The organism is Streptomyces sp. NPDC058665 (genome assembly GCF_042714995.1).
Classification (GTDB): domain Bacteria; phylum Actinomycetota; class Actinomycetes; order Streptomycetales; family Streptomycetaceae; genus Streptomyces.
The window spans coordinates 57,672-115,038 of record NZ_JBHXRX010000016.1 but is presented as its reverse complement, the minus strand read 5'-3'; the positions used below and the strand labels follow the sequence as shown (position 1 = coordinate 115,038).

At 70.1% G+C, this 57,367-nt stretch carries 53 protein-coding genes and 1 riboswitch (2 of these 54 only partly in view); of the genes, 9 read left to right on the top strand and 44 right to left on the bottom strand.

The genetic code is table 11. The annotated features are described in order from the left end of the window. From gatB to ACFWV8_RS13085, 9 genes are all read right to left on the bottom strand, one after another. Positions 1-1,455, bottom strand: partial view of an Asp-tRNA(Asn)/Glu-tRNA(Gln) amidotransferase subunit GatB gene (gene gatB / locus ACFWV8_RS13125; RefSeq protein ID WP_384200481.1) — the 5' portion only. It extends 63 nt beyond the left edge of the window; the window shows 1,455 of its 1,518 coding nt (coding positions 1-1,455); the start codon lies at positions 1,453-1,455; the stop codon falls past the left edge of the window. A 25-nt stretch (positions 1,456-1,480) separates the two neighbouring features. After that, positions 1,481-1,723, bottom strand: coding sequence for a hypothetical protein (locus ACFWV8_RS13120; RefSeq protein WP_329381154.1), 243 nt, complete (start codon positions 1,721-1,723; stop codon positions 1,481-1,483). Continuing rightward, positions 1,720-3,225, bottom strand: coding sequence for an Asp-tRNA(Asn)/Glu-tRNA(Gln) amidotransferase subunit GatA (gene gatA / locus ACFWV8_RS13115; RefSeq protein ID WP_384200479.1), 1,506 nt, complete (start codon positions 3,223-3,225; stop codon positions 1,720-1,722). The genes ACFWV8_RS13120 and gatA overlap by 4 nt, the downstream gene beginning before the upstream one ends. A gap of 5 nt (positions 3,226-3,230) precedes the next feature. Continuing rightward, positions 3,231-3,527: an Asp-tRNA(Asn)/Glu-tRNA(Gln) amidotransferase subunit GatC gene (gene gatC, locus ACFWV8_RS13110; protein WP_016642027.1), complete on the bottom strand. Its 297-nt coding sequence runs from the start codon at positions 3,525-3,527 to the stop codon at positions 3,231-3,233. A 128-nt stretch (positions 3,528-3,655) separates the two neighbouring features. Further along, a complete protein-coding gene (locus tag ACFWV8_RS13105) occupies positions 3,656-5,785 on the bottom strand; it encodes a putative bifunctional diguanylate cyclase/phosphodiesterase (RefSeq protein WP_384200477.1) in 2,130 nt (709 codons plus the stop codon). A gap of 234 nt (positions 5,786-6,019) precedes the next feature. Then, a complete protein-coding gene (ligA, locus tag ACFWV8_RS13100) occupies positions 6,020-8,284 on the bottom strand; it encodes an NAD-dependent DNA ligase LigA (RefSeq protein ID WP_384200475.1) in 2,265 nt (754 codons plus the stop codon). Positions 8,285-8,384: 100 nt separating this feature from the next. Beyond that, complete coding sequence (locus ACFWV8_RS13095) at positions 8,385-9,461, bottom strand: methionine synthase (RefSeq protein WP_384200473.1); 1,077 nt, start codon at positions 9,459-9,461, stop codon at positions 8,385-8,387. Between the two features lie 5 nt (positions 9,462-9,466). Beyond that, entirely contained in the window at positions 9,467-10,156 is a 690-nt protein-coding gene (locus tag ACFWV8_RS13090) for an SDR family oxidoreductase (RefSeq protein ID WP_329381165.1), read from the bottom strand. A 62-nt stretch (positions 10,157-10,218) separates the two neighbouring features. Further along, positions 10,219-10,758: a TIGR00730 family Rossman fold protein gene (locus ACFWV8_RS13085; protein WP_384200471.1), complete on the bottom strand. Its 540-nt coding sequence runs from the start codon at positions 10,756-10,758 to the stop codon at positions 10,219-10,221. A gap of 136 nt (positions 10,759-10,894) precedes the next feature. Between ACFWV8_RS13085 and ACFWV8_RS13080 the strand changes: the two genes are divergently transcribed. Beyond that, entirely contained in the window at positions 10,895-11,224 is a 330-nt protein-coding gene (locus ACFWV8_RS13080; protein WP_384200469.1) for a DUF427 domain-containing protein, read from the top strand. Between the two features lie 60 nt (positions 11,225-11,284). Here ACFWV8_RS13080 and ACFWV8_RS13075 read toward each other — a convergent pair whose 3' ends face one another. The 3 genes from ACFWV8_RS13075 to mnmA form a co-directional block, all read right to left on the bottom strand. Next, entirely contained in the window at positions 11,285-12,208 is a 924-nt protein-coding gene (locus ACFWV8_RS13075; protein WP_384200467.1) for an acetamidase/formamidase family protein, read from the bottom strand. Between the two features lie 92 nt (positions 12,209-12,300). Continuing rightward, the gene (locus tag ACFWV8_RS13070; protein WP_384200465.1) at positions 12,301-14,874 is read right to left on the bottom strand and encodes a beta-galactosidase; all 2,574 of its coding nucleotides are present in this window, start codon (positions 14,872-14,874) and stop codon (positions 12,301-12,303) included. Between the two features lie 227 nt (positions 14,875-15,101). Beyond that, positions 15,102-16,232, bottom strand: a complete 1,131-nt coding sequence (gene mnmA, locus ACFWV8_RS13065) for a tRNA 2-thiouridine(34) synthase MnmA (protein ID WP_384200463.1) — start codon at positions 16,230-16,232, stop codon at positions 15,102-15,104. A gap of 150 nt (positions 16,233-16,382) precedes the next feature. On the opposite strand from mnmA, the gene ACFWV8_RS13060 reads away from it, so the two are divergent. After that, positions 16,383-17,066, top strand: a complete 684-nt coding sequence (locus tag ACFWV8_RS13060; protein ID WP_384200527.1) for an N-acetylmuramoyl-L-alanine amidase — start codon at positions 16,383-16,385, stop codon at positions 17,064-17,066. Positions 17,067-17,494: 428 nt separating this feature from the next. Here the strand turns inward: ACFWV8_RS13060 and ACFWV8_RS13055 are convergent, their stop codons facing one another. Next, positions 17,495-18,658, bottom strand: coding sequence for a cysteine desulfurase family protein (locus ACFWV8_RS13055; protein WP_384200461.1), 1,164 nt, complete (start codon positions 18,656-18,658; stop codon positions 17,495-17,497). A 245-nt stretch (positions 18,659-18,903) separates the two neighbouring features. On the opposite strand from ACFWV8_RS13055, the gene ACFWV8_RS13050 reads away from it, so the two are divergent. Further along, positions 18,904-19,737 carry an alpha/beta fold hydrolase gene (locus ACFWV8_RS13050; RefSeq protein ID WP_384200459.1) on the top strand — a complete coding sequence of 278 codons (834 nt, stop codon included), beginning with the start codon at positions 18,904-18,906 and terminating at the stop codon, positions 19,735-19,737. 17 nt (positions 19,738-19,754) lie between these two features. Here ACFWV8_RS13050 and ACFWV8_RS13045 read toward each other — a convergent pair whose 3' ends face one another. The 15 genes from ACFWV8_RS13045 to ACFWV8_RS12975 all read right to left on the bottom strand — a co-directional run bounded on the left by ACFWV8_RS13045 (position 19,755) and on the right by ACFWV8_RS12975 (position 36,838). Continuing rightward, a complete protein-coding gene (locus ACFWV8_RS13045) occupies positions 19,755-20,639 on the bottom strand; it encodes a thioesterase family protein (RefSeq protein WP_384200456.1) in 885 nt (294 codons plus the stop codon). A 38-nt stretch (positions 20,640-20,677) separates the two neighbouring features. Beyond that, complete coding sequence (locus ACFWV8_RS13040; RefSeq protein WP_384200454.1) at positions 20,678-21,352, bottom strand: trimeric intracellular cation channel family protein; 675 nt, start codon at positions 21,350-21,352, stop codon at positions 20,678-20,680. Between the two features lie 64 nt (positions 21,353-21,416). Further along, on the bottom strand, positions 21,417-22,484 hold the full coding sequence (locus ACFWV8_RS13035) for an ABC transporter ATP-binding protein (protein ID WP_384200452.1): 1,068 nt from the start codon (positions 22,482-22,484) through the stop codon (positions 21,417-21,419). Then, positions 22,481-23,512: an ABC transporter ATP-binding protein gene (locus ACFWV8_RS13030; protein WP_384200450.1), complete on the bottom strand. Its 1,032-nt coding sequence runs from the start codon at positions 23,510-23,512 to the stop codon at positions 22,481-22,483. Before ACFWV8_RS13030 ends, ACFWV8_RS13035 begins: the two co-directional genes overlap by 4 nt. Positions 23,513-23,518: 6 nt before the next feature. Continuing rightward, positions 23,519-24,472, bottom strand: coding sequence for an ABC transporter permease (locus ACFWV8_RS13025; protein ID WP_384200525.1), 954 nt, complete (start codon positions 24,470-24,472; stop codon positions 23,519-23,521). A gap of 37 nt (positions 24,473-24,509) precedes the next feature. Then, positions 24,510-25,514: an ABC transporter permease gene (locus ACFWV8_RS13020; protein ID WP_384200448.1), complete on the bottom strand. Its 1,005-nt coding sequence runs from the start codon at positions 25,512-25,514 to the stop codon at positions 24,510-24,512. 141 nt (positions 25,515-25,655) lie between these two features. Continuing rightward, positions 25,656-27,326 (bottom strand): ABC transporter substrate-binding protein, encoded by a 1,671-nt coding sequence (locus ACFWV8_RS13015; protein ID WP_384200446.1) that lies wholly within the window; start codon positions 27,324-27,326, stop codon positions 25,656-25,658. Between the two features lie 312 nt (positions 27,327-27,638). Further along, positions 27,639-28,847: an ABC transporter ATP-binding protein gene (locus ACFWV8_RS13010; protein WP_384200444.1), complete on the bottom strand. Its 1,209-nt coding sequence runs from the start codon at positions 28,845-28,847 to the stop codon at positions 27,639-27,641. A gap of 35 nt (positions 28,848-28,882) precedes the next feature. Beyond that, entirely contained in the window at positions 28,883-29,980 is a 1,098-nt protein-coding gene (locus ACFWV8_RS13005; protein ID WP_384200523.1) for an ABC transporter ATP-binding protein, read from the bottom strand. A gap of 32 nt (positions 29,981-30,012) precedes the next feature. Next, complete coding sequence (locus ACFWV8_RS13000; RefSeq protein ID WP_268240570.1) at positions 30,013-31,026, bottom strand: ABC transporter permease; 1,014 nt, start codon at positions 31,024-31,026, stop codon at positions 30,013-30,015. 107 nt (positions 31,027-31,133) lie between these two features. Then, positions 31,134-32,888, bottom strand: coding sequence for an ABC transporter substrate-binding protein (locus ACFWV8_RS12995; protein WP_384200441.1), 1,755 nt, complete (start codon positions 32,886-32,888; stop codon positions 31,134-31,136). A 96-nt stretch (positions 32,889-32,984) separates the two neighbouring features. Further along, positions 32,985-33,983, bottom strand: a complete 999-nt coding sequence (locus tag ACFWV8_RS12990; protein ID WP_329381206.1) for an ABC transporter permease — start codon at positions 33,981-33,983, stop codon at positions 32,985-32,987. 416 nt (positions 33,984-34,399) lie between these two features. Continuing rightward, the gene (locus ACFWV8_RS12985) at positions 34,400-35,194 is read right to left on the bottom strand and encodes an enhanced serine sensitivity protein SseB C-terminal domain-containing protein (protein WP_329381209.1); all 795 of its coding nucleotides are present in this window, start codon (positions 35,192-35,194) and stop codon (positions 34,400-34,402) included. A 132-nt stretch (positions 35,195-35,326) separates the two neighbouring features. Then, the gene (locus tag ACFWV8_RS12980; protein ID WP_384200439.1) at positions 35,327-36,076 is read right to left on the bottom strand and encodes an enhanced serine sensitivity protein SseB; all 750 of its coding nucleotides are present in this window, start codon (positions 36,074-36,076) and stop codon (positions 35,327-35,329) included. Positions 36,077-36,163: 87 nt separating this feature from the next. Beyond that, positions 36,164-36,838, bottom strand: coding sequence for an AAA family ATPase (locus tag ACFWV8_RS12975; RefSeq protein ID WP_384200437.1), 675 nt, complete (start codon positions 36,836-36,838; stop codon positions 36,164-36,166). Positions 36,839-36,998: 160 nt separating this feature from the next. Then, positions 36,999-37,096: riboswitch (glycine riboswitch) on the top strand. 167 nt (positions 37,097-37,263) lie between these two features. Between ACFWV8_RS12975 and gcvT the strand changes: the two genes are divergently transcribed. The 5 genes from gcvT to ACFWV8_RS12950 all read left to right on the top strand — a co-directional run bounded on the left by gcvT (position 37,264) and on the right by ACFWV8_RS12950 (position 42,147). Beyond that, positions 37,264-38,427: a glycine cleavage system aminomethyltransferase GcvT gene (gene gcvT, locus ACFWV8_RS12970; protein ID WP_384200436.1), complete on the top strand. Its 1,164-nt coding sequence runs from the start codon at positions 37,264-37,266 to the stop codon at positions 38,425-38,427. A 90-nt stretch (positions 38,428-38,517) separates the two neighbouring features. Further along, the gene (gene gcvH / locus ACFWV8_RS12965) at positions 38,518-38,895 is read left to right on the top strand and encodes a glycine cleavage system protein GcvH (protein WP_384200434.1); all 378 of its coding nucleotides are present in this window, start codon (positions 38,518-38,520) and stop codon (positions 38,893-38,895) included. Positions 38,896-38,911: 16 nt separating this feature from the next. Continuing rightward, positions 38,912-40,180 carry a serine hydroxymethyltransferase gene (gene glyA, locus ACFWV8_RS12960; RefSeq protein WP_384200432.1) on the top strand — a complete coding sequence of 423 codons (1,269 nt, stop codon included), beginning with the start codon at positions 38,912-38,914 and terminating at the stop codon, positions 40,178-40,180. A gap of 178 nt (positions 40,181-40,358) precedes the next feature. Further along, entirely contained in the window at positions 40,359-41,741 is a 1,383-nt protein-coding gene (locus ACFWV8_RS12955) for an L-serine ammonia-lyase (protein ID WP_384200430.1), read from the top strand. Between the two features lie 19 nt (positions 41,742-41,760). Then, a complete protein-coding gene (locus tag ACFWV8_RS12950; RefSeq protein WP_384200428.1) occupies positions 41,761-42,147 on the top strand; it encodes a DUF3140 domain-containing protein in 387 nt (128 codons plus the stop codon). Positions 42,148-42,157: 10 nt separating this feature from the next. Here the strand turns inward: ACFWV8_RS12950 and ACFWV8_RS12945 are convergent, their stop codons facing one another. The 10 genes from ACFWV8_RS12945 to ACFWV8_RS12900 form a co-directional block, all read right to left on the bottom strand. After that, positions 42,158-42,505 (bottom strand): hypothetical protein, encoded by a 348-nt coding sequence (locus tag ACFWV8_RS12945; protein ID WP_384200426.1) that lies wholly within the window; start codon positions 42,503-42,505, stop codon positions 42,158-42,160. Continuing rightward, positions 42,502-44,271, bottom strand: a complete 1,770-nt coding sequence (gene ctaD, locus ACFWV8_RS12940) for a cytochrome c oxidase subunit I (protein ID WP_384200424.1) — start codon at positions 44,269-44,271, stop codon at positions 42,502-42,504. The genes ACFWV8_RS12945 and ctaD overlap by 4 nt, the downstream gene beginning before the upstream one ends. Positions 44,272-44,471: 200 nt before the next feature. Further along, the gene (locus ACFWV8_RS12935; RefSeq protein ID WP_384200422.1) at positions 44,472-45,158 is read right to left on the bottom strand and encodes a class I SAM-dependent methyltransferase; all 687 of its coding nucleotides are present in this window, start codon (positions 45,156-45,158) and stop codon (positions 44,472-44,474) included. 140 nt (positions 45,159-45,298) lie between these two features. Beyond that, the gene (locus ACFWV8_RS12930) at positions 45,299-46,552 is read right to left on the bottom strand and encodes a cytochrome P450 (protein ID WP_384200420.1); all 1,254 of its coding nucleotides are present in this window, start codon (positions 46,550-46,552) and stop codon (positions 45,299-45,301) included. 47 nt (positions 46,553-46,599) lie between these two features. Continuing rightward, complete coding sequence (locus ACFWV8_RS12925; RefSeq protein WP_384200418.1) at positions 46,600-47,940, bottom strand: cytochrome P450; 1,341 nt, start codon at positions 47,938-47,940, stop codon at positions 46,600-46,602. Next, on the bottom strand, positions 47,937-48,542 hold the full coding sequence (locus tag ACFWV8_RS12920) for an ATP/GTP-binding protein (RefSeq protein ID WP_384200416.1): 606 nt from the start codon (positions 48,540-48,542) through the stop codon (positions 47,937-47,939). Before ACFWV8_RS12920 ends, ACFWV8_RS12925 begins: the two co-directional genes overlap by 4 nt. After that, complete coding sequence (locus ACFWV8_RS12915; RefSeq protein ID WP_384200414.1) at positions 48,520-48,888, bottom strand: DUF742 domain-containing protein; 369 nt, start codon at positions 48,886-48,888, stop codon at positions 48,520-48,522. The genes ACFWV8_RS12920 and ACFWV8_RS12915 overlap by 23 nt, the downstream gene beginning before the upstream one ends. Beyond that, complete coding sequence (locus ACFWV8_RS12910) at positions 48,885-49,292, bottom strand: roadblock/LC7 domain-containing protein (protein WP_384200412.1); 408 nt, start codon at positions 49,290-49,292, stop codon at positions 48,885-48,887. Before ACFWV8_RS12910 ends, ACFWV8_RS12915 begins: the two co-directional genes overlap by 4 nt. Before the next feature lie 2 nt (positions 49,293-49,294). Then, positions 49,295-50,971 (bottom strand): ATP-binding protein, encoded by a 1,677-nt coding sequence (locus ACFWV8_RS12905; RefSeq protein ID WP_384200410.1) that lies wholly within the window; start codon positions 50,969-50,971, stop codon positions 49,295-49,297. 192 nt (positions 50,972-51,163) lie between these two features. Continuing rightward, positions 51,164-51,544: a DUF6221 family protein gene (locus ACFWV8_RS12900; RefSeq protein WP_329392242.1), complete on the bottom strand. Its 381-nt coding sequence runs from the start codon at positions 51,542-51,544 to the stop codon at positions 51,164-51,166. Between the two features lie 258 nt (positions 51,545-51,802). Here ACFWV8_RS12900 and ACFWV8_RS12895 point away from each other — a divergent pair, with 258 nt between their 5' ends. Then, a complete protein-coding gene (locus tag ACFWV8_RS12895) occupies positions 51,803-52,189 on the top strand; it encodes a hypothetical protein (protein ID WP_384200408.1) in 387 nt (128 codons plus the stop codon). 27 nt (positions 52,190-52,216) lie between these two features. Here ACFWV8_RS12895 and ACFWV8_RS12890 read toward each other — a convergent pair whose 3' ends face one another. The 6 genes from ACFWV8_RS12890 to ACFWV8_RS12865 all read right to left on the bottom strand — a co-directional run. Beyond that, positions 52,217-53,104 (bottom strand): CopD family protein, encoded by an 888-nt coding sequence (locus ACFWV8_RS12890; RefSeq protein ID WP_384200406.1) that lies wholly within the window; start codon positions 53,102-53,104, stop codon positions 52,217-52,219. A 67-nt stretch (positions 53,105-53,171) separates the two neighbouring features. Beyond that, complete coding sequence (locus ACFWV8_RS12885; protein ID WP_384200404.1) at positions 53,172-53,387, bottom strand: EF-hand domain-containing protein; 216 nt, start codon at positions 53,385-53,387, stop codon at positions 53,172-53,174. Between the two features lie 75 nt (positions 53,388-53,462). Further along, entirely contained in the window at positions 53,463-53,972 is a 510-nt protein-coding gene (locus ACFWV8_RS12880) for an ATP-binding protein (protein WP_384200402.1), read from the bottom strand. Between the two features lie 262 nt (positions 53,973-54,234). Continuing rightward, on the bottom strand, positions 54,235-55,005 hold the full coding sequence (locus ACFWV8_RS12875; RefSeq protein ID WP_384200400.1) for an enoyl-CoA hydratase/isomerase family protein: 771 nt from the start codon (positions 55,003-55,005) through the stop codon (positions 54,235-54,237). A gap of 127 nt (positions 55,006-55,132) precedes the next feature. Beyond that, positions 55,133-56,377, bottom strand: a complete 1,245-nt coding sequence (locus ACFWV8_RS12870; protein ID WP_384200398.1) for an Ig-like domain-containing protein — start codon at positions 56,375-56,377, stop codon at positions 55,133-55,135. A gap of 237 nt (positions 56,378-56,614) precedes the next feature. Further along, positions 56,615-57,367, bottom strand: partial view of an Ig-like domain-containing protein gene (locus ACFWV8_RS12865; protein ID WP_384200396.1) — the 3' portion only. It continues 468 nt past the right edge of the window; only the last 753 of its 1,221 coding nucleotides appear in the window; its start codon lies beyond the right edge, outside the window; it ends in the stop codon at positions 56,615-56,617.

The following is a 57,367-nucleotide window of genomic DNA, read 5'->3' as shown; positions in this document are numbered from 1 at the left end:
GCGGGTGGACTTCATGACCGCCCCCACCAGTGCGCCCGCCGCCGCGATCTTGCCCGCGCGGATCTTGTCCGCGATAGCCGGGTTCGCCGCGATCGCCTCGTCCACCGCCGTACCCAGCGCGCCCTCGTCGGAGACGACCTTCAGGCCGCGCTTCTCGACGACGGTGTCCGGGTCGCCCTCGCCCGCGAGGACGCCCTCCAGGACCTGCCGGGCCAGCTTGTCGTTCAGATCACCCGCGGCCACCAGTTCCGCCACCCTGGCGACCTGCGCCGGGGTGATCGGGAGCGCCGCGAGGTCCGTGGACGTCTCGTTCGCGCTGCGCGCCAGCTCGCCCATCCACCACTTGCGTGCCTGGTCGGCCGGGGCGCCCGCCTCGACCGTCGCGGAGATCAGGTCGACCGCGCCCGCGTTGAGCATCGACTGCATGTCGTGCTCCGAGACGCCCCACTCCTCGCGCAGCCGGTTACGGCGCAGCCGCGGCAGCTCCGGCAGTCCGCCCCGCAGCTCCTCCACCCAGTCGCGCGCGGGCGCGATCGGGACGAGGTCCGGCTCGGGGAAGTACCGGTAGTCCTCGGCCTCCTCCTTCACACGGCCGGACGTCGTGGAACCGTCCTCCTCGTGGAAGTGGCGCGTCTCCTGGATGATCGTGCCGCCGCCGTCGAGAACCGCGGCGTGCCGCTGGATCTCGTAGCGCGCCGCCCGCTCCACGCTGCGCAGCGAGTTGACGTTCTTCGTCTCCGAGCGCGTGCCGAACTTCTCCCGGCCGTGCGGGCGCAGCGACAGGTTGACGTCGCAGCGCATCTGGCCCTGCTCCATGCGGGCCTCGGAGACGTCCAGCGCCTTGATCAACTCGCGCAGCTCCGCGACGTACGCCTTCGCGACCTCCGGCGCACGCGCCCCGGCACCCTCGATCGGCTTGGTGACGATCTCGATGAGCGGGATGCCCGCGCGGTTGTAGTCGAGCAGGGAGTGCGACGCGCCCTGGATACGGCCGGTGGCGCCGCCGACGTGCAGCGACTTGCCGGTGTCCTCCTCCATGTGGGCGCGCTCGATCTCCACGCGGAAGATCTCGCCGTCGTCCAGCTGGACGTCCAGATAGCCGTTGTAGGCGATCGGCTCGTCGTACTGCGAGGTCTGGAAGTTCTTCGGCATGTCCGGGTAGAAGTAGTTCTTCCGGGCGAACCGGCACCACTCCGCGATCTCGCAGTTCAGCGCGAGACCGATCTTGACGGCGGACTCGACGCCGATCGCGTTGACGACCGGAAGCGCCCCCGGCATGCCGAGACAGGTGGGACAGGTCTGCGAGTTGGGGGCGGCGCCCAGTTCGGTGGAGCAGCCGCAGAACATCTTCGTACGGGTGCCGAGCTCGACATGGACCTCCAGGCCCATGACGGGGTCGTACGTCGCGAGAGCGTCCTCGTACGGAACGAGCGACACGTGTTCAGTGACGGTCACGGTGAAACTTTCCCTCTCTGCGGGCTCAGCCCAGCAGGACGTCGTCGTCGCCCAGCCGCTTCAGCTCGCGGTAGAGCAGAGCGATGCCGGTGACGATGGCGGCGGCGGAGACGGCGGCGTCGATCAGCCGCAGCGTGTCGTTGTCCTGACGGGCCATCCTGGCCTGCTTGGCGACGCTGATCGCGCCGAAGGCGGTCGTGCCGATCGACAGGTACACGCCGGACTTGGACTTCTTGAAGTTCTTGGCCTTCTTGGTCATTGCGCTCATAGCGACGGTGCCTCCTCCAACAGCGGATGTCCCCAGCGTTCCACGAACGCCGCCTCGACCGCCGCGCCTACCCGGTAGAGACGGTCGTCCTTCATCGCGGGGGCGATGATCTGCAGTCCGACCGGCAGCCCGTCCTCCGGCGCCAGTCCGCAGGGGAGCGACATGGCGGCGTTTCCGGCCAGGTTGGTCGGGATGGTGCACAGATCGGAAAGGTACATCGCCATGGGGTCGTCGGCGCGTTCACCGATGGGGAAGGCGGTGGTGGGCGTGGTGGGTGAAACGATCACGTCCACCTGCTCGAAGGCCTTCTCGAAGTCCCGCACGATCAGCGTGCGGACCTTCTGCGCCGAGCCGTAGTACGCGTCGTAGTAGCCGGAGCTGAGCGCGTACGTACCGAGCATGATGCGCCGCTTGACCTCGTCGCCGAAGCCGGCCGCGCGCGTGAGGGCGGTGACGTCCTCGGCCGAACGGGTGCCGTCGTCGCCGGCCCGCAGGCCGTAGCGCATGGCGTCGAAGCGCGCGAGGTTGGAGGAGCACTCGGAGGGCGCGATCAGGTAGTACGCCGAGAGGCCGAGGTCGAAGGACGGGCAGTCCAGCTCGACCACTTCGGCGCCGAGCTCCTTGAGGAGGTCGACGGACTCGGCGAACCGCTGCATGACGCCGGCCTGGTAGTGCTCACCGGAGAACTGCCGGACGACGCCGACGCGCATCCCGGCGACGCTGCCGTTGCGGGCGGCCTCGACCACCGGCGGGACGGGGGCGTCGATGGAGGTCGAGTCGAGCGGGTCGTGTCCGGCGATGACCTCGTGGAGGAGGGCCGCGTCCAGGACCGTACGGGCACACGGGCCGCCCTGGTCGAGCGAGGACGAGAAGGCGACCATGCCGTAGCGGGAGACGCCGCCGTAGGTGGGCTTGACGCCGACCGTGCCGGTGACGGATGCCGGCTGGCGGATCGAGCCGCCGGTGTCCGTGCCGATGGCGAGCGGTGCCTCGTACGCGGCCAGGGAGGCCGACGAGCCGCCGCCGGAGCCGCCGGGGATACGGGTGAGGTCCCAGGGGTTGCCCGTGGCGCCGTACGCGCTGTTCTCCGTCGACGACCCCATGGCGAACTCGTCCATGTTGGTCTTGCCGAGGATGACGACACCGGCCTCCTTGAGGCGCCGGGTGACGGTCGCGTCGTACGGCGGGATCCAGCCTTCGAGGATCTTGGAGCCGACGGTGGTGGGGATGCCCTCGGTGGTGAAGATGTCCTTCAGCGCGAGGGGCACACCGGCGAGCGGGCCGAGCTTCTCGCCCCTGGCCTTCCGCTCGTCCACGGCGCGGGCCTGCGCGAGGGCGCCCTCACGGTCGACGTGCAGGAAGGCGTGGACCTTCTCGTCGACGGCCTCGATACGGGCGAGGTGGGCCTCGGTGACCTCGACGGCCGTCAGCTCGCCGAAGGCGATCTTCTCGGCGATCTCGGCGGCGGTGAGCCTGATGATGTCGGTCTTGATGTCCGTCATGACTGTTAGTCCTCCCCCAGGATCTGCGGCACCTTGAAACGCTGCTGCTCCTGGGCCGGGGCGCCGGAGAGCGCCTGCTCGGGGGTGAGCGAGGGGCGTACCTCGTCCGCGCGCATGACGTTGGTCAGCGGCAGCGGGTGGGAGGTCGGCGGAACGTCTTGGTCGGCGACCTCGGATACGCGGGCGACCGCGCCGATGATGTCGTCGAGCTGACCGGCGAAGTGATCGAGCTCTTCGTCCTTCAGCTCCAGACGCGCCAGCCGTGCGAGGTGGGCGACCTCCTCGCGCGTGATGCCAGGCATTCAGCGATCCTCTGGGTGAGTGTCGGGATTTTGACCCAATCCTATGGGGCCCGGCACCGTGCCCACGAAACGGTTTCCCCCGGGCGCTCCCGTCCCGGCCGCGTACAGGCGTCCGTTGTCGGCGTCCCTTACTGGACGACGCGGCTGGAGGGACCCGACGCGTCGGTGCGCGGCGGCTCCAGGGCGGGTGTCGGCGACGGGCGGCGCCAGCCGGTCTCACCGCGGGCCAGCAGCCAGGACGTCGCCTCGTGCGGGGGCATCGCGGCTGCCACGAGCCAGCCCTGGACGGCGTCGCAGCCCAGGTCGCGCAGGCGCTCCCAGGTCTCGTCGTCCTCGACGCCCTCGGCGACGACCACCAGGCCCAGCGAGTGCGCCAGGTCGATCGTGCAACGGACGATCTCCGCGTCCTCGTTGTCGATGGCGAGACGGGCCACGAACGAACGGTCGATCTTCAGTTCGCTCACCGGGAGACGGCGCAGATGCACGAGCGACGAGTAGCCCGTGCCGAAGTCGTCGAGGGACATCTTCACGCCGTGGCCCGTCAGGCCCGCGAGGGTGTCGGCGGCCCGCTGGGGGTCCTCCAGCAGGACATGCTCCGTTATCTCCAGCTGGAGGGCGCCGGCCGGGACGCCGTGCCGGGCGAGCCGGGCGGCGACCGCGCCGGCGAAGCCGGGGGTGTGGACGTCGCGCGGCGAGACGTTGACGGCCACCGGTACGAACAGGCCCTGGGCGCGCCAGCGGGCGACCTGGCCGAGCGCCGACTCCAGCACGTACTCGGTGAGATAGGGCATCAGGCCCGAGGACTCGGCGATCGCGATGAACTCGTCCGGGGGCACCCTCCCCCGGTCCGGATGCACCCACCGTACGAGCGCCTCCAGGCCGACGACCTGGCCGTCGAAGCGGACCTTGGGCTGGTAGTGCAGCTCCACGTCGCCCGCGTCGAGCGCCCGGCGCAGATCGCCCAACAGGCCGAGCCGGTCGGGGGTGTTGGAGTCCCGCTTGGACTCGTACACCTCCACGCCCGTACGGTCCCGCTTGGCCTGGTACATCGCGACGTCGGCCCGCTGGAGCAGCCCCTCCGCGTCCACCGCGTGCTCGGGGTGGACGGCGACGCCGGCACTGGCCTCCAGGACGAGCGTCAGACCGTCCAGGTCGAGCGGCGAGGACAGTTCGGCCGCGAGATGGCGGGCCACGCGCTGCGCGCTGGTCGTGGAGTCGACCAGCGGCAGCAGTACGGCGAACTCGTCACCGCCGAGCCGCGCGGCCTCCGCCCCGCGCGGCAGAGCCAGTTTGAGCCGCTCCGCGATCTGCAACAGGAGTCTGTCGCCCGCGAGATGGCCGAGTGTGTCGTTGACGGAGCGGAACCGGTCGAGGTCGATCAGCACCAGCGCCGAGCGGGCCCCGAGGGTCTTGGCCTCCTCCAGCGCCGTCCAGGTCCGCTCCAGGAGCCACTGCCGGTTGGGCAGCCCGGTCAGGGGGTCGCGCAGCTGCTCCTCGGCGCGGGCCCTGGCGATCCACAGCGTGGAGTCGAGGGCGATCAGCGGGACGGCGAACAGGGGCAGGACGACCGGTCTGGACACGGCGACGACGCAGATCAGCGGAGTGATGCCGAGCAGTGCGACGGCGAGCAGACTCTGCCGCAGCAGGGCCGTACGGGCGACGGTCGGCAGGCCGCCGCCCTGCGGGGTCAGCGAATACCACAGGAGGAGGCGGGTCACCACCAGATAGGCCCCGGCCGCCAGCACGATCTCCGGGACGGTGCCGATCCCCCAGTGGAGGGGCTGCCAGGGCTCCGCGACGGTCGGTACGTCGCCGAAGGCGAGCAGGACCAGCGCCGCCGCCCCGATGCCGAGGATGTCCACGGCGCCGTGCAGCGCGCCCTGGCGCCAGCGGTGCCTGCGGGCGATGCCGACCAGTACCACGACGGCGAGGCTGACGAGGCCGGCGGCCACCCAGCCGTAGAGGAGCAGCACCGCGAGGGTGAGGGCGGCGCCGGAGCCGGTGCCGCCCCACCAGCGGTCGCGGCCGAGCGCGACGAGATGACCGACGACGATGCCGGTGAGGACGGCGAGCGACCAGCCGGTGGTGCCGTCCGGGAAGAGCGCCCGGCCGTCCCGGAGCTGCAGGACGATGCCGAGTGCCAGCACGAAGGCGGCGAGGCCCACCACGACGAGGCCCACTCCGGCCGACGTGCCTCCAACTCCCGCGAACGCGCGCGGGCGTGGGACCGGGGCGGCGGCGCTCTCGGTCGGTTTCATTCCCGTCCCTCTCACAGCCGGCAGTGCCATTACCACGCGATGGCACGTTGTCATGCCACCACGGCTGATTTCCCACACGCAGCCGTGCACGACAGGCGTACCCCTCAACAGTAGGCCGCGAACGGCGTCGGCGGGCAGCGCTCTACCGCTGTTGCCCGAATGCAACCCGCCCTTCCTTATCCATCTGGTATGCGCCGAACGGGTGACCTACGAGGGCTCGTTGTGCCCGTTCGGTCACTCTGCCGCACTCTCCGCAGACGCCTCGTCAGCCGTCTCCGGGGTGTCCTTGGCCGATTCCGGCTCCCCCTCCTCCGGGGCCTCCGGCGCCTGTAGGGCGGCCTCCCGCGCCGCGTCGGGGCCTTCCGCGAGCAGGACGGCGAACCCCGCCTCGTCGAGCACCGGCACCTTCAGCTGCATCGCCTTGTCGAACTTGGAGCCGGGGTTCTCACCGACCACCACGAAGGCCGTCTTCTTCGACACGGCGCCCGTGACCTTCGCTCCGAGCGTCTGGAGCGCCTCTTTCGCGCCATCCCTGGTGTGGTTGTCGAGCGTGCCCGTTACGACGACGGTGAGGCCCGCCAGCGGGCGCGGTCCCCGGTCCTCGTCGGTGCCCTCCTCCTCCATACGGACCCCGGCCTCGCGCCATTTGCGCAGGATCTCGCGGTGCCAATCCTCCTCGAACCACTGCTTGAGCGAGGCGGCGATGGTCGGGCCGACGCCCTCGACGGCCGCCAGCTCCTCCTCGGTGGCCTGTTCGATACGGTCGATGGACCGGAACTCCCGGGCCAGCGCGACCGAGGCGACCGGCCCCACGTGCCGGATGGAGAGCCCCGCGATGATGCGGGCCAGGGGGCGCTGCTTGGCGGCCTCGATGTGCTCCAGCATCGCCAGGGCGTTCTTCTTCGGTCCGCCCTCCTGGTTGGCGAAGACGGTGACGATCTTCTCCTCGCCGGTCTCCGGGTCGCGCTTGGGCAGACCGCTGTCCATGTCGAGCACATAGGCCTTGATGGGCAGCAGCTGGTCCACGGTGAGGGTGAAGAGGTCGCCCTCGTTGAGCAGCGGAGGCGTCGCCGGCTCCAGCGGCTTGGTCAGCGCGGCGGCGGCGACATAGCCGAAGTTCTCGATGTCCAGGCACTTGCGGCCGCCGAGATAGAACAGCCGCTCGCGCAACTGGGCGGGGCAGGAGCGGCTGTTGGGGCAGCGGAGGTCGATGTCTCCCTCCTTCATGGCCTGCAGCGCGGTGCCGCACTCGGGGCAGACGGCCGGCATCTCGAACTCGCGCTCGCTGCCGTCCCGCAGATCGGCGACCGGGCCGAGGATCTCCGGGATGACATCGCCCGCCTTGCGCAGCACGACCGTGTCGCCGATGAGGACGCCCTTGGCCTTCACCACCTCCTGGTTGTGGAGCGTGGCGAACTCGACCTGGGAGCCGGCGACCGTGACCGGCTCCACCACCGCGTACGGAGTGACCCGACCGGTGCGTCCCACACCGACCCGGATGTCCACCAGCTTGGTGTTGACCTCCTCCGGTGCGTACTTCCAGGCGATCGCCCAGCGCGGGGCGCGCGAGGTCGAACCGAGCCTCCCCTGGAGGGCGATCTCGTCCAGCTTGATGACGACGCCGTCGATCTCGTGCGCCACCGAGTGCCGGTTCTCACCGAAGTAGGTGATGAACTCCCGCACGCCCGCGAGGTCTTCGACGACCTTGTTGTGCTGGGCCGTCGGCAGACCCCACTCCTCCAGCAGCTCATAGGCGTGCGAGAGGCGGTCGATGTCGAAGCCCGCGCGTGCGCCGATGCCGTGCACCACCATGTGCAGCGGACGCGACGCCGTGATCCTGGGGTCCTTCTGACGCAGCGAACCCGCCGCCGCGTTGCGCGGATTGGCGAACGGTTTGTCACCGGCCCCGACCAGCCGGGCGTTGAGCTCCTGGAAGCCCTCCATGGGAAAGAAGACCTCGCCGCGGATCTCGACCAGCTCCGGGACGCGTTCGCCCTTCAGCCGGTGCGGGATCTCCGCGATCGTACGGACGTTGGGCGTGATGTCCTCGCCCGTGCGGCCGTCGCCGCGGGTCGCGGCACGCGTGAGTCTGCCCTGCTCATAGGTGAGATTGACCGCGAGTCCGTCCACCTTCAGCTCGCACAGGAGGTGGTAGCCCGGAGCGCCCACCTCCCTGTCGACGCGCTCCGCCCAGGAGGCCAGCTCCTCGTCGTCGAACGCGTTGTCCAGGGAGAGCATGCGCTCGCGGTGCTCGACCGCGGTGAACTCCGTCTCGTACGCCCCCGCGACCTTCTGGGTCGGCGAGTCGGGCGTACGCAGCTCCCCGTACTGCTCCTCCAGCGCCTCCAGGGCGCGCAGCAGCTTGTCGAACTCGCCGTCGCTGACGACCGGCTGGTCCTTCACGTAATACCGGAACCGGTGCTCCTCGACCTGCTCGGCGAGGTGCGCGTGCCGCTCCCGCGCTTCCGCGGGTACTGCCGTCTGCTGTTCGCCAGCCACCGTTTCGTCCTCCCGATTCACCGATTCACCGACCCACCGATTCACTGCGCCGACGTGTCGCCGCGAGCCCCGCGATCAGCACGACCCATCTCTCCGAATGTCACTCAGGGTTGTCCGCGAGAGACCGCGCCGCCCTGACACAGTGGTCCATGGCCGCACGCGCATACGCGGGCGAAGCACCCGCGAGCCCGCACGCCGGAGTGATCACCACGGACTCCGCCAGAATCCCCGGATCCAGCCCCAGCCTGCGCCACAGCGTTCTGATACCCATGACGCTACCTCCCGGGTCTGACAATGAGGTGTCAGTGCCCGGCACCACCCCGGCAAGGAGTCTCACGCCGCCCTCCACCGCCTCGCCGATCGCATCGTCGTCACGCTCGGTGAGTAGCGAGAAGTCGAACGAGACCGCTGCGGCCTCCGCCCGGCGCAGCAGCGCGAACGGCACGTCGGGGGCGCAGGAGTGCACGAGGGCGGGACCCTCGTGCGCCCGCATCACCTGGCGCAGCGTGTCCTCCACGACCTGCCGGTCCACCGCCCGGTGGGTGCGGTAGCCGCTGGCCGTCCTGATCTGCCCGCGCAGTACGGCGGTGAGGGACGGCTCGTCGAGCTGGAGCACCGGCCTGGCGCCCGGCACCCTGCGCCGTACGTCCGCGAGGTGCGCCGTCAGCCCCTCCACCAGGGATCCGGCCAGATCGCGGCAGGCTCCGGGGTCGCTGAGCGCCGACTCGCCGTTGCGCAGTTCCAGAGCCGCGGCGAGCGTCCACGGGCCGACGACCTGGATCTTGAGCGGGCCCTCGTAGCCCTGGGAGAACTCTTCGAGCGCGTCGAGATCCTCGCCCAGCCAGGACCAGGACCGCCGGGTGTCGCGGCCGGGACGGTCGCCGATCCGCCAGCCGCTTGGCTCCACACGGGCGAAGACCTCGACGAGCAGCCCGGCGGTCCGGCCGATCATGTCGGCGCCGGGGCCGCGCGCGGGCAGTTCGGCGAGGTGCGGGAAGTCCTCGAAGGTGCCGGTGACGGCCTTGGCCGTCTCACGGGCGTCGGTGCCCGGCATGGACCCGACGCCGGTGGCGGCGCCCCATACGGCCTTCGCCGGGACGTCGTTCGCGGCCTCGCCGGTCCGCCCCTCCGGCCGGGTCCCGTCGGTCCCGTCGGTCCCGTTGTCGGTCTGATTCACCGTCCTCATCGTCCCGGCCGCACCGTCAGGTCGTTGATCTCCGCGTCGCGCGGCAGGTCCAGGGCGGTGAGGATCGTCGTCGCGACCGACTCCGGGTCGATCCAGCGCGGGGCGTCGTACTCCTTGCCCTCCTGGCGGTGCACCTTGGCCTGCATGGGCGTGGCCGTACGGCCCGGATAGACCGAGGTGACACGCACGCCGTTCGGCCGCTCCTCCTGACGGAGGGCGTCGGCGAGCGCCTTGAGGCCGTGCTTGGAGGCGGCGTACGCGCCCCACATGGCATGGGCGTTCAGGCCGGCGCCCGAGTTGACGAAGATCACCTGCCCCTTGGCGGCGCGCAGTTGGGGCAGGAAGAGACGGGTCAGCTCCGCCGGCGCCAGAAGATTCACGTTCAGCTGACCGGTCCAGGTCTTGGGGGTGAGTTCCGCGACCGGGCCGAGCTCGACGACGCCCGCGAAGTGCAGGAGCGAGTCCAGCCGGTCGGGCAGCGTCTGGTGCGACAGCGCCCAGGAGAGCCGGTCGGGGGTCGCGAGGTCGCCGACGAGCGTACGGGCGCCGGGGAAGGCCGCGGCCAGCTCCTTGCCGCGGCCGGCGTCGCGCGAGAAGAGCAGCAGGTCGTCGCCGCGCTCGTGCAGCCGGCGCGCGACAGCGGCGCCGATGCCGGAGCCGGCGCCGGTGATCAGATGGGTAGCCATGGGGTCATGTTCGCATCACCCCATGGCGCGGCCCTACGGTCCCACCGGGGCCCCGCGCCTGGTCAGCGCAGACCGGCGGACTCCTCCAGATAGGCGAGGGCGCCCACCGCCTCCTCCGCGAAGAAGACCAGGTCGGTCAGGGGTACGGGGAGGAAGCCCTCGCTGTCCATCCGCTGGAACTGCGCCTTGAGCCCGTCGTAGAAGCCCGCCGTGTTGAGCAGCACCACGGGCTTGTCGTGCAGTCCGTGCTTCTTCAGTTCGAGGATCTCGGTCGCCTCGTCCAGCGTCCCCGTACCGCCCACCATGATCACGACGGCGTCGGACTTCGCGAGGAGCAGCGCCTTGCGCTCCGCGAGGTTCTCGGCGATCACCATCTCGTCGGCCCGCGCCCGCACGGAGGCGCCGAGGAAGCCCACGGAGACCCCGACGAGCCGCCCGCCCGCCTTCTCCACCCCGTCGGCGACGACCTTCATCAGCCCGACGTCGGAACCGCCCCAGACGAGCGTGTGACCGCCCTTGCCGATGAGTTCGGCGAACTCCCGGGCGGGGCGGGTGTAGCGCTCGTCCAGGTCGGCGGCGGAGAGGAAGACACAGATATCCATGGAGCCACGGTAACCGGGTGACCTCCTTGGGAAGAGGGCGTGGCCGGCCGTTGCTGACGGTAGAACGGACCAGCACGAGGAGCGGGACCGAAGCGGGACCGAAGCGGGACCGGATTCACCGAAGGAGCGGATCGCCATGGCCAAGGGCCACACCATCACCGTCGAGCAGGGCACCACGCATGTACGGGTCGTGCGCGACGGCCAGGTCGTCGCGGACAGCCGCCGGCCGTTGCTGCTACGCGAGACCGGACTGCCCGTCCGTTACTACCTGCCGCCGGAGGACGTACGCACGGAGCTGCTGACGCCCTCGGACACCACCACCCACTGCCCGTTCAAGGGCGACGCCTCCTACTGGTCACTGCCGGACGCGCCCGATCTGGTGTGGGCGTATCCCGAACCGAAGGACGAGGTCGCCGAGATCAAGAACCACTTCTGCTTCTACGAGACCGAGGTCGTCGCGGGCTGAGCGGCGGGCCCCGCGCCATGCTCGCCGCCGATGCCCGGTGCGGGCACGGGCGCGTGGGGTTCAGCGGATCGCGTCGTCCGGCAGCAGCGCGTGAACTCCCCACACCTGGTTGGCCACCTGCGTCACCCGCAGATCGACCGTCGTACTCGCCAGAGCCAGCGCCGTGGCCCGCTTCACCCCGTACAGCGACGTCATCCACGTCAGCATCGCGTCGAGAGCCCGCGCCGACGCCTCGTTGAGGTCCGCGTCGAAGCCGAAGGTGATCCGGCCGGCCGGGGTCACCGCGTGGGGCGTGGGGAGCGGCGGGGACGGCTGGAGACCGACGGTGAGCCGGGTCGTCATGCCGCACTCGACCGCCGTGCCTGAGACCTCGCCGTCGCCCTGCGCGGCGTGCCCGTCGCCGATGCTGAGCAGCGCGTCCGGCACAGTGACGGGGAGGAACAGGGTGGATCCGGCGACCAGTTCGCGGCAGTCGATGTTGCCGCCGCCGAGGGTGCGGGGCGGCGTCGTGGAGTGCTCGCCGGGTTCGTCCGGGGGTGTGCCGATGACGCCGAGGAAGGGCGCCAGGGAGATCGTGTGGCCGTACTGGTCCCTCCCGGTGCCGTTGTCCGCGTCCAGGTCCCACACGAGCCACTCGGAGTCTTCGTCGGCGATGCCCAGCCGGCGGTTGAGCGGGGTGTCGGACGTCGCCGCCGCGGTGAAGCCCCACGCGTCGGGGCGCAGGGACTCCAGCCGTACGGAGAGGGCCATGCCCGGCTCGGCGCCGCGTACGGCGACCGGCCCCACCAGGCAGTGGCCGCGGCGCTCGTCGAACATGCGCGGGACGGTCTCGTCCGCCGTACGGCGCCGCTCCAGATGACCCGAGCAGTCGAGGGTGTGGACGGTGAGGGTGTCTCCGGGGTCGACGGTGAGCACCGGGGGCAGTTCGCGCGAGAAGACGTCGCTCACCGTGCCGGGCGCGGAGTCCAGGAAGTGCTCGGCCACGGTGGGATCCCTTCGGTCGGCGGCGGGTCCGCGCCAGCCTCCCACAGAGGCGAGGGCGTGGCCCGGGGCCGTTGGGTGCTCAGGCGCTGCGCTCAGCCGCGGCGCACCGTGAACTCGGCCCGGCGTACGCGCAGTACGGTCCGGCCGCCCTCGGTCGAGACACGCGCGCCCTCGCACCGTGCCGGACCCTCCACCGCGACCACCGACTCCCCGCCGCCCGAAGCGCCTGCGCCGCCGAGCGCGCGGAACGTCGCGCGGCCGTCGGCGGCGCCGGTGAGTTCCGCCGTCGCGTACGCCACGCGCAGGCCGCCCACGTCCAGTCCGAGCGGCAGGATCGCCGCCGTACGACCGGGCAGATGCAGCTTCTCGCCGCCGAAAAGGGGCTTGCCGTTCTCGGTGACCGTGAAGTCCTGGTCGTATCCGGACGAGACGTTGAAGGCGTGCAGCAGCCGTCCGCGCTCGCCGTCCGCCGTCGTCAGCAGGAAGACTCCCGGGTCGGTCGCGCTGTGCCGGATGCCCGGGGTGGCGTCCAGGGCGCGGAAGGCACGTCCCCAGAAGGTGAGGTCGCACTGGTAGTCCGTGGTGATCACGACGGCTCGCCCCCCGCCGAGCGGGATGTCGAAGCCGCAGCCCTTGCCGGTGGACAGCTCGCGCAGCACCGTCCTGCCCCGCGTGGGCTCGCACAACTGGGCGCGTGACAGCCGTACTTCGGGGAGTGGCGCCGCCCAGTCGTGGGCGGTGACGGACAGCCAGAAACGGTTCGCGTCGGTGAGGGTGGAGCCGGCTTTCAGGCCCAGCGCGTCCGCGAGCACGGTGCAGCGCTTGTCGGCCATGTCCTTGACCGGCAGCCTCCCCGACAGGAGCAGCTTTCCGCCCGCCTCCGTAAAACGGACGAGGCGCCGCTGGAGTCCGGCCCCCAGATGCTCGCCGGTGGCCAGCGCGATCACCGGTACGTCCTTCGGGTCCGGATCGCCCGCCTGGAGGTTCACGCTCCGGTAGCGGAAACCGCCGAGCAGCATCGCGCGGGCCAGGGAGCCGCGCGGGCCCGCGCCGCGTGTGTTCACCGCTTCGTCCAGCACGCGCTGTACGGAGGCCAGTTCCGGCGGGTGGTACTCGGTCAGATAGTGGTCCGGTACGAAACCGAGCGCCACGTCGTCGTACGTCGTACGCATCGGCGCGAGGACGTCGGCGAGCCCGCCCATCGCGCGTACGGTCTCCCGCGTCGACGCGTAGCTGACGCCCGGCCGGCCCTCCGGATCGACCGGTGCGGCGAAGCCGTGCCGCTCGCCCGTGATGCCGATCCGGTCGTTCCCGTCGCCGGTCGGCTTGTCGAGCTTCGGGTTGAACCCGCCCGCGAACAGGTAGTAGTTGAGCATTTTCGCGCCCTGCGCGATACAGAGCCTGGTCTTGAGATCCACGCCCGACGGGCTGGTCTGCTGGTCCATGTTCTGCCCGTAGTCGGCGTGCCCGGCGTCGAACTCCAGCGCCGTGACCGGCTGGTCCTTGTCGTTGACCGCGTCCATGAAGGCGTTGATGAGATACAGGTCGGTGACATTGCGCAGGGTCAGATCGCCGAGGTAGAAGTCCGCGCCGGAGATCGTCCCCGCGATTCCCCCGTAGGTCTCCATGAGTTGGCTGATCCCGATGGGGAACGGTTCGGCGCGGCTGTCGGAGGTGCCGTGGATGTTGATCACGAACGGGACGCCGGTGACCCCGTACTCCTCGGCGGCGGTGCGCAGTTCGGCGACGTACCGCGCGAAGCGGCCCCGCATGAAGCGGCCCAGATCGTGCATCAGGGCCGCGCCGTAGGCGTCCTTCGGATTGCGGATCGCCTTGCGCCGCCCGGCGAGGTCCTCGCCCGCGAAGGGGTAGCGGGCGGCGAGTGAGTCCCCGTACTCCGTGCGCAGCCAGCCGTCGAAGTCCGCCGTCAAGTGGTCGGTGAGGTCGGGCGAGTTGCTGACCCAGGCCAGCATCCCGATCTCGTTGTCGAGCTGCACGGAGATGACGGGGCCGCCGCTGCCGTACAGCCGCTTCGCGAGGACGGGCATGACCGCCGCGTACCAGTGGCGCGTCTCCTTGAGGAAGGCGGGCGCGAGGTAGTCGACGGTGGGCGTGGTGGCGGGGGCGTCGTGCCAGCCGGTGGAGACGATCTCGGGGTGGTCGTCGCGCACCCGCTCGGGGACGCCCTCGCCCTTCAACTCGGCCATGGTGAAGGGGCCGGGGCGGGCGATGAAGAGGAAGCCGTTGCGGTGGCAGAGGTCGATGAAGGCGCCGAGGTCGCGCTCGGGGCGGGTACGGCCGGTGACGTCGATGGTGCCGTCTGGCAACTCGTGCCACATCCAGGGGATGTACGAGGCGATGGTGTTGAGGCCGGCGGCCTTGGCGCGGTCGAGCCTGGACTGCCAGTCCGCCTTCTTCAGGCGGAAGTAGTGGATCTCTCCGGCGAGGACGAGCGCGGGTTTCCCGCCGATGAGGATCTGCTTGTTCCGGTACGAGACGGAGCCGGCCGGGGTGGTGTCGCCGGGCGCGGCCGGGGTGGCCGGCGTCGCCTGGGCGGCTTCGGCGGCCTGGGCGTCGCGGGCGGACAGGCCGACGGTGGCGAGCGTACCGAGGGCGGCTCCGCCGAGGACGGTGCGGCGGCGTGGGGCGGGGGCGGCAGGCGTCATGGCGTCGTACTTCCTGGGGGGAGAGAAGAACGGGGGGCTCGGCGGAGCGGGCGGCAGCCGATGTATGCGCTGCCTGTATGCGCTTACACGAACCCTGGAGCAGGCCCCTCACGGGCCACAAGTGCCCGTCTGATCACGCTTGGGTAACGGGGCCGGCCGCCCGTGATCCCGACCGGCCCGTCAGCCGACCGGCCCCCGCGAGCCCGTCGGGCGCCCAGCCCGTCCCGTCAGGCGGTCAGGGCTTCCGTGCGCCGTGCCGTCGTCGCGATCGTGGCCGAGCCGACCACACGCGTGCCGTCGTACAGCACGATCGCCTGGCCCGGGGCCACGCCCCGTACGGGCTCCGCGAAGTCGACGCGCAGGGTGCCGTCGACCAGTTCGGCGGTGACCGGTGTCTCGTCGCCGTGGGCGCGCAGCTGGGCCGTGTAGGCGCCGGGGCCGGACGGGGCCGTACCGCCGCACCAGCGGGGCTTGATGGCCGTCAGCGCGGTCACGTCGAGGGCGGCGGCGGGGCCGACCGTCACCCTGTTGTCGACGGGCGAGATGTCCAGCACGTAGCGCGGCTTGCCGTCCGGCGCCGGGTGGCCGATCCGCAGGCCCTTGCGCTGGCCGATCGTGAACCCGTGGGCGCCCTCGTGCGTACCGACCTTGGCCCCGGACTCGTCGACGATGTCCCCCTCCGCCTTGCCGAGACGGGCGGCGAGGAAGCCCTGGGTGTCGCCGTCCGCGATGAAGCAGATGTCGTGGCTGTCGGGCTTCTTGGCGACGGCCAGGTCGCGGCGCTCGGCCTCCGCGCGGATCTCGTCCTTCGTGGTGAGGGTGTCCCCGAGCGGGAACATGGCGTGCGCGAGCTGGCGCTCGTCGAGCACACCGAGGACGTACGACTGGTCCTTGGCCATGTCGCTCGCGCGGTGCAGCTCACGGGTCCCGTCGGGGCCGGTGACGACCGTCGCGTAGTGGCCGGTGCAGACGGCGTCGAAGCCGAGCGCGATCGCCTTGTCGAGCAGCGCAGCGAACTTGATCTTCTCGTTGCAGCGCAGACACGGGTTCGGGGTGCGCCCGGCCTCGTACTCGGCGATGAAGTCCTCGACGACATCCTCACGGAAGCGCTCGGCGAGGTCCCATACGTAGAAGGGGATGCCGATGACGTCGGCGGCCCGGCGTGCGTCGCGGGAGTCCTCGATGGTGCAACAGCCCCGCGCGCCCGTACGGAACGACTGCGGGTTCGCGGAGAGCGCGAGGTGGACACCGGTGACGTCGTGGCCGGCTTCGGCGGCACGGGCGGCGGCGACGGCGGAGTCCACGCCGCCGGACATGGCGGCGAGCACACGGAGAGGGCGCTGGGGTGTCTGAGTCATAGCCACACCAGCGTACGGGTGCCGGGGAACCAGAGTCGCGCGAGTATCCGTTGTCGGTCCATGGGCAAGAGAAGGCGGGGGGCCGTGAGCGGTGACATCCCGGGCGCGGGCGGCTCGGACGAGGGCGGGACGCCGGCCGGCGACGGGCCGGTGAGCGACGGGGGCGGGGACGGTGGACGTCGGGGCGGGGGTCCGGGGATCGGCCGGCGCACGCTTCTGATCGGCGGCGCCGCCGTGCTGGTGGGCGGCGGGGCGAGCGCGGTGGTGGCGGGCCAGGACCAGGCGACCCGGCTCTGGTATCGCGTGCCGGGCGTGGAGAAGCCGCGCAAGCCGGGTGAGCTCGATCACGCGGGCGCCGAGTGGGTGGCGGCGTCGTCGGCGAACTGGCGCCGGGCGGACCGGCCCGACGACTACGCCGTGGACCGCGTGATCATCCACGTCGTGCAGGGCAGCTACCGGACCGCGCTCAAGGTCTTCAAGGACCCGGCGCACCAGGCGGCCACGCACTACGTGGTGCGCAAGGACGGGCATGTGGCGCAGATGATCCGCGAGCTGGACGTGGCGTACCAGGCGGGGAACCGCTCGTACAACGAACGCGGCGTCGGCATCGAGCACGAGGGCTTCGTGGACCGGCCGGAGGACTTCACGGACGCGATGTACGCGTCGTCGGCGCGGCTGACGGCGGGAATCTGTGAGCGGTACGGGATACCGGTCGACCGGAAGCACATCATCGGCCACGTGGAGGTCCCGGGCACGGACCACACGGACCCGGGGCCGCACTGGGACTGGGAGCGGTACATGAAGCTGGTGCGGGCGGAGCGCGCGTCGCGGTAGCGGGAGCTGGAGCTGGGTTGCTGTTCGTTGCCGGGAGCGGGGGGCGGGGCCTCCGGAGGGGTATGTCCGGACGGCATGATTTACGGCGCGTGCCCTGTTCGTTGGACCCGACGAGACGTTCTTGTTCACGCGCCACAAATCAGCCTGAGTGTCCGAACACACCCCTCCTCCGACCCCGCCCCCCTCACGCCGCCACGACACCCGCCACAACCGGATGGGTGGCCCGGCGCCGTACCCGTCCGCAGGTTGAGAGGGGGACGCGCAGGGGTCGTGTCCGGACACTCAGGCTGATTTGTGCCGCGTGGACGACCCGGCTCCCAATACACCAACGAGCGTGGCACGCGGCGTAAATCACGCCGTCCGGGCATGACCCCGGAGCGGCACCCGGACACCGGCCGCAACCCAGCCAGCCTCCGGCCGGAGAGACGCTAGCTCAGACCCGCCGTCCTCGCCCGCTCCACCGCAGGGCCGATCGCCGACGCGACCGCCTTGACGTCCGCCTCCGTAGAAGTGTGGCCGAGGGAGAACCGCAGGGTGCCGCGCGCCAGTTCGGGGGCGGTGCCGGTGGCCAGCAGTACGTGGCTGGGCTGGGCCACCCCCGCCGTACAGGCCGATCCCGTCGAGCACTCGATCCCCTGCGCGTCCAGCAGCAGGAGCAGCGAGTCGCCCTCACACCCCGGGAAGCTGAAATGGGCGTTGGCGGGGAGGCGGTCGACCGGGTCGCCTCCGAGGATCGCGTCCGGAACGGCCTTCCGTACGGAGGCGATCAACTCGTCCCGCAGAGCGCCGATGTCACGCGCGAACTCGCCGCGCCGTTCGGCGGCGAGCCGCCCCGCGACGGCGAACGCGGCGATGGCGGGGACGTCGAGGGTGCCCGAGCGCACATGGCGTTCCTGGCCGCCGCCGTGCAGGACGGGGACGGGGGTGTACTCACGGCCGAGGAGAAGCGCGCCGACGCCGTAGGGGCCGCCGACCTTGTGGCCGGTGACGGTCATCGCGGCGAGCCCGGATGAGCCGAAGTCGACCTCGGTCTGGCCGAACGCCTGGACGGCGTCCGAGTGCAGCGGAACCCCGAACTCGGCCGCGACCTCGGCGAGTTCGCGTACGGGGAGGATCGTGCCGATCTCGTTGTTCGCCCACATGACGGTGGCGAGGGCCACGTCGTCGGGGTTGCGCTCGATGGCCGCGCGCAGGGTCTCGGGCGAGACCCTGCCGTATCCGTCGACGGCCAGGTACTCGACGTTCGCGCCCTCGTGCTCGCCGAGCCAGTCGACGGCGTCGAGGACCGCGTGGTGCTCCACGGGGCTGGCGAGTACGCGCGTCCTGGCCGGGTCGGCGTCCCGGCGCGACCAGTAGAGGCCCTTCACCGCGAGGTTGTCGGCCTCCGTGCCGCCGGAGGTGAAGACGACCTCGCTGGGCCGGGCGCCGAGGGAGTCGGCGAGGCCTTCGCGCGCCTCCTCGACGGTACGCCGGGCCCGCCGCCCGGCGGCATGCAGCGAGGACGCGTTGCCGACGTCGGCGAACCGGGCGGTCATCACCTCGATCGCCTCGGGAAGCATCGGGGTGGTAGCGGCGTGGTCGAGATAAGCCATGGTGGTGCCGATTCTACGAGCCGCGGTGGCTGCCGGTCGCGGTGGGCGGGGGTGGAACGGGGGTTTGGAGCGGTACGGAGCGCTCCCGCAGGGGTGGCACGACGGGTCGCGGCTGAAGCCGAGATATTTGTCACCGCCGAACCGGATCGCCGGTTCGACACCCCGCACCACCGGAGACGAGCGCGCGACGCCCGCCGGCTCCCGGGCCCCGGCCGCTGTCAGACCCGGCACGTAGCGTGGCGGGCATGGATGGATGGACTCTCGACCGCACGTATCGCAGCTCGGCCAATGACGTCCGGTGGGGAGTTCTCGGGCCCGCCGACGGACCGCCCGTCGTGCTGCTGCACGGGACGCCGTTCTCGTCGTACGTATGGCGGGACCCCGCGCGGGCCCTCGCGCGGCGGCATCGCGTGTACGTGTGGGACATGCCCGGGTTCGGGGCGTCGGAGATGCGGCGGGGGCAGGACGTCTCGCTCGGCGCGCAGGCGCGGGTCTTCGGCGAACTGCTCGGGCACTGGGGGCTGGAGCGGCCCGCGGTCGTCGCGCACGACTTCGGGGGATGCGTCGCCCTGCGCGCGACGCTGCTGCACGGGGCGCGGTACGAAAGGCTGGCGCTCGTCGACCCCGTGGCACTCGCGCCCTGGGGGTCTCCCACGTACCGGCTCCTCGGTGAACACGGCCATGTCTTCGGCCGGTTGCCGCCCGGACCGCATCGGGCGCTCGTGCGGGAGTACGTCGGTTCGGCCAGCCACCCCGGGCTGCGCCCCGACGTCCTGGACGCGCTGGTGGAGCCCTGGTGCACCGAGGCGGGGCAGCCCGCGTTCTACCGGCAGATCGCCCAGAACGACCGGCGTTTCACCGACGAGATCGAGGGCCGGTACGGCGAGTTGGACCTGCCGGTGCTGATCTGCTGGGGCGAGGAGGACACCTGGATCCCGCACGAGAAGGGGCGGCAGCTCGCCGGGCTGGTCCCCGGGGCCGAGCTGCGTCTCGTCGCGGGCGCGGGCCATCTCGTACAGGAGGACGCGCCCGCCGAACTCACCCTGGCCCTGGCCGACTTCCTCCGTCCGGCTCCATGACCGCGACGACGGCCCCGCTACCGCGCCCCCGGCACCCTCGTCTCGCGAGGGGCCCTGGCCAGCTGGCGGGCCTGGGCCACCAGGCGGTCCGCGCTGTCCCAGACGTCCGCGTCCTCCTCCAGATAGCCGCCGGCCAGATTCCGCGTGGTGACGAAGACCCGCAGCGGCCCCGGCGCGGGGCGGCAGCGGATGTGCGTGGTCAGTTCGACGGTCGGGGTCCAGCCCATGAGCCCGAGATCGAAGGCGGTCGGCGGGAAGGCGTCCACCGTCAGCAGCAGCGAGAGCGGGTCCGGCTCACGGCCGTCGGCCAGCGAGAACCAGCCGCGCATCTCGCCCTTGCCGGACGGGGCGCCGATCGCCCAGCCCGCGGTGGCCGGGTCCAGCCTGATCAGCACACGCCGCGCGAAGCCCGAGTCGTCGGGAAAGGCGGCGGGCCCGTCCTCCGTACCGAGGCACTGCTCGGACGGTGGCAGTGCGGGCGGCTTCACCGAGGTGCGGACGTCGTCGCCGAGCGAGTCCAGCGAGCCGTACGCGGCCATGACCCGGACGCGTTCGACCTCGGTGCCGTCCGCCTCGTACTGGAAGAGCGACGCCTGGCCCGTGGCGAGGCTCCGGCCGGTGCGCACCGTCTCCGTACGGACGACGGCGGGGCCGGGCTTGGACGGGGTCAGATAGTGGGCGGTGACCGTGAACGGATCGGGGTGCGGCAGCGCGTCACGCAGGGCGCGGGCCACGATCGCCAACAGATAACCGCCGTTGACGGCGGAAAGGATCGTCCAGCCTTCGGAGAGGTCGGCGTCGTAGACGCCCGGCTCGCGGAGGGTGACGGAGGTGTCCCGGTCGAACTCGCTGTCCGCGGAGGACGTCCGCGCTGCCTGTGCTGTCCGCGCTGCCTGTGCCATGACCAGAACAGTACAACAAAGCAATACTGAGCGGTAGCTTAGATGTTCGGTTCCGTCGGCCCCTCGGCGGCCGTCGAGCGGCGGTTGTACGCGCGCGGCGCCCGCCAGTGGAAGCGCATCGCCAGCAGCCGCAGCACAAACGCGGTGACGACCGCGAGCCCGCTCGTCAGCCCGGTCAGCGCGTCGAGACGGATACAGATCACCACCATCGTCGCGCCGACGATCGCGGGCACCGCGTACAGGTCGCGGTCCCAACGCAGCAGTGACGGGACCTCGTTGGCGAGCACGTCGCGCAGCACACCACCGCCCGCGGCCGTCGCGAGGCCGAGTGCGGCGGACGGGACGAGGCCGAGCCCGTACTCGTGCGCCTTCACCGTGCCCGTGACGCAGAACAGCCCGAGCCCCGCCGCGTCGAAGACGTTCACCGCGCCCTGGATGCGCTCGACATGCGGATGCAGGAAGAAGACCAGGACCGTCGCGACCAGCGGCATGGTGAAGTAGCCGAGGTCGGTGAAGGCCGCGGGCGGTACGGCTCCGATGACCAGGTCCCGGAGCAGCCCGCCGCCCAGCCCGGTGACCTCGGCGAGCACCGCTATCCCGAAGACGTCGAAGTTCTTGCGGACGGCCAGCAGGGCGCCGGATATCGCGAAGACGAAGATGCCCGCGAGGTCGAGCGAGTGCTGGACGGAGGGGGTGAACAGTTCTTCGAACACCAGACCGTTCTACACCGTGAACAAAGCGCCAGGTCAAGCGCCGGCACCCCTCACGTTCCCCGTCTCACACCGGCTCCGTCAGTGCCCCCGGCTCCGTCTCCGTCACAGCCGCGATCCCGGTCGCCCTCGTCCGCTCCACCGTCCCCGCCTCGATGTCCGCCGCGAAGTGGCACGCCACCCGGTGGCCGTCCCCCACCACCGTCAGCTCCGGCCGCTCCGTCGCGCACCGCGTCTCCTGCTTCCACGGGCAGCGGGTGTGGAATCGGCACCCCGCCGGCGGGGCCGCCGGGGACGGCAGATCGCCGTGGAGCAGGATGCGTTCGCGGCGGTCCTCCAGGTCCGGGTCGGGCACCGGCACCGCCGACATCAGCGCCTTCGTGTACGGGTGCCTCGGCTCCGCGTACAGCGCGTCGCTCGGTGCCTCCTCCACCAGCGAGCCCAGATACATGACGCCGATGACATCCGAGATGTGGCGGACCACGGCCAGGTCGTGGGCGATGACGAGATAGGTCAGGCCCTTGGACTCCTGGAGCTCCTCAAGGAGGTTGATCACCTGCGCCTGGATGGAGACGTCGAGCGCGGAGACCGGCTCGTCGCAGATGATCACGTCCGGTTCGAGGACGAGCGCCCGCGCGATACCGATGCGCTGGCGCTGGCCGCCGGAGAACTCGTGCGGATAGCGCGAGAGCGCGTTCGCCGGCAGGCCGACCTCCGCGAGGATCTTCTTGATCCGTTCGCGGCGCTCCTCCTGGTCCGCCCCGATGCCGTGCGCCGCCATGCCCTCGGCCAGGATCGACTCGATGTTCTGCCGGGGGTTGAGGCTGCCGAGCGGGTCCTGGAAGACCATCTGGAGGCGGTGCCGGATCCGCCGCATCTCCTCGTCCGGCAGCTTCGCCAGATCCGTGCCGTCGAAGACGACCTCGCCCTCGGTGATGTCGACGAGGCGCAGGACCGCCCGGCCGAGGGTGGTCTTGCCGCAGCCCGACTCGCCGACCAGGCCGTACGTCTGACCCGCCTCGACCTTCAGCGAGACACCGTCGACGGCGTAGACATGGCCGACCGTACGGTCGAAGAAGATGCCCTTCTTGACGGGGAAGTGGACCTTGACACCGTCCAGTTCGAGCAGACTCATGAGGAGACCTCCGCCGTGCCGGTGGCAGCCTCCGCCGGCAGGACCGGGTTGACGCAGCGCACCTGGTGGCCCGGTGCGCGCGGTTCGGTGAGTTCCGGTGTGCCCGTCAGGCACTCCATCGTGTAGAAGTCGCAGCGGGGCGCGAACGCGCAGCCGTCGGCCCAAGCGATCTTGTCGTTGATCGACCCGCGGATCGGCCTGAGCGGGTCGCCGCGCGGTGCGTCGAGACGCGGGATGGAGCCGAGCAGACCGTGCGCGTACGGATGGGTGGGGTGCGCGAACAGTTCTCGGCGGCCGGCCGTCTCCACCGCCCGCCCCGCGTAGAGCACGTTGACCTGGTCGCACAACCCGGCGACGACGCCCAGGTCATGAGTGATCATCAGAAGCGCCGTGCCCTGCTGGTCTACCAACTCCTTGAGGAGTTCGAGGATCTGGGCCTGGATGGTGACGTCGAGCGCCGTCGTCGGCTCGTCCGCGATCAGCAGGCGCGGCGCGCACGCGACCGCCATGGCGATGAGCGCGCGCTGCCGCATGCCGCCGGAGAGCTGGTGCGGGTACTCCTTCAGCCGCCGGTCCGGGTCGGGGATCCCCACCCGGTCGAGCAGCGAGGCGGCCTCCTTACGGGCCGGCTCGCCCTTCAGCCCGCGGTGGCGGCTCAGGATCTCGGTGACCTGAACGCCGATGGGGACGACCGGGTTGAGCGAGGAGAGCGGGTCCTGGAAGATCATCGCGAGCTGGCTGCCGCGCAGATCGCGGATCTTCTTCTCGCCCATGGAGAGCAGGTCCGCGCCGTCGAACTCCGCGCGCCCGCCGACGCTCACCCCCTTCCCCGGGAGCAGCCCCATCAGGGCGAGCGCGGTCACGGACTTGCCGCAGCCCGACTCGCCCACCAGTCCTACGACTTGGCCCTCGGCGACATCGAAGGAGACACCGTCGACGGCCTTCGTGCCGAGCCCTCGGCCGGCACCCCGCCCCCTTCCCTGCCCCGCGAAGGTCACCGACAGCGCGTCAACCGACAGTAGCGACATAGGATTTCAGCCTCGCAGCTTCGGATCGAGGGCTTCCCGCATCGCCTCACCGAGCAGCGTGAAGCCAAGAGCGGTGACGATGATCCCGACCGCCGGATAGACCGACATCATCGGCGCGTTGTCGAAGAAGCGCTGCGCCTGCGACAGCATCACGCCCCACTCCGGGATCGCCGGGTCCGGATTGCCGAGCCCCAGATAGGACAGGGCGGCGGCCTCGATGATCGCGGTGGCGAGGCTGAGCGTCGCCTGGACGATCACCGGGCTGAGCGAGTTGGGCAGGATCTGGGTGAGGACGATACGGCGCTTGCGGATGCCCACCGCCTTGGCCGCCAGGACATGGTCCGAGCTGCCCTGCGCGAGCATCGAACCGCGCAACAGCCGTGCGAACACCGGCACTTGCACCACGCCCACCGCGATCATCACGGTGGTCAGCGACTGGCCGAGCACGGCGGCGACGGACACGGCCAGCAGCAGCGAGGGCAGCGCCAGCATGATGTCGGTGACGCGCATGATGACGGTGTCCACGCGCTTGCCCGGCTCCCCGCCGAGCGTCGCCGCCGCGCCCGACACGGCGCCGATGACCGCGCCGGCCACCAGCCCGATGAGCATCGAGACGACGCCCACGAGCAGGGTCTGCCGGGCGCCGACGAGCATCCGGGAGAACTCGTCGCGGCCGAGATGGTCGAGACCGAACCAGTTCTCGCCGCGGGGTCCGACGAAGCGCCCCTGGTTGGGGAAGACTTCGCCGCGCCAGTCCTGGGCGGTGGGGCTGTACGGGGCGAGCCACGGGCCGACGATCGCGATCACCACGAACAGGCCGATCACGACGCCGCCGATGATCGCCGCCTTGTTGGCGCGCAGCCGCCGGAACGCCTCGCGCCAGAGGCCGGCGCCGGAGGTGGTCTCGGTCCGCTCGGTGAGCTGCGCGAGCCGGTCGATCTTGTCGGCCTTCTTCGTCACGCCGGGCGTGCTGCCGGCGCCGGGGTTGGCGTTCACGTCAGTGCACCCGCACTCTCGGGTCGATGAGGCTGTACGCCACGTCGACCAGCAGATTGATCAGGACGTACACGAGCGCGATGAAGAGGATGAAGCCGACGAGCACGGGATAGTCACGTGCGTCGATCGACGTACGGATGAACGATCCGATCCCGCCGAAGGTGAACACCGACTCGGTCAGGACGGCGCCGGACAGCAGACTGCCGGTCAGCAGACCGACCGCGGTGATCACCGGCAGCAGCGCGTTGCGCAGGACGTGCCGGGCGCGTACGACGCGCTTGTCCAGGCCCTTGGACTCCGCCGTACGTACGTAGTCCTCGCCCAGCACCTCCAGCACGCTGGCCCTGGTCATCCGCACGATGACGGCGAGCGGGATGGAGGCGAGCGCGAGCGCCGGCAGCACCAGATGCATGATCGCGTCCCACGAGGCGTCGAACTCACCGGTCAACAGGCCGTCCAGGACGGCGAATCCGGTGACTTTCGTCGCGTCGATACCGGTCGAGAGCCGGCCGTAGCTCGGGAAGATCCCGAGGTTGACGGCGAAGAGCCCTTTGAGGAGCAGCGCCAGGAAGAAGACCGGCACGCAGATGCCGAGCAGCGAGCCGGACACCGCCGTCACATCGAGCCAGCTGCCGCGGCGCCGGGCGGCGAAGTAGCCGAGCGGAATGCCCACCACGATCGCGATGGCCATGGCGGCGACGCCGAGTTCGACGGTCGCGGGGAAGCGCAGGGTGAATTCCTCCCACACCGGCCTGCCGGTCTGAGTGGAGGTGCCGAGGTCGAGCTGGAAGATCCGCTTGATGAACCGTCCGTACTGGACCCATACCGGCTCGTCGAGCCCCAACGCCCGGTTGATGCGGGCCACTTCGGCCTCGGTCGCGCGCTCGCCGAGGATCGCCGACGCGGGTCCGCCGGGCAGCCGGTTCAGCCACAGGAAGAGCAGAACCGACAGACCGAGCAGGGTGGGTATCAGCTGCAGCAGTCGTCGTGCGACGAGTCTCAGCACCCCGCGTGCCCCTTTCTTCGGTGTGTGAGGACGGGACCTGAACGTGGGTCAGGGTCCGCCCGGCGGCGGGATCGTGTGCCGCCGGCCGGGCGGACCCTGGCAGGTCGTGCTGTGTGCGGGACGTGCTACCTGATGGACGTGCTACTTGAAGGACGTCTCGGCGAAGTTCTCCTGCGTCAGCGGGGAGACTTTCGGCGGATTGACGTTGCCCGCGAACGCGATCGCCGGCGGCGACGAGGAGATCGGCACACCCGGCAGGTACGCCATGATCGTCTCGTTGGCCTTCTTGTAGAGGTCCGTCCGCTTGGTCGGGTCGGTCTCGATCGACGCGGCCTTCAGCGCGTCGAAGACGCCCTTGTCCTTGAAGCCCCACTGCTTGTCGTACTCGGCGAACCAGGTGCCGATGAAGTTGTAACCGTCGTTGAAGTCACCGGTCCAGCCCAGCATGTGCAGTTCGCAGCCGCCGGCCTCGGTGGCGTCGATGTAGTCCGGTGCCCACTTCATGGGCTTGGGCGTGACGGTGATCCCGGCCTTCTCCAGGTCGGCCTTCATCAGCTCGAACATGTCCTGCGGAGCGGGCATGTACGGGCGGGTGACCTCGGTCGGGTAGCAGAACTCGATCTTCAGCGCGCTCTCGTCGGCCCCCGCGAGGAGTTGCTTGGCCTTGGCGGTGTCGAAGGCGTACTTCTGGACCGCGTCCGAGTAGCCGGCGACCGTGTCGGGCATGAACTGCGTCGCCACGACGCCGCCCGCGGGCAGCTGCGTCTTGACCAGGTTCTCGCGGTCGATGGCGTGCGCGATGGCCTGGCGGACCTCGGGCTTCTGCAGGGCCTTGTTCTTCTCCTGGCTCATGCCGACGTAGAAGATGTTGAAGACGTCACGCGTGGGGACCTGGAAGCCGTCTCCCTTGAGTGTCGCCACATCGGCCGGGGCGACCAGGTCGTACCCGTCGATGTCACCGGCCTGGAGGGCCTGGCGACGGCCGTCCTCGGTGTCGATGGTGCGGAAGACCAGGTTCTTGATCTTCGCCTTGGAGCCCCAGTAGTCCTCGTAGCGCTCCAGCGAGACTTCCTTGTTGCCCTTGTTCCACTCAGTGATCTTGTACGGTCCGGTGCCCGCGACCGTCCCCGCCACCTGGCTGTACTTGGGGTACGTGATGGCGTCACCCTTGGCGGTGGCGTCCTGCTTCGCGTACTCGGCCAGCGCCTTGGGCGAGTGGATCGCGAGCGCCTGGAGGGAGAAGCCGCCGGGGAGGTTCGCGGAGGGCTCGTTCACCTCGATGACGGCGGTGCTGTCGTCCTTCGCGGTGCAGGACTTGTAGTTCGCCTTCGGCGTCTCGGGGTCCTCGTTGGCCGCGAAGCCGCCCATGACGGTCTGCCAGTAGTAGGAGACCGCGCTGGACTGGTACGTGCCCTTCCAGTTGAACCAGTGGTCGTAATTGGCGCACACCGCGGCGGCGTTGAACTTCTCGCCGTCGTGGAAGGTCACGTCCTTACGGAGGTTGAACGTCCAGACCGTGCCTGCCTCGTTGCTCGACCACTTCTCGGCCAGGGCGGGGGCCAGCTCGCTGCCGCCCGACTCGTGCTTCAGCAGGGCCTCGAAGGCCTGCCGGGTGACGCGGAAGGTCTCGCCGTCGCTCGCCAGCGCCGGGTCCAGCGAACCGGGGTCACCGGGGCCGCCGAAGACGAAGGTGTCCTTCGCGCCGCCCGAGTCACCTTCCTCGTCGCGCTCGCTGGAACAGCCTGTGGCGATCAGTGCGACGGCCAAGGCCGTGACGATCGCCCCAGCGGCTCGGGACTTGAATATTCGCATGGTCCACCCCAGGGGTCCTGACGAGTCGAGAGCTCGGTCTTGACGGCCGAACATTACAGTCAAGAAAGTGCCAAATGAACAGGCCGCAATGCGGAGTTGCAGACCTGAGATCCGGACAGTCGACAAATGGACAGACTCCGGGACATCGCGCCCCAACCAGTCAAGTCCTGCCACGCGAGCCGTAGTTGGGGCGGGCGAACCGGGTGAACCTCCCGTACGACGCAGAAGCCCCCCGTCCGCATGGTGGGACCATGCGGACGGGGGGCGTGCGTGACGTACGGCGTGAGAGGCCTGACGTACGGGCCTGGCGGGCTACTCCTTGGTGAGCCCCTTCGGCGCCTCGGAAGGCTCCGCCTCGGAGGTCTCCGTCTCGGCGGAAGGCCCCGAAGGCCCGGCCGACTCACCGTCAGCCGCCTTCCCGGCACCCGGGTCGGTCGCCACCGCGTCACCCACCAGCGCGATCGCCTCGCGCGCCGACGCGAGCACCGTCGTGTCGTCCGGGATCTGGTCCGGCGCGTTCTCCGGGTGGTGGCAGGCCGCCTCGTGCCCCGGCTCCAGCCGGATCAGCGGCGGCTCCACCGTCCGGCACACCTCCGTCGCCTTCCAGCAACGGGTGTGGAACCGGCAGCCGGTCGGCGGCGAGATCGGCGACGGCACATCGCCCTTGAGCAGAATCCGCTCGCTCCTGGCCCCGCGCCGCTTCGGGTCGGGCACCGGTACCGCCGACAGCAGCGCCTTCGTGTACGGGTGCATCGGCCGCTCGTACAGAGACTTGCGGTCCGACAGCTCGACGATCTTGCCGAGGTACATCACGGCGATCCGGTCCGAGACATGGCGGATGACCGAGAGGTCGTGCGCGATGATCACGTACGTGAGGCCCAGCTCGTCCTGGAGGTCGTCCAGCAGGTTCACCACCTGCGCCTGGATCGACACGTCCAGCGCGGAGACCGGCTCGTCGGCCACGACCAGCTTCGGGCTCAGCGCCAGGGCCCGCGCGATACCGATGCGCTGGCGCTGGCCGCCGGAGAACTCGTGCGGGTAGCGGTTGTAGTGCTCAGGGCTCAGACCCACCAGGCCCAGGAGACGCTGGACCTCCTTCTTCACCCCGCCCTCGGGCTCCACGTGCTGGAGCTTGAACGGCGCGCCGACGATCGTGCCGATCGTGTGGCGCGGGTTCAGCGAGGAGTACGGGTCCTGGAAGATCATCTGCACGTCGCGGCGGAGCGGACGGATCTTGCCCGCCGACATGTGCGTGATGTCGTGGCCCTGGAACTCGACCCGCCCGCCGGTCGGTTCGTCGAGCCGCGTGATCAGCCGGCCCATGGTCGACTTGCCGCAGCCGGACTCACCGACGACGCCGAGCGTCTCACCGGCGTGGACGTCGAAGGACAGCCCGTCGACCGCCTTGACGGCGCCGACCTGGCGCTGGAGCAGCCCCTTCTTGACGGGGAAGTGCTTGACCAGCCCCTCCACCCGCAGCAGGGGCTCCCCCGCCTTGTCTTCTTCCGGCCTGTCCGCCACAGCGGCATCCTTTGCGTTACTCACGGCGTCGGCGCTCACAGCTTCGGCGCAATCTCTTCGGTCCAGATCTTGGTCCGCTCCTCCTGCGTCATATGGCAGGCGGAGTGGTGCCCGGCGCCGACCAGCTTCAGCTCGGGGCGCTCCGTGCGCGTGATGCCGTCCTTGGGGACATCGGCGTACGGGCAGCGCGGGTTGAAGGCGCAGCCTTGAGGCACGTTGATGAGCGACGGCGGCTGGCCCTTGACGGGGATGAGCCGATCGGTCTGCTCACGGTCGATCCGGGGCATCGAGCCGAGCAGGCCCCAGGTGTAGGGGTGCTGCGGCTCGTAGAAGACCTTCTCGGCCGGCCCGCGCTCGACGCACCGGCCGCCGTACATAACCAGCAGGTCGTCCGCCATCTCGGCGACGACCCCGAGGTCATGGGTGATCATGATGACCGCGGAGCCGAACTCCTTCTGCAGATCCCTGATGAGGTCGAGGATCTGCGCCTGGACGGTGACGTCCAGGGCGGTCGTCGGCTCGTCGGCGATGAGCAGTTCGGGGTTGTTCACCAGAGCCATCGCGATCATCGCGCGCTGGCGCATACCGCCGGAGAACTCGTGCGGATAGCTGTCGACACGCTTGTGCGGCTCGGGGATGCCGACCCGGTCGAGCATCTCGACCGCCCGCGCGCGGGCGACCTTCTTGGTGACCTTGTGGTGGACGCGGTACGCCTCCACGATCTGCGACCCGACGCGGTAGTACGGGTGCATCGCGGACAGCGGGTCCTGGAAGATCATGGCCATCTTCCGGCCGCGCAGCCGCCGGACATGGTCGGGGTCGGCCCCGACCAGTTCCTCGCCGTCCAGCCAGACCTCGCCGGATATCGCGGCGTTGGCGGAGCGGTGCAGGCCCATGACGCCGAGCGAGGTGACCGACTTGCCGGAGCCGGACTCACCGACGATGCCGAGGGTTTTGCCGGCGTGGACGTCGAAGCTGACGCCGTCGACCGACTTCACCAGACCGTCGTCGGTGCTGAAGTGGATACGGAGGTCGCGTACGGAGAGGAACGGGTCCCCCGGGCCGCCGGCCCCGGGTGCCCCCGCGGCCTTGGCGGCCACCGGCTCGCCCGGCGCGGACGCGGGACCGGGCACCCGTGCCGCGGACTGCTCCTTGGAAACCTCGCTCACGAGTACCTCACCCTGGGGTCGATGGCGGCGTACACCAGGTCCACCAGCAGATTGCAGAAGACGATGAAGAATGCGGCGAACAGGGTCACGCCCATCACGATCGGCAGGTCGGCGTCCTTCACCGACTGGATCGCGTACGAGCCCATGCCCTGGAGGGAGAAGACCTGTTCGGTGATGACGGCGCCGCCGAGCAGCAGACCGAAGTCCATACCGAAGATCGTGACGATGGGCGTCAGCGCGGACCGCAGTCCGTGCTTGGCGACGACCGTGCTCTCCCGCAGGCCCTTGGCCCGCGCCGTACGGATGTAGTCCTCCCCCATCACTTCCAGCATGCCGGCCCGGGTGAGCCTGGCGTACAGGGCGGAGTAGAGGAAGGCGAGGCTGCACCAGGGGATGATCAGGTTCCAGGCCCAGTCCGCCGGATTGTCCGCGAACGGGACGTAGTTGACGCCGTCCGACCACAGTGGCCACTGGACGGTGAAGAGGGCCAGGCCGAGCATGCCGGTGAAGAAGATCGGCAGCGAGACACCGGCCAGGGCCAGCGTCATGGCGAAGCGGTCGAAGATCGAGCCCCGCTTGAGCGCGGACAGGACACCGATGGCGACACCGGAGAGCAGCCAGATCACCGCGGCACCGATGGCCAGGGAGAACGTGATCGGCACCCGGTCCATCAGCTCGGGCCACACCTCGACGTGCGTCTTGAAGGAGTAGCCGAAGCAGGGCGCGTTGCACATGGACGGGTCCGGGCCGAAGTTGTACTCGGCGCCGACGAAGATGCCCTTGATGAAGTCGAAGTACTGGGTGTAGAGGGGCTGGTCGAGCCCCAGGTTCGCCTTGACGGCGGCGATGGAGTCGGGGTTGGCGTCCTTACCGACGTACTGGACTGCCAGCTGGTCGATCGTCTGCCCACCGAGCCGTGGAACAAGGAAGAAGATCGCGAAGGTGACTGCGCTGACCACCAGCAACAGCATTACCGCGGCGATCACGCGTCGGATGATGTACGCAGTCACAGCCGATCGGCGCCGGGTCCGCCGGCCGGGGGTGACCCGGCCGACGGACCCGAAGCCTTCACCTGCCTTTCAGGCATTTCGGGGGGTTGGGAAGCTCTACCGCTGAATTAGGTGGTGGAGCCGATCAGCAGGTAGTCGTACATACCGAGGTACGCCTGGGTCACGGTGACGTTGGTCGCCGAGTCCGGGCGGTACAGCAGGTTCTTGCGGTAGATCAGCGGCACGGCCGAGGCGTTCTCCATGACGAGCTTGTCGACCTCGCCCCACGCCTTGGTGCGGGCGGCGGCGTCGGTCTGCGCGATACCGTCCGACAGCGCCTTGTTGATCGTGGGGTCGTTCAGCTCCATCAGGTTGTTGCCGCCCGAGGGCTTGATGGCGGAGCCGTTGACGATCTGGTCGAGGAAGCCGAAGCCGGTGGGCCAGTCGGCGCCCCACGCCATCATCATCATGCCGAGCTTGTGCTCGTGGACGTAGCTGGGGACACCGGCGAAGTTACCGAAGTACTTGCCCGACGGGTACTGCTTGATCTCCGCCTCGATGCCGACCTTCTTCAGCGAGGCCTGGATGGCGGTCGCCATCTGCACCTCGTCGGGACGGTCGGAGCGGGCGGTCAGGTTGGTCTTGAAGCCGTTCGGCTGACCGCAGTCCGCGAGCGCGGCCTTGGCCTTCGCGACGTCGCCCTTGTTGCCCTCGGTCTGGTACAGGTCGAACTTCTGGTACCCGTTGACCGTCGGCGGGAGCAGCGTGCTCGCCACGTCGCCCTTGGTGTCGCCACCGAGCGCGGCCTGGACGGACGCCTTGTCGATCGCGTAGTGGACGGCCTTGCGGCAGTCCGCGTTGTCGAAGGGCTTCACCTTCGTCGACAGCGCGAGGTACGAGGTGGCGCCGGCGTACGAGTTGTCCGTCTTCGCCTTCTCGCTCGACTTGGTGAGGACCTTGGGCTGGGTCTTCGTCTGAAGACCGGTGCCGGCGGCGTCCACCGTGATGTTGTCGCTCATCAGGTGCTGGTCGACCGTGGTCGGGTTGACCTTGAACTTGATGGTGATCTTGTCGGCGAGCGCCGGGCGGATCGGGTCGGTGGCCTTGTCCCAGTGCGGGTTGCGCACGAGGGTCGCGCTGCGGCCCTCGTTGTACGACTCGAACTTGTACGGGCCCGACGACGAGATCTGCTTGACGTACTCGGCGCCCTTGTCCTTCGCCTGCGGCACGGGGGCCGTCTGCGAGAAGGTCGCCAGGTAGTCGAAGTCGGCGAACGGCTTGTTGAGCTTGAAGACGATCGTCTGGTCGTCCGGGGTCTCGATGGACTTCAGGCCCTCGGGGGACTTGTCCTTGTACGGGCCCTTGTACTTCTCGCCGCCCAGCAGGTAGGCCTTGAAGTAGGTGGGACCGTGCGAGAGGGCCTCGGGCGCGAAGTTGCTGCGCTCGATGGCGTACTTGACGTCCTTGGACGTGACCGGGCTGCCGTCGTCGAACTTGACGCCCTTGCGGAGCTTGTACGTCCAGGTCTTGGCGTCCGGGCTCGGCTCACCCAGCGACTCCGCGAGGTCGGGGACAACCTCCAGGCCTTCCTTGCCGGCGGCCGGCTTGAAGGTGGTGAGCGTACGGCCGTAGAGGCGGGAGAAGTTCTGGACCCAGCCGTAGTAGGTGTTGCCCGGGTCGAGGGAGTCCGGCACGTCCGAGTGCTCGAAGGTGACGGTGCCCCCCTTCTTGTCGGACTTGTTGACGACCGACGTCAGTCCGGCGTCGACTCCGGCGCCGTCGCTCTTGTTGTTGTCCTTGCTGTCCGAGCCGCCGCACGCCGACGCGCCGAGCGCCAGCACGATGGCTGTCGCCAGGACAGCTGTCGCTTTCTTGGTCTTCATCCTGAGGAAAGCCCCTCTATCAATGGATACGGCACGGAGCTCAAGGTCGGCCGCTGTGGATGGTGCTGGGTGGTACCGGGATGGTGCCTGGGGGGACTACTTGCTGCGGGGGTCGAGTGCGTCACGCAGCCCGTCACCCAGCAGGTTGAATGCCAGCACGGTGATGAAGATCGCCATGCCGGGCACGAACATGTAGTGCAGATCGACCTCGTACAGGTCCACCGCGGTGGTGAGCATGCCGCCCCACGAGGCCTGTGGCGGGGCGATGCCCACTCCGAGGAAGCTCAGACCGGCCTCGAAGAGGATGTTTGTGGGGATCAGGAGCGTCGAGTAGACGAGGATCGGCGCCACGAGGTTCGGCAGCAGTTCCCGGAAGAGGATGAAGGGCCCTCTGGCCCCCAGACTCCGGGACGCGTCGACGAACTCACGCCTGCGCAGGCTCATGGTCTGCGCGCGCACGATCCGGCCCATGTAGGGCCAGTTGAAGAAGCCGATCACGAAGATCAGCACACCGATCCGCAGGGGCAGTCCGCTGAGTCCGAAGGCGCCGTCCTGGAGGGCGGCGGAGATCGAGATCGCGAAGAGCAGCAGCGGGAAGGCGAGGAAGGTGTCCATCAGCCGGCTGACGACGGCGTCGACCCAGCCCCCGTAGTAGCCGGCGATGACGCCGAGCAGGGTGCCGATGGCCACGGAGAGCAGGGTGGCTCCGGCGGCGACGAGGAGCGAGACCCAGGAGCCCTCGATGATGCGGGCGAGGAGGTCACGGCCGAGGCCGGGCTCCACACCGAGCGGGTGGTCCCAGCTCATGCCGCCCCAGGCGCCCTTGGGGGCCAGCAGCTCCGGATCGACCAGGTCCTGGTTCAGGGCGTTGGGGTCGAGATCGAAGAGTGCCTGGATGGGCTTGGCCAGTACGGCGAGCAGAACCAGGAGTATGACAACGATGCCGCCGGCCACGGCGGCCTTGTCGCGCTTGAAGCGCGTCCAGGCTATTCGACCGAGCGAACGCCCTTCTATCTGGCTCTGCTTGGCGCCCGTGAGCACTGCCTCCGGCTGCACTTCGGCAGCCGACTTGGTGGTCTCGATCGGTGCGGTCACAACGTCTTCGACCCCTCCTGGCCGGCGGTCGCCGGCCCGTACCCGCCGTTGTAACGGCCTGTCTCGCATCAGTTGGCGCACTCATCGGTGCTGGTGTCGCGGAAGCGTCCCGTGAAGGGCTTCCCGTGGAGCGATGCTGGGCTGCTCGCACAAGGGACCGACAGTCCCCGCTGCCGGGAGTCTTCATGGCCGTAGTGATCACCCGCCAGTGTTCAAGTGGAATGTTTGCTCAAACGTGATGGAGTCAGACACCTACCGTTATCCGGACGTTGTGATCGCCTCAGCGGAACGACCGCCCGTTTTCGGTAGGTTTCACTACGGCTCGCGACGTCCGTAGTCCGTACGGTACGCCTGTCGTACCGAACGGTACGGCGCGGGGCGTTACGGCCGGCCGTGGCGGGCGGGCAGGCGTGCGGTCAGTAGGCGCGCGGGGCGGCGGGCGGGTAGCCGTAGCCGGGCGCCGCCTGGGGCGCCCCGTGGGCCTCCCGGTCGTAGAACGGCCGGGAGTTGGCCCGCAGCCACATCGTGACCGGGTCGTACTCGTCGGACATCGCGACGGTGGAGACCGGCAGCCCCTCGGGGACCGCGCCGATGGACTGCTGCATCATCGCGCGCACGGCGTCGACGGACGCCGGGCTCGTGTCGTACAGATCCAGACCGATGGTGAGATACGGGGCGCCGAGCGCCGGGTGGACCCAGGCGCGGCGCAACGACCTTACGGCGGGGGTGCGGTGGGCGTTCTGCGTGAGCAGGGCGTAGAACTGCGGGATCTCGACGGCCGGTTCGGAGAGCCGCAGCGGGCCGGCGGGCATCCGGTCGAGGCCGGTGGCGATCCGGCGCAGGTCGAGCCACGGGATGCCGACGCCGCCGCCGGGGGCGTGCGGGTTGAGCCAGATCCCCCAGCGTTCGGGGTAGAGGGCGCGGGCGATGTCGCGGCCGGTGACGACCTCGTGCGCGCGGTTCCAGCCACTGACGGAGAGCTCCTGGGCCGAGGTGACGCAGGGCGCGTAGCCGAGGCCGTCGACCTCCATGTTCCCGTACTGGGCGTCGGGCGAGCCCGCACGGCCGTGCCAGAGCAGCATCCACACCTGACCGGCCGAGCCGTCCGCGAGCGCCTGGAGCAGCGCCTCGTAGGCGTCGTAGCGTCCTGGCGTCACCTGGCGCAGCATGTGCTCGACCTGCCCGGCCGCCGCGGTGCCTGACGCGCTCACTCTGGGTCCCGCCCCTCGTCGATCCACCATTTGGACCGGCCTCCCCCACTTCGGGCCCGTGCCGGCCAGGCCATCAAACCAGCTTAGTGCGATGGGTCATGGCCGGATCCGGGGCAGGGGGCGCGCGGCGTGTTAGACGGGCGGGGCGGCCGTGCGCTGGTAGAAGGGGCGCACCCGTTCCACCATCCACGTACCGACCGGATCCTGGGTGGCGTCCAGCAGTACGAGATTGACGGGCCAGGCGACCTGGGTCCGGCCGAGGGCCCTGCCGAGCGCGTCCATGGGCGCGTTGCGTTCGGCGGCCTCCCAGGAGGAGAGCTGGACGCCGACGAAGAGCACCGGGGGCTCGCCCTCGATGCTCGCCAGTCCCCGGCGGGCGCTGACGACGACGCCGGACGCCTCGAACTCCTCGGCGGCGGCCGTCAGGAAGTCGACGGGGTCCTCCTGCCAGTCGGGCTCGAAGAGCCGCACCCGGCCGCCGCTCGCGGGCCCGTCCAGCGGCGTACGGCCCACCCGGCACAGTTCGGCGACGGCGAGCGGCGGCAGCGGCGCGCCGACCATGCCGCCGGGGTTCACGGCTATGCCGAGCTGCGGCGGCAGACCGCGGGCGAACTCACGCGCCGGGGCGACCGTGAAGGGCATATGGGCCCCGACGCACTGGAGGAACTGCTGCTCGGAACTGAAGACGGGGACGTACGGCGCGCCCTCGATCTCCAGCGTGGGCAGATCGAGTCCGGGGCTGTCGGGTCCGCCGCCGTTGGGCAGCGGCACCCAGAGCTGGCTGCGGCCGAGTACCTCGACCAGCCGTCCGCCCGCCGACGCGTTCCCGAGCGACGCGGCGAGCACCTCTTCCAACTCGTTGCCCGGCCATGCTGTGTTCACTGACTCTCCCGTATCGCCCCGTACGCCTTCCCCACCCCCGCGTACCCCGGAAAACCCTAACCCCGCACCGGTCACCGGACGCCCCGCTCACGCTCCCCGGAAGTCGATCCCCACCAGCGCGCCCGCCGCGTCGCGGTCCAGCAGGACCGCCGACTCGCAGCCCGCCGGGAGGCGGCCCGACTCCGCGTCCTTGACCAGGCGGGACACCGCCCGGCGATGGCGGGCGAATGCGTACCCCGACACACCGCGGCCACGTTCGCGCTGGCCCGCGCGGGCGGTCTTCGGCGTGACGTCCAGCAGGACGAGATGGAGCCGTCTGCCGCGCCGCCCCGCCTCGCGGGCCAGCCAGCGCCGTACCCACGCCTGGGTGCCGCAGTCGTGCACCACGACGCTCTCGCCGGAGCGCAGCGCCCGCCGCAGCCCCGTGTAGTGCGCGAGGCGCACCAGCGGCCGGTAGACCGCGTACGGCAGCCGCGCGGGCAGCCTGCGGTCCCAGCGGTCGCGGGTGTCCTGCGAGTCGATCCCCCGGCCCGCCGCGGCCCGGCCGATCAGCGTGGACTTCCCGCTGCCCGGCAGCCCGGAGACGACGACCACGTCGCCGCCGCCGAACGTCAGGCGCCGGGGCCCCCGGCCTCTCCCCTCGCGCAGGTCCCGGACCACCGGTGGGACCGCCGCCAAGGTCCGGCGGGGGACCGCTGCCGGCTGGGCGGGCACCCCCGCGGTCGTCGCGTACGCGCCTGCACGGGACCGCTGCAACGTCATCGCCCTCCCCCTGTCGGGTCCATCGCCCTGGCCGATGTTCCCTGCCCTTGAAGTGTAAAGAATGGGTAATACGGCACAAGCGTTTTGCTGTTCACGGCCCTGTCGGCTCCGTCCGGCAGGCCCGTGCGATGATGTGCGCGCCAACTCCATAACGGCCGTTCGAATCCGCGCGGGAGAGTCCTGGTCACCATGGGTGCCGGGCGCCGAAGGAGCAAGTTCCTCCCTTGAATCTCTCAGGCCCAGTACCGCGCGGACGAGGCAGATCTGAAAAGCGAATCGCCGTCAGGCGCTTCCACCCAAGGTGCAAGTCGCGACCTTTCGTGTGCGTACGTATGAACGTGTACGTGCGGTCGTGATGAACCTCTCAGGTTCCGATGACAGATGGGGAGGATTGTCCTCTCTGTCATGCCCTGGGAGCCACACCTATGAGCAATACGTCTCACACGCCCGCCCCCGAAGCGGCTGGTCCGGACGGCCCGCGCCACACCGCGCTCGACGCCGTCCACCGCGCGCTGGGCGCCACCATGACCGACTTCGCGGGCTGGGACATGCCGCTGCGGTACGCCAGCGAGCGGGAGGAACATCTCGCCGTCCGTACGAAGGCCGGGCTCTTCGACCTCTCCCACATGGGTGAGATCACCGTCAGCGGCCCGCGGGCGGCCCAGGCCCTCGACTACGCGCTGGTCGGCAACATCGGCTCGCTCGCCGTGGGCCGCGCCCGCTACACCATGATCTGCCAGGAGGACGGCGGCATCCTGGACGACCTGATCGTGTACCGCCTCGACACGCACGGGTCACCCGAATTCATGGTCGTCGCGAACGCCTCCAACGCGCAGGTGGTGCTCGACGAGCTGACGGGGCGCGCCGCGGACTTCGACGCCGAGGTGCGGGACGACCGCGACGCGTACGCGCTCCTCGCCGTCCAGGGCCCCGAGTCGCCCGGCATCCTCGCCTCCCTCACCGACGCCGATCTGGCCGGGCTCAAGTACTACGCCGGGCTGCCCGGCACCGTCGCCGGCGTGCCCGCGCTGATCGCCCGTACCGGCTACACGGGTGAGGACGGCTTCGAGCTGTTCGTGGCGCCCCGGCACGCGGAGGGGCTGTGGCAGGCGCTGACCGCCGCGGGCGCGGCCGCCGGACTCGTACCGGCCGGGCTCTCGTGCCGCGACACCCTCCGTATGGAGGCCGGGATGCCGCTGTACGGGCAGGAGCTGACCACCGGTCTCACGCCCTTCGACGCGGGCCTGGGCAGGGTGGTCAAGTTCGAGAAGGAGGGTTACTTCGTGGGGCGCCCGGCGCTGGAGGCCGCCGCCGAGCGCGCCGGGAACGCGCCGCCGCGCAAGCTGGTCGGGCTCGTCGCCGAGGGCCGCCGGGTGCCGCGCGCCGGATACCCGGTCGTGGCCGGCGGCGAGGTCGTCGGCCATGTCACCTCGGGCGCGCCGTCGCCGACACTGGGCCGGCCGATCGCGATGGCCTATGTGGACGCGTCGCACGCCGCGGCGGGCACGGCGGGCGTCGGGGTCGACATCCGGGGCTCGGTCGAGCCGTACGACGTCGTCGCGCTGCCCTTCTACAAACGACAGAAGTAGCGCCCGGCACCCACGAGGTGCCGCGCCGGCATCTCACTCCGCAAGACACGTGTTCACCACCACACCCCCGCGTACAGGAGAATTCACGCCATGAGCAACCCCCAGCAGCTGCGCTACAGCAAGGAGCACGAGTGGCTGTCGACCGCCGATGACGGCGTCTCGACGGTCGGCATCACGGAGTTCGCGGCGAACGCCCTCGGCGACGTCGTGTTCGCCGAGCTCCCCGCGGTCGGTGACACGGTGACCGCGGGCGAGACCTGCGGTGAGCTGGAGTCGACCAAGTCGGTCAGCGACCTGTACTCCCCCGTGACGGGTGAGGTCACCGAGGCGAACCAGGACGTCGTGGACGACCCCTCGCTGGTGAACTCCGCACCCTTCGAGGGCGGCTGGCTGTTCAAGGTACGCGTCGCGGAGGAGCCGAAGGACCTGCTCTCCGCCGACGAGTACACCGAATTCTCCGGCAACTGAGACCCCAGGGACTGTGATGTCTTCGAAGTCGCTCCTCAACTCCTCACTCCACGAGCTCGACCCGGATGTCGCCGCCGCCGTCGACTCCGAACTCCACCGCCAGCAGTCGACGCTCGAAATGATCGCGTCGGAGAACTTCGCGCCGGTCGCCGTCATGGAGGCCCAGGGCTCCGTCCTGACCAACAAGTACGCCGAGGGCTACCCGGGCCGCCGCTACTACGGCGGCTGTGAGTACGTCGACGTGGTCGAGAACATCGCGATCGACCGGGTGAAGGCGCTCTTCGGCGCCGAGCACGCCAACGTGCAGCCGCACTCCGGCGCGCAGGCGAACGCCGCGGCGATGTTCGCACTGCTGAAGCCCGGCGACACGATCATGGGTCTGAATCTGGCCCACGGCGGCCACCTCACCCACGGTATGAAGATCAACTTCTCCGGCAAGCTCTACAACGTGGTCGCCTACCACGTCGACGAGGAGAGCGGCCAGGTCGACATGGCCGAGGTCGAGCGGCTGGCGAAGGAGTCGCGCCCCAAGCTCATCGTGGCCGGCTGGTCGGCGTACCCGCGGCAGCTCGACTTCGCCGCGTTCCGCCGGATCGCCGACGAGGTCGGCGCGTACCTGATGGTCGACATGGCGCACTTCGCCGGTCTGGTCGCCGCCGGGCTGCACCCGAACCCGGTGCCGCACGCGCACGTCGTCACCACGACCACGCACAAGACCCTGGGCGGCCCGCGCGGCGGTGTGATCCTCTCCACCCAGGAGCTGGCCAAGAAGATCAACTCCGCGGTCTTCCCCGGCCAGCAGGGCGGCCCGCTGGAGCATGTCATCGCGGCGAAGGCGGTCTCCTTCAAGATCGCGGCGTCCGAGGAGTTCAAGGAGCGCCAGCAGCTGACGCTGGACGGCGCGCGCATCCTCGCCGAGCGGCTGGTCCAGGACGACGTCACCAAGGCCGGCGTCTCGGTCCTGTCGGGCGGTACGGACGTGCACCTGGTCCTGGTCGACCTGCGGAACTCGGAGCTGGACGGGCAGCAGGCGGAGGACCGGCTGCACGAGATCGGCATCACGGTCAACCGCAACGCCGTCCCGAACGACCCGCGCCCGCCGATGGTCACATCCGGCCTGCGGATCGGCACCCCGGCGCTCGCCACCCGCGGCTTCACGGCCGAGGACTTCACCGAGGTCGCCGACGTCATCGCGGCGGCCCTGAAGCCGGAGTTCGACCGCGAGGCCCTGGCGGCGCGCGTGACGGCGCTGGCGACGAAGCACCCGCTGTACCCCGGCCTGTAGTCCCACCGGGTCCCCACGGCCGAGGTCGCATCCGCGACCAGGGCGTGTCCGAGGCCCACGGCCGCGCCGCGCGCACCCGACCGGCGCGCGCGGCGCGCCGTACCGTTGCACCTGTAGTTACGTTTTCCGCACCACCCCGGCAGACGACGGCGTCTACCAGCCCGCAAGGAGTACCACCGTGGCCATCTCGGTCTTCGACCTGTTCTCGATCGGCATCGGCCCGTCCAGCTCCCACACGGTCGGCCCCATGCGCGCGGCCGGTCTCTTCGCGCGGCGGCTGAAGAACGAGGGCCTGATCGCCCACACCGCCTCGGTACGGGCCGAGCTCTTCGGCTCGCTCGGCGCCACCGGCCACGGCCACGGGACGCCCAAGGCGGTGCTGCTGGGCCTGGCGGGCGAGTCCCCCCGTACGGTCGACATCGAGTCCGCCGACGCGCGCGTGGAGGCCATCCGGAGCAGCGGCCGGATCAGCCTGCTCGGGATGCACGAGATCGGCTTCGACTTCGACGCGGACCTGATCCTGCACCGGCGCAAGGCGCTGCCGTACCACGCGAACGGCATGACGGTCTTCGCGTACGACTCCGCCGGCACCGTCCTCCTGGAGAAGACGTACTACTCGGTCGGCGGCGGCTTCGTCGTGGACGAGGACGCCGTGGACGAGGACCGCATCAAGTTGGACGACACGGTGCTGACGTACCGCTTCCGCAGCGGTGACGAGCTGTTGCGGCTGGCCGGCGAGACCGGGCTCTCGATCTCCGCGCTCATGCTGGAGAACGAGAAGGCGTGGCGCACGGAGACCGAGATCCGCGAGGGGCTGCTGGAGATCTGGGGAGCCATGCGCGAGTGCGTGTCACGCGGTATGACCCGCGAGGGCCTGCTGCCCGGCGGACTCAAGGTGCGCCGCCGCGCGGCGAACTCCGCCCGGCAGCTGCGTGCCGAGGGCGACCCGGCGGCCCGCGCGATGGAGTGGATCACCCTCTACGCGATGGCGGTCAACGAGGAGAACGCGGCGGGCGGGCGTGTCGTCACCGCCCCCACGAACGGCGCGGCGGGCATCATCCCGGCGGTGCTGCACTACTACCTGAACTTCGCCGCTGCCGGGCACACGGACGCCGAGAAGGACGACGACATCGTCCGCTTCCTGCTCGCCGCCGGCGCGATCGGCATGCTCTTCAAGGAGAACGCGTCCATCTCGGGCGCCGAGGTCGGCTGCCAGGGCGAGGTCGGCTCCGCCTGCTCGATGGCGGCGGGCGCCCTCGCGGAGGTGCTGGGCGGCAGCCCCGAACAGGTCGAGAACGCGGCCGAGATCGGTATGGAGCACAACCTCGGCCTGACCTGTGACCCGGTCGGCGGCCTCGTCCAGATCCCGTGCATCGAGCGCAACGGCATGGCGGCGGTCAAGGCGGTGACGGCGGCGAAGATGGCGCTGCGCGGCGACGGCAGCCACAAGGTGTCGCTGGACAAGGTCATCAAGACGATGAAGGAGACCGGCGCTGACATGTCGGTCAAGTACAAGGAGACCGCGCGGGGCGGGCTCGCGGTGAACATCATCGAATGCTGAGACGTCAGGAGTGAATGACATGGCCGGTATGTCCGCACTCGAACTCGAAACGCTCTGGACCGAGTTCCACGGCGTGGTCAACATGACCTCGCAGGAGATCGGCGTGGTCCTCCAGACGGAGGGGGGCGCGGAGGGCGCGGAGGGCGCGGACTCCGGGTCCGCATCCGAGTCGGAGTCGGAGTCCGAGTCCGAGTCGGAGTCCGAGTGGACGACCACCGGGCTGCGGGTGCTGGAGATCCTGCAGAAGCGCCGCAGCGAGCTGACCGAGGAAGACACCCGGGTCATGTACGACGTGGTGGAACGCGTCGAGGACTTCACACCCGGCTCGGCCGGCCGGCCGAGCCGTGACCAGCTGATGAGGCTGGGTCACGACCCGCTGAGGTCGGGGCCCGAAGGCTCGCTGTGAGGCCGGGGCGTCAGCGGGGGACGTGCCACAGGACGACGCAGCCGGCGCCGATCACCGCGGTGAGGCTCGCGCACACCAGACGCCGCCGCAGCAGCTCGTAACGCGCGGTGTACTCCTCCCGCAGTTCACCGGCGCGCGTCACCACCAGTTCCAGCGCCCGCCGGGACATGGCGATGTGGTCCTGGGTGTAGAGCCTGACGATTTCTTCGTGCTGTGCGGTGGTCAGCCACGGCATGCGGTCGGCGAAGACCACGGCGTGCGCGCGGGCCTCCCGTACGCGGCTCTGGGCCAGCAGATAGCCCTCCAGCTGCTGGATGCCCGCGGCTGCCTCCTCCGACGATGAGGACCTGCCGATCACGGCCGGTCCTTGTCGTCCCCCGATGGACCGCTGACGTCCGCCTCGGGCTCCACGACGTCCCTGCGGCCCGCGTTGTGCTCGTCCACGAGTGCGGTGACCTCGGGGTGGTGCAGGTCGAACGCCGGGGATTCGGAGCGGATCCGCGGCAGGGTGAGGAAGTTGTGCCGCGGCGGCGGGCAGGAAGTCGCCCATTCGAGTGAGCGGCCGAAGCCCCAGGGGTCGTCCTCCTCGACCTTCTTGCCGTATTTCTCGGTCTTCCAGACGTTGTAGAAGAACGGCAGCATCGAGAGGCCGAGCAGGAACGAGCTGATCGAGGATGTGGTGTTGAGGGCGGTGAAGCCGTCGGCGGCGAGGTAGTCCGCGTACCGCCGTGGCATGCCCTCGGCGCCCAGCCAGTGCTGAACGAGGAACGTGCCGTGGAAACCGGTGAACAGTGTCCAGAAGGTGATTTTCCCGAGCCGTTCGTCGAGCATCTTGCCGGTCATCTTCGGCCACCAGAAATGGAAGCCGGCGAACATCGCGAAGACGACCGTGCCGAAGACGGTGTAATGGAAGTGCGCGACGACGAAGTACGAGTCGGAGACATGGAAGTCCATGGGCGGTGAGGCGAGAATCACGCCCGTCAGGCCCCCGAAAAGGAACGTGACGAGAAATCCGATCGACCAGAGCATCGGCGTCTCGAAGGACAGCGATCCTTTCCACATCGTGCCGATCCAGTTGAAGAATTTCACTCCGGTCGGCACGGCGATCAGGAAGCTCATGAACGAGAAGAACGGCAGCAGCACACCGCCGGTGACGAACATGTGGTGGGCCCAGACGGTGGCGGAGAGGCCTGTGATGGCGATGGTCGCACCGACAAGACCGATGTAGCCGAAGATCGGTTTCCGGCTGAAGACCGGGAGGATCTCGGAGACGATCCCGAAGAAGGGCAGGGCGATGATGTACACCTCCGGATGCCCGAAGAACCAGAAGAGATGCTGCCAGAGCAACGCGCCGCCGTTGGCCGCGTCGAAGATGTGCGCGCCGAACTTCCGGTCGGCCTCCAGGGCGAGGAGCGCGCCGGCCAGCACCGGGAAGGCGAGCAGGACCAGTACGGCCGTCAGCAGCACGTTCCAGCAGAAGATCGGCATCCGGAACATGGTCATGCCGGGCGCGCGCATACAGACGATCGTGGTGATGAAGTTGACCGAGCCGAGGATCGTGCCGAAGCCGGAGAAGGCGAGCCCCATGATCCACAGGTCGCCGCCGACGCCGGGTGAGCGGATCGCGTCCGAGAGAGGGGAGTACGCGGTCCAGCCGAAGTCCGCGGCGCCCTGCGGAGTGAGGAATCCCGCGAGGACGATCGTCGAGCCGAACAGATAGAGCCAGTAGGCGAACATGTTCAGCCGCGGGAACGCCACATCGGGCGCGCCGAGTTGAAGCGGCATGATCCAGTTGGTGAATCCGGCGAACAGCGGCGTCGCGAACATCAGCAGCATGATCGTGCCGTGCACGGTGAACGCCTGATTGAACTGCTCGTGCGACAGGATCTGGATGCCGGGCCTGGCGAGTTCGGCGCGCATGACCAGCGCCAGGACTCCGCCGATCACGAAGAAGCTGAAGGACGTAATCAGATAGAGCGTGCCGATCGTCTTGTGGTCGGTGCTCGTCAGCCATTTGATGACGACATTGCCGGGCTCCTTCCGCCGCACCGGCAGCTCGTCCTGGTACGCGTCGTCCTCACTCTCCTGCGGGGCGCCGACCTCAAATCCGGGCTGTGCTGCCACACCAACTCCAGTCCACTCACCAGCCACCGACGCGAACCCGCACATGCCGGCAGGGCAAACCCAGCGAAAAAAGGATGATTACGCCCGCAATGTATTCCATGCCGGTTCTCCGGGCTTACCCAGAAGGCGTCATCGGGCGGGGTTTCACACGTTCGTGGGTTCTGCCGGAGCGCACGTCGACCAGGCGCGCATATTTTTCTCTATTCCGGCTTTCGGCCCGCGGACCTGGTTTTGGCGGCCAGCACGACAGGCGTCGGACCGCCGGATTCGGCGAACCTTTCCGGCGTCAGTCCGGCGTCCAGGAACGCGTGCAGCAGCTCGGGCAGCGGCCGGTGCGTCGCGCCGACCTTGTCGCGCACTCCCTGGTCCGTCCAGGAGTCGGTCGTCCAGTGGTCGTCGAGATAGCCGGGGCGGACGACCACCACGTCCGGATCGCTCCGGTCGGCGAAACCGCCGCAGAAACAGGGGTGGACGCCGATGTGCACGAACACCCCGCCGGGACGCAGCACCCTGGCCACCTCGCGGAGCGCCGCCGGGTAGCCGGGCATGTCGATGTGCACCATCACGGCGATGACCGCGGGGACGGATCCGTCGCGGAACGGCAGCCGTTCGGCGTCGGCACGGGCCACCGGCAGCCGGCCGCGCGCGTGGCGCAGCATCCCGGCCGAGAAGTCCACACCCACGGGTGTCCGGCCGAGCGTCCGGACGCGTGCCGCGTGGATACCGGTGCCGCAGCCGATCTCCAGGCACATGCCGGTCCCCTCGCCGAGCAGTTCGCCGATGAGGTCACCCAGACCGAGCGGGTCCTCGTGCCCGGTGTCCGTCACCCCGAGGAATTCACGCTCGTACCAGTCCGCGATCTCGTCGTACGCCGCCGCCGTCGCCATGGGCCCGCCTTCCCGCTCATCTGCCGCTTCCGCTGCCGTGAGTTCGGCCTCGTTCGCTCAGCAACCTGCCCCTTTCACGGGGCCGCGCCCCGGGTTCCGCTCGGGGCGGAATGCGGGGCGCGGGGGGCTTCGGCGAGGGGTCAGGTGTTCAGGTGAATCGGGAGGGTCGTGGAGCTGTTGGAGAAGAGGGACGGGACCGGGATCAGGTTCGAGGGGTCGATCGCCAGCGTCAGGCGGGGGTATCTCCTGAAGACCGCCGGGATCGCGAGCGCCGCTTCCAGGCGGGCCAGCGGGGCGCCCAGGCAGAAGTGGGGGCCATGGCTGAAGGCCAGGTGTTTGCGCTGGTCCCTGGTGATGTCGAACTCGTCCGCCGCTTCGCCGTGTTGGGCCTTGTCGCGGCCGACCGCGCTGTACGGGGCCATGATCGCCTCGCCCTTGGGGATGGGTACGCCCGCGATCTCGACGTCCTCCAGGGGGTAGCGGAAGGGGAAGTTGCCGATCGGGGCGTCCCAGCGCAGGGTCTCCTCGACCACGTCCGCCCAGACCGCCTCGTCGCCCTGTTCGGCGACCGCGCGCTGGTCGGGGTGGGTGAGCAGGGCGCGTACGGCGTTGGTGATGAGGCTCAGCGTCGTCTCCTGGCCGGCGGAGAGCATCAGCAGCAGCGTGCCGACCAGTTCCTCCTCGCTCAGCGATTCGGGGTCCTCGTCGCGGGCGGCGATGAGCGCGCTGGTCAGGTCGGGGCCAGGGTGTGCGCGGCAGTTGGCCACGACCCGGGCCAGGAGCTCGTACTGCTCGGTCTGACTCGCCGTCACCTCCTCGGGCCCCAGGTCGGAGCGGAAGATGTTGTCCATCAACTCCTTGAGCCGGGGCCGCTCGTGCTCGGGCACGGCGAACAGTTCGCAGATCACCCGCATGGGCACCGGGTGCGCGAAGTGGCGGCGCAGGTCGACGCTGCCGTCGTCCTCCACGTGCGACGGCAGCGCGTCCAGCAGTTCCTCGACGATCTGCTCGATGCGCGGGCGCAGTTCCTGGACCCGGCGGGGCGTGAAGGTCTGGGTGACCAGTTTCCGCAGCCTGCGGTGTTCCTGGCCGTCCGACGTCACCATGTTGGTGACCTTCACCATGCCGATGAGCGGCCAGCCGTCCGATATCTCGCCGCGCAGGACGGCGTTCCAGTTGCGCCAGTCCTTGCTGAAGCGCGGGTCGGCGATCATGTCGTTCAGCAGGGCGTGGTCGGTCACCGACCACGCCATCACGTCTCCGGGCAGCTTGATACGGACCACGGGGCCGAGTTCACGGAGTCCGGCCGCTTCGCCGTGGTGGTCCCTGCCGTGCGGGTCGAGGGTGACGACCGGTATCTCCGACTCGGAGGAGGCTGTGGCTCGCAAGGTCATTCGCGTCTCCAGAACTCGGGCTGAAACGGGGGCTGGTGTGGGTGTGGCTATCCCCGGCCGGTACGGAGCGGAATCCGTGCCGCCGAGAACCGTGCCGGGAGGGCCACGGGGACCCGCGTCCACGGTGAAGGGCGCCAGGTCAACTCGTCGGCGGGGACGGTGAGTTCCATGTCGGGCAGCAGGTTCAGCGCGGTGTTCACGGCCGTACGGGTGATGAGCCGCGCCGGTACCTGCGCCGGGCAGACGTGCGGTCCGGCCGAGAAGGCGAGGTGGGCACGGTTGCCCGGCTCCTCGTCGCCCTCGTCGGGGCGGATCGCCGGGTCGTCGTTGGCGGCGGCGTGCCCGAGGATGAGGCAGTCGCCGCGCTCGATGAACCGGCCGCCCAGCTCTGTGTCGTGCAGCGCGTAACGGGCCGGCATGTTGTTCATGGGCGGGTCGCGCCACAGCGCCTGGTCGAGCGCGTCGTCCACCCCGAGCCTGCCCCCGTGCAGCCGGGCGGCGAAGCGCGGGTCGGTGAGCATCAGGCGCAGTGTGTGCGCGATCCAGGCGGTGACCGTCTCGTTGCCGGCGGAGATCATCACCACGATCGACTGGAGACGCTCGGCCTCGTTACGGAGGTTCGGGTGGTTGATGAAGACCGTCGTCATGTCGTCGGTCGGGTTGCGCCGCCGTTCACGCACCGTGTCGAGCAGGATCTCCTCGAAGTGCCGGTTGCCGGCCTGCGAGTCGTCCGCACTGCCGAACAGGGCGATGAGCGCGTCCAGCAACTCCCGTCCCTCGATGGCGTCGAGGCCGAAGAGCGAGGCGAGGGAGAGCATCGGCACGATCGTGGCGTACTCGTTGACCAGATCCGCGCTGCCGCGCTCGGAGAACTCCGCGATCAGGTCGGTGCAGATCCGCTCGACATGGCGGCGCACCTTGCGCTGGTCGATCCGCGCGATGCCGTCGTCCAACGGCTTGCGCAGCCGCCGGTGTTCGGCCCCGTCGGCGCCGATGACGTTCGCGCGCCAGCCCATCATCGGCAGCAGACCCGAGTCGGGCGAGACGACCCCGTCGTACATATGGCGCCACTTGCGGCCGTCGCGGGAGTAGATCTGCTCCTGCCGGGTGATGGTCAGCAGCTCCCGGTAGCCCATCACGAGCCAGGCGGGGACGCCCGGTTCGAGCTCCACCCTGGCCACGTTGCCCCACTCGGCGCGGAGTTGGCGGTAGACGGCGCGAGGGTCGGGCGCGCCGACCGCCGCGGAGAGCGGGAGCAGCCCCGTACCGCCGCCGGAGTTGGAGCGGTGCGCCGGGCACCCCGGCGGAGGCGACGTCACCGGCTCGGCGGCGGACGAGGAGGCGGACGCCGGCGCGGGCTTCGGGGCGGGCTTCGGGGCGGAACTCATGAGGCGGTCTCCGGAGTACGTAACAAGCTCGCCGACACATACTCGACAAGGCTGAGCAGGGCGTCGACGGACGACACGTGCTCGCGCGCGTCGCACACCACCACCGGCGTCGCCGGCAACAGGTCAAGCGCGCCGCGCAGTTCGTCCGCGCCGTACTGCTCGCTGTCCGGGAACTGGTTGACGGCGACCGCGAACGGCAGCCCCCGCAGCTCCAGTTGTTCGAGGACGTCGAAGCTGTCCTCCAGCCGTCGGGTGTCCACGATGACGAGGACACCGAGCGCGCCCTCCGCCAGCCCCTCCCACAGGTCCCAGAAGCGGCGCTGCCCGGGTGTCCCGAACAGATAGAGAACCAGGCGGGAGTTGAGGGTGATCCGGCCGAAGTCCATGGCGACGGTGGTCGTCGTCTTCGTACTCATCCCGGCCAGGTCGTCCACGCCGATACTCGCCCGCGTCATCACCTCCTCGGTGCGCAGCGGTTCGATCTCGCTGACCGAGCCGACCAGCGTGGTCTTGCCGACGCCGAAAGCGCCCACGACCAGGATCTTGACGGCCTGCTGGACGGTGTCGGGCAAGTAGCGGTCAGCGGAGCCGACGGAGACCATCCAGTACCTCCTGGAGGAGTTGCGGATCGGGCATGGCGGCCTTGGGCACACCCGAACGGGCGGCCAGATGGCCGCTGTCGACGAGATCGGACGCCAGCACCTTCACCAGGCTGACCGGCAGTTCGAGATGGGCGGCCGCCTCCACGACGGAGAGCAGCCGCTCACACATCCGTACCAGGGCGCGTTCTTCCCTGGTCGCCGAGACCGGCAGGGCGCGTGGAGGAGTGATCGCCACGAGGAGGGTCTCGATGCCTATGGTGTTGCGGGTCGGCCGGGAGCGCCCTTTGGTGATCACGTACGGACGTAACGCGCTGTCCGCGTACGCCTCCTCTCCCGGACCACTCATACGGGGTCCTGGCGCGGCGGGCTGCTCAGGTTGCCCGCGCCGATCTTGATCACCTGCGCCTGCATCTGCTTGGCGACGAGCTTCGGGTCCACCACGGGGCCCGTCACGACGGCGAGATGGGCTCCGTTGGCACTGCGCATGAAGAGGAAGCCGCCGTTGAACTCCACCATCTGCTGGTGTACGGCTCCGCCGTCCTGGCCGAACTCGAGGCCGAGACCGCGGCCGAGGGACTGAAGGCCCGAGCAACTGGCCGACAGGCGCTCGGCGGAGTCCCTGTCCATGCCCTCGGAGCTGGCCAGCAGAAGTCCGTCGGCGCTGAAGACGATCACGCGCTCGACCCCTGGTACGACGGCGACCTCGGCGATCATCCAGCTGCGCTGCTCCGGGTTCTCCACGTAGCTCATAGTCACGTCTGTCCTTCTGGGGGGAGGGGGGTGGCGGACGGGGACACATCGTGCGGGCCCTCGTCGGTGGCGGTGTCCGTGGCGGCGGACTCGCCGGAGGGCGGCAAGGTGCGACCGCCCTCGAAGAACTGCTCCATCCAGTCGCCCGCCTCTTCCGGCGAGCCGGGCGGAGTGACCGCGGTGGGACCCGGGGGCACCGTCGCGGCGCCGGGTTCGTACTCCTCGCGCCGCGAACGGCGCTGCGGGAGGCGAGGTCCTGTGCGCGGCGTGGCGCCGTCAGGGGCGTCGACCGCCGGGGCGGGGGCGGGAGTTGGGGCCTGGGCCGACGGGGGTACGGCGGAGGGGTCCGCGGGGGCCGGGTCGCCGGGCGCGGGCTCCGGGGCGGTTTCCGGCGCGGGCGCATGCGCGGGCGCCGGGACCTCCGGGACCGGCAGCGTCGACGGCAGGACCCGCCCGGCCGGCGTACCGGCGGGCGCCAGCGTGTGCAGTACGTCCACCGGCACCAGGACCACGGCGCGGACACCGCCGTACGGCGAGGGCCCGAGATCGACCTGGAAGCCGTGCCGTTCGGCGAAGCGGCCCACGACCGCGAACCCGGTGCGCGGAATCTCGCCCACGTCGCCGACACCGAGGAGCCGCCGCCCCGAGACGATCTCGCGCGCCTCGGCCAGCCGGTACTCGTCCAGACCGAGGCCGCCGTCGTCCACCTCGATGACGGCGCCGCGCTGCACCGTACGCACGGTCACGGGCACACCGGTCTTCGGCGGCGAGTACTCGGTGGCGTTGGCGAGGAGTTCGGCGACGAGATGGATCAGCGGCTCCACGACGGACGGGGTGACGCCCACGTCCGGGTCGCCGCTGACCTCGACGCGCCGGAAGGCGACGATGCGTCCGGACGCGGCGCGTACGACGTCCACCAGTGCGAGCGGGCGCTGCCACTGCTGGCCGGGCCATTCGCCGCACAGCACCTTGAGGCTCTGCGCGTGCCGCGCCTGCTGGGTGGCCGCGTGGTCCACCAGCATCGTGGTCTCCAGCAGGTCCGCGTCGCCCGGGTAACGGTCGGCGAGACCCGTCACGGCCGCCTGGATCCGGTGCGCGGAGGTCTGCACCCGGCTCGCCAGCTCGACCAGCGAGAGCCGCTGCGACTCCTCGCGGTCGTCGGACGCGTCGGTGACGGCGGTCAGCATCCGGTCGAGCCACTCGGTCACGCCGGGACCCAACTCGTCCTCGGTGTGCGGCGGCTCGGGGACCTTCCCGGTCCGGGAGAGCGCGGCGGGAAGCCGCTTCGTGACGGTGAACTCGACCTCGGCGCGGACCAGTTCGGCCCGGTTCCGGACGTAGCCCTGCCAGTGGGCCTCGCGGCTGTCCAGCTCGGCCTGTACGTCCTTGGCCTCGGCCCGCACCTCCTCGGCCTCCGCCCGTACGCGCTCCGCCTCCGCCCGCCACCGCGCGGCGTCCGAGACGGCCTCACGGTGTCGTCCGCGCAGGAGTTCCATGGCACCGACGACAAGCAGGGCGACCGCTCCGTACGCCACCCCCGCCCAGATGTGTACGCCGACCAGGGGCACCATGCCCGCGGCGAGGGCCAACGGGGTCAGAAGCCGCGTGAGCGGCCACAGGAGCCGTGTCCCCCTGGCGGGCGGGGGTAACGCGGGCGTGGTGGTGGGGGATCGGACCACGGGACAACCTTCGAGTTGACTGACATCGATGTCCGGTCAGTGAGCCGTCCGCGGCGGTTCGCGCGTGGGTGCGCATGCGGGTGACTCGCCAACTACCCCCGAACCAGACATGGTTCGGTGATCGTATATCCGATCGGCATACGGGGGCGGTCACTTCGCGCATACGGGCCGTGACCTGCCCGCTCCGGGCCCCTACTGCATGAAACGCGGCAGCCACTTGGCCTGGTAGTCGGGGTGCCCGGCGTACTCGGCCGCCATCTGCCGTACGACGAAGCCCATCCCCACTGCGCGGCCGGAGGGGAAGTCGTGCTGCGGGCGGTCGACGTCCAGATGCGCGACCTCCGCGTACTCGCCCAGAAGCACCCTGCTCGTCTCGATACGGCGCAGGGTGCGGGCGGGGTCCTGTAGGGCGATGTGGCGGTCGTAGCCCTGCGTCCGCACGCTGAACGAGATGCCGCCCGTGCGGTCGTGTACCTCGCCCGGCGCCTCGGGCGGGCACCGCCACGCCTCACCGCCGGCCGCCCGCGCGACCTGCTCCTCCTCGTCCAGGCGTGCCCGAACAAAGGCCAGCATGTTGGTGTTGTCTGCTCTCACGTCCGGATCCCTCGCCGTGCCGCTCTGCTCGTACTCGTTCTCGTACGAGTAGTCGTTACTTGTTCACGTCCTCCAACAGAGGATGCCGCACGAGGAGGCGGCCGGACGCCGACGGCGGGCGGTTCGGGGCGAAAGGGCGGAGAAAGTGAACGAATCGTCAAATCGTTGACAGGCACATACACCCCTACGATCATCACATTGGTCCGAGGGGCCCGACGCCTCCCGATCCCGTACGCGATGCCCAGGAGCCGACCGTTCCCGGGCGCGGAGAAGGGGTTCCTGAAGGGGCTCGGCCGGCTGGGCGACCGGGTGACGCTGTGGCCCCGCTGGTTCGTCTCGTGGCCCGAACTGCGGCACGAGAGCGACGCGGACTTCTACCGTGCGCGCGCCGACGAGGCGGTGGCGAAGCACACGACCGCGGCGACCACCCCGCTCAAGAACGGCGGGGTGCCGCCCTGGACGTGCGTGATCCCGGTACGCAAGTACCGTGCCGTGGGCGCGGGTTACGTGCTGAGGACCGCCGAGGCGCGGGGCTGGGCGCTGCGCCACGACGAGTGGTCGGACCTGCCGGACGAGCTCCGGCTGCGGCGCGTTCCCGAGGAGCCGGACGCCGCGGTGTCCTGAGGCGCGATGCGGGCCCGCGCTCCCCGCTCAGCGCGTGCTGAGCCAGTGCGGGTCCGGGACCACCGTGAGGACGGCGGAGACAAGCACCACGGCCGCCAGGACGGCCAGTTCGACGCGGGCCGCGACATGGGCGTCCCGGCTGCGGCGGAGGCGTCGGCGCGCCGCCAGGGCGAGGGCGCTCGCCACCGCGACGAGTACGAGCTTCGCGATGAGGACACGCCCGTACGCGGAGGTCACCACGACGTCGGCGGGCAGCCGGCGCAGCGTGGACAGCGTGCCGGTGGCGGCCAGCACTACCAGCGGCCAGACGGCGCCGCGCGCGTAGCGGGCCAGCACCGCGCGGGCGTCCGCCGGAGTGGCGCGCCGCAGCCACATGGTGCGCAGGACATGGCAGAGGCCGCCGGCCCACAGGGAGGCGGCGGTCAGATGGACGACGGTCAGGGCGGTGCCCCACTCCGGCGAGTACGGCTCCGGGTGGGCGCGCAGCGCCTCGGCGAGGATCACCCCGGCGAGCGGCACGAGCGCCCAGCGCGGGCGCCCCGTGCCGACGCAACCGGCGGCGAGCAGGAAGCCGTTGGCCATGACGAGCAGCAGGCCGCCCTCACGGGTGCCGTACGTCGCGGGGATGTCGAGGTCGCTCACCACCGCGAGGACCACGATCTGCCCGGCCGACGCCGCGGCTCCGGCGAGCGCGGCGGGCAGCGCCAGGGTGCGCGGCAGCGGGCCGGAGCGGGCGAGCGCGGCGCCGGCGAGTTCGCCGAGGTGCAGGGCGAGCGCGGCGAAGACGGCGGCGCGCAGGAAGGAGGTGGTGCCGGCGGCGGGGATGCGCAGCTCGCCGGTGCCGCGCGAGGCGAGGCCCGCGCCGTACACCACGACGAGCAGCGCGACGACGGCGCCGCCGCCGACAAGGGCCACCCCCCGCCCCGCGGACCTCACCCCGCCCGGCTCAGGACGGGCCACCGGACAGGGCCCAAGACAGACCCTAGCCCTTGGCGCGGGAGGCCAGGAATTCCTCGAAGGTGAGGAGGCCGTCGCTGTTGGAGTCGTGGGCGTTGATCACGGCCTGGGCGACGGTCTCCGTCACATGGAAGTCGCCGAGCTGGGCCATCGCGCTCTTGTACTCGGCCGCCGTGATCAGGCCGTCCCTGTCCGCGTCGAAACGGTCGAACGCCTTGCGCGCCTCTTCGATGTCCGCCACTGCTTCCGCCCCTTCTTGTGCCCTACTGACAGCGGTCAGATTATCGGCACACCTCCGCCATCCCGGCGGGGGCCCTCAGGGACGGCGGTCGGGGACCCGCATCTCGAACCAGGTCGTCTTGCCGCGCGGCAGCAGATCCACGCCCCACCGGTCCGAGAGCGTGTCCACCAAGGTCAGCCCCCGCCCGCTGGTGTCCAGGTCGCGCACCGGCAGCAGACACGGCAGTCCGCGGGAGGGGTCCCGGACCTCGATGCGCATCCAGCCGCGGCGGCGCAGCATCCGCAGGCCGAAGACGCGCGCGCCGGTGTGGCGTACGGCGTTGCCGACGAGTTCGGAGACGAGCAGCACCGATTCTTCTGCCATTACCGGGGTCAGCGCCCACTGGCGCAGGACCACGATGTGGGTGAGTCTGCGGGCCGCGTACGCGGACTCGGGGCGGGAGGGCAGGCGGACTTCGCCCTCCGTCGGGTTCCCGTACAGTTCGAGCGCTCCGCGCGCCTGTTCGTCCTCGACGGCCGGTGTCAAGCGCGTAGCGGTCCGGTCGCCGCCGTGCCGCGGTTGTTCCATACCCTCAAGGCCCGCCATGTGTCCATCATGGCTGCCCAGGCGGCCTCCCGGGGGCGTTCCGGGGGAATCGGCGCCCCCGAACGGGCCGGCGGGACTATTGGGCTTGGCATATGACCATGGCAGGAAGCCGCCCCTATTACCCATGCTGATCTGCGATAACACGTCACACACGGGTGATCACCAGAGGTGATCGACAGCTCCGCCTTAAGACTGTCTTAAGGCGGAGCCGAAGCGGGCACCGGGTTGACGGACACCCTTTGGTTGTCCAACCGGGCCGGAATCAGAGGAAGTTGGCCTTGCCCGGCCCGTCCTCCACGAAGCTGCGCATACCGCGCTCGCGGTCCTCGGTGGCGAACAGGCCCGCGAACCAGTTGCGTTCGAGCGCGAGCCCCGTCTCCAGATCGGTCTCCAGGCCCGCGTCCACGGTCTCTTTGGCGGCCCGCAGTGCGAGCGCCGGCCCCTGGGCGAGCCTGGTCGCCCACGCGTGCGCCTCTTCGTACACGTCGTCGGCCGGTACGACGCGGTCCACGAGCCCCAGCGTGAGCGCCTCGGCGGCCTTCACCTGGCGGCCCGTGAAGATGAGGTCCTTCGCCTTGGAGGGGCCGATCAGCCGGGCGAGCCGCTGGGTGCCGCCCGCGCCCGGGATCAGGCCGAGCAGGATCTCGGGCTGGCCGAGCTTCGCGTTGTCGGCGGCGATCCGGAAGTCGGCGCAGAGCGCCAACTCGCAGCCGCCGCCCAGCGCGTAGCCCGTGACGGCGGCGACCACGGGCTTGGGGATGCGCGCCACGGCCGTGAACGACTCCTGGAGGGCCCGGGAGCGTACGACCATCGCCGCGTGGTCCATGTCGCGCATCTCCTTGATGTCCGCGCCGGCGGCGAACACCTTCTCGCCGCCGTAGAGGATCACGGCCCGTACGTCGTCGCGGGCGCCCGCCTCCGCCGCCAGTTCACGGAGGCGGTCCTGGATCGCGATGTTCAACGCGTTCATGGGCGGGCGGTCGAGCCGGATGGTGCCGACGCCGTCGGAGACTTCGAGATTCACAGATGACATACGAGGCACATTAGGGCGTGTGGTGGCACACGCCCCAGCCCCTGACACGCGGAAGGGCCCGGCGCACCTGGTCCTGGTGCGCCGGGCCCCCGGGCCCTGAAGTGATCCCCCGCGTCCCCCGGGTGGACTACTTCTGCCACTCCGCCCAGGACATGTTCCAGCCGTTGAGGCCGTTGTCCGGGGCGATGTCCTTGTCGTTGGAGTTCTTCACGATCACCACGTCGCCGATGATCGACTGGTCGTAGAACCACGCGGACGGCATGTTCTTGTCGTAGCCGCCGCGCACGTCGCGCAGTCCGACGCACCCGTGGCTGACGTTGGCCGACCCGAACGTCCCCGCGGACGCCCAGTAGTTGCCGTGGATGAAGGTGCCCGAGGTGGACAGCCGCATCGCGTGCGGCACGTCCTTGATGTCGTACTCACCGCCGAAGCCCACCGTGGCGCCGTTCATCCGCGTCACCTTGTGCTTCTCGCTGATGACCATCTGGCCGTTGTACGTCGTGGTCGACGGCGCGCCGGCCGTGATCGCGACCTTCTTGATCTGCTTGCCGTCCTTGACGACCTTCATGGTCTTGGCCTTGGCGTCGACCGTGGAGACCATGGAGCGGCCGATGGTGAACTTCACCGTCTTGGCCTGCTCGCCGTACACGCCGGGCCGTCCCTCGACACCGTCGAGGTTGAGCTCCACCGTCACCTTCGTGCCCGCCGCCCAGTACTTCTCGGGCCGGAAGTCGAGACGGTCGTTGCCGAACCAGTGGCTCTCGACGGGCACCGACGGCTCGGCGGTCACCTTGATGGCCTTCTCCACGGCCTCGGGATCGGTGATCCCCCGGGTGAAGTTGAGCGAGACCGGCATCCCGACGCCGACCGTCGAGCCGTCCTCGGGGGTGTAGTGACCGATGAAGGTGTTCTTCGGTACGAGGGTGGTGAAGGTGGTGTCCTTCGCCGAGACCCGGCCGTCCGAGTCCTTGGCGATCGCGTGCACCGAGTACTTGGTGGCGCCGGCCAGATGACGGGCCGGCTCCCAGGCCGTCCCGCCGGCGGCTATCTTGCCGTCGACCGCGTTGCCCTTGCTGTCCTCGACGGTGACGGTCGTCAGCTTGCCCTTGCTAGCCGTGATCTTCAGTGCGCCGCTCGTCGCGACCGACTTCGCGCCGTCCTCGGGAGCGACCGTCACGACCGCCTGCGACGCGGCGTTCTTGACCTTGCCGCCGCCCTTGTCGTTCTTGCCGTCACCGCTGTCGTCGGATCCGCCGCCCCCACCGCACGCCGTCACGAACAGGAGCAGGCCGCCCAGCGCGAACGCCGTCAGCCCTCTGCCCCGTCCCCGGCCGGCCTTCGCCGATGTCCCCGAAATCGGCTGCCCGTTCAATGGTCGTCTCCCCTCACACGGCCGGGCCCCGCCACGGCCTCGGAGCCGGGTGCGAACGACGCACGACCGGGCTCCACACCCCCGCGCGCTTTGCTCGCGCGCACGGCGCTAGATAATCACACCGCGAGCCGTCCCGGACTCCCCGGGAATGTCACTGTTCCGTTCCAACGTTCCCTGGAGTCAAGGACGGTCACGCAGGTGAGGGCGGGTGCGCGAGAGGCGTACGGTCCGTTCCGCTCAGCGGGCGGGCGCCGAACCGGCCTTCCACTTCCGCCAGTCGAGGTTCCAGCCGCTCAGTCCGTTGTCCGGATCGACGGTCCTGTCGGCCGAGTTGACCACTTCCACGACATCGCCGACGAGCGTCCTGTCGAAGAACCAGCCCGCCGGGGTGTCCGCGCTGCCGCCCTTGACGTCGCGCAGACCGACGCAGCCGTGACTGACGTTCCGTGCGCCGAACGTGTCAGGTGTGGCCCAGTAGTTGCCGTGCAGGAAGGTCCCCGACGTCGTCAGGCGCAGCGCGTGCGGCACGTCCTTGATGTCGTACTCACCGCCGAAGCCCACCGTGGCGCCGTCCATCCGCGTCATGTCGTACAGCTCGCTGACGACCATCTTCCCGTTGTACGTCGTGGTCTTGGGCGCCCCGGCCGTGATCGGCACAGTCGAGACCAGCGCACCGTCGCGCCGTACCTCCATGGTGTGCTTCGCCGCGTCGACCAGGGACACCTGGGAGCGGCCGACGGTGAAACCGACGGTCTTCTCCTGGATGCCGAAGACCCCCGGAGCCGCCTGCACGTCGCGCAGCCGCAGATCGACGGTGACCTTGGTGCCCGGTCTCCAGTACTCCCGGGGGCGGAAGTCCAGGCGCTGCCCGCCGAACCAGTGGCCGACGATCTCGACCGGCGGGTCGGAGGTGACGCGGATGGCGCGCTGGACCTCGGCGCGGTTCACGACCTTCCGGTTGAAGTCGAAGGAGACGATCATGCCGGTGCC

Bases quoted from the DNA above. Each gene is read 5' to 3' on its own strand.
- ACFWV8_RS13120 (WP_329381154.1), bottom strand. From the start codon at position 1,723: ATGAGCGCAATGACCAAGAAGGCCAAGAACTTCAAGAAGTCCAAGTCC.
- gatA (WP_384200479.1), bottom strand. From the start codon at position 3,225: ATGACGGACATCAAGACCGACATCATCAGGCTCACCGCCGCCGAGATC.
- gatC (WP_016642027.1), bottom strand. From the start codon at position 3,527: ATGCCTGGCATCACGCGCGAGGAGGTCGCCCACCTCGCACGGCTGGCG.
- ACFWV8_RS13105 (WP_384200477.1), bottom strand. From the start codon at position 5,785: ATGAAACCGACCGAGAGCGCCGCCGCCCCGGTCCCACGCCCGCGCGCG.
- ACFWV8_RS13090 (WP_329381165.1), bottom strand. From the start codon at position 10,156: ATGGCTACCCATCTGATCACCGGCGCCGGCTCCGGCATCGGCGCCGCT.
- ACFWV8_RS13085 (WP_384200471.1), bottom strand. From the start codon at position 10,758: ATGGATATCTGTGTCTTCCTCTCCGCCGCCGACCTGGACGAGCGCTAC.
- ACFWV8_RS13080 (WP_384200469.1), top strand. From the start codon at position 10,895: ATGGCCAAGGGCCACACCATCACCGTCGAGCAGGGCACCACGCATGTA.
- ACFWV8_RS13070 (WP_384200465.1), bottom strand. From the start codon at position 14,874: ATGACGCCTGCCGCCCCCGCCCCACGCCGCCGCACCGTCCTCGGCGGA.
- mnmA (WP_384200463.1), bottom strand. From the start codon at position 16,232: ATGACTCAGACACCCCAGCGCCCTCTCCGTGTGCTCGCCGCCATGTCC.
- ACFWV8_RS13055 (WP_384200461.1), bottom strand. From the start codon at position 18,658: ATGGCTTATCTCGACCACGCCGCTACCACCCCGATGCTTCCCGAGGCG.
- ACFWV8_RS13050 (WP_384200459.1), top strand. From the start codon at position 18,904: ATGGATGGATGGACTCTCGACCGCACGTATCGCAGCTCGGCCAATGAC.
- ACFWV8_RS13045 (WP_384200456.1), bottom strand. From the start codon at position 20,639: ATGGCACAGGCAGCGCGGACAGCACAGGCAGCGCGGACGTCCTCCGCG.
- ACFWV8_RS13035 (WP_384200452.1), bottom strand. From the start codon at position 22,484: ATGAGTCTGCTCGAACTGGACGGTGTCAAGGTCCACTTCCCCGTCAAG.
- ACFWV8_RS13030 (WP_384200450.1), bottom strand. From the start codon at position 23,512: ATGTCGCTACTGTCGGTTGACGCGCTGTCGGTGACCTTCGCGGGGCAG.
- ACFWV8_RS13015 (WP_384200446.1), bottom strand. From the start codon at position 27,326: ATGCGAATATTCAAGTCCCGAGCCGCTGGGGCGATCGTCACGGCCTTG.
- ACFWV8_RS12995 (WP_384200441.1), bottom strand. From the start codon at position 32,888: ATGAAGACCAAGAAAGCGACAGCTGTCCTGGCGACAGCCATCGTGCTG.
- ACFWV8_RS12975 (WP_384200437.1), bottom strand. From the start codon at position 36,838: ATGACGTTGCAGCGGTCCCGTGCAGGCGCGTACGCGACGACCGCGGGG.
- gcvT (WP_384200436.1), top strand. From the start codon at position 37,264: ATGAGCAATACGTCTCACACGCCCGCCCCCGAAGCGGCTGGTCCGGAC.
- gcvH (WP_384200434.1), top strand. From the start codon at position 38,518: ATGAGCAACCCCCAGCAGCTGCGCTACAGCAAGGAGCACGAGTGGCTG.
- glyA (WP_384200432.1), top strand. From the start codon at position 38,912: ATGTCTTCGAAGTCGCTCCTCAACTCCTCACTCCACGAGCTCGACCCG.
- ACFWV8_RS12950 (WP_384200428.1), top strand. From the start codon at position 41,761: ATGGCCGGTATGTCCGCACTCGAACTCGAAACGCTCTGGACCGAGTTC.
- ACFWV8_RS12935 (WP_384200422.1), bottom strand. From the start codon at position 45,158: ATGGCGACGGCGGCGGCGTACGACGAGATCGCGGACTGGTACGAGCGT.
- ACFWV8_RS12930 (WP_384200420.1), bottom strand. From the start codon at position 46,552: ATGACCTTGCGAGCCACAGCCTCCTCCGAGTCGGAGATACCGGTCGTC.
- ACFWV8_RS12925 (WP_384200418.1), bottom strand. From the start codon at position 47,940: ATGAGTTCCGCCCCGAAGCCCGCCCCGAAGCCCGCGCCGGCGTCCGCC.
- ACFWV8_RS12920 (WP_384200416.1), bottom strand. From the start codon at position 48,542: ATGGTCTCCGTCGGCTCCGCTGACCGCTACTTGCCCGACACCGTCCAG.
- ACFWV8_RS12915 (WP_384200414.1), bottom strand. From the start codon at position 48,888: ATGAGTGGTCCGGGAGAGGAGGCGTACGCGGACAGCGCGTTACGTCCG.
- ACFWV8_RS12910 (WP_384200412.1), bottom strand. From the start codon at position 49,292: ATGAGCTACGTGGAGAACCCGGAGCAGCGCAGCTGGATGATCGCCGAG.
- ACFWV8_RS12900 (WP_329392242.1), bottom strand. From the start codon at position 51,544: ATGCTGGCCTTTGTTCGGGCACGCCTGGACGAGGAGGAGCAGGTCGCG.
- ACFWV8_RS12895 (WP_384200408.1), top strand. From the start codon at position 51,803: ATGCCCAGGAGCCGACCGTTCCCGGGCGCGGAGAAGGGGTTCCTGAAG.
- ACFWV8_RS12880 (WP_384200402.1), bottom strand. From the start codon at position 53,972: ATGGCGGGCCTTGAGGGTATGGAACAACCGCGGCACGGCGGCGACCGG.
- ACFWV8_RS12875 (WP_384200400.1), bottom strand. From the start codon at position 55,005: ATGTCATCTGTGAATCTCGAAGTCTCCGACGGCGTCGGCACCATCCGG.